At 43.9% G+C, this 40,713-nt stretch carries 22 protein-coding genes; 21 read left to right on the top strand and 1 reads right to left on the bottom strand.

What is annotated here, in order from left to right; translation table 11 throughout:
• Window positions 1-1,377: 1,377 nt before the first annotated feature.
• From LBQ60_12200 to LBQ60_12130, 15 genes are all read left to right on the top strand, one after another.
• The gene (locus tag LBQ60_12200; GenBank protein MDR2038676.1) at window positions 1,378-2,910 is read left to right on the top strand and encodes an IPT/TIG domain-containing protein; all 1,533 of its coding nucleotides are present in this window, start codon (window positions 1,378-1,380) and stop codon (window positions 2,908-2,910) included.
• Window positions 2,911-2,942: 32 nt separating this feature from the next.
• Window positions 2,943-6,095 carry a TonB-dependent receptor gene (locus LBQ60_12195; GenBank protein ID MDR2038675.1) on the top strand — a complete coding sequence of 1,051 codons (3,153 nt, stop codon included), beginning with the start codon at window positions 2,943-2,945 and terminating at the stop codon, window positions 6,093-6,095.
• A gap of 11 nt (window positions 6,096-6,106) precedes the next feature.
• Entirely contained in the window at window positions 6,107-8,185 is a 2,079-nt protein-coding gene (locus tag LBQ60_12190; protein MDR2038674.1) for a RagB/SusD family nutrient uptake outer membrane protein, read from the top strand.
• Between the two features lie 146 nt (window positions 8,186-8,331).
• A complete protein-coding gene (locus LBQ60_12185) occupies window positions 8,332-9,483 on the top strand; it encodes a DUF1735 domain-containing protein (protein ID MDR2038673.1) in 1,152 nt (383 codons plus the stop codon).
• An 80-nt stretch (window positions 9,484-9,563) separates the two neighbouring features.
• Window positions 9,564-10,193, top strand: a complete 630-nt coding sequence (locus tag LBQ60_12180; GenBank protein ID MDR2038672.1) for an Ig-like domain-containing protein — start codon at window positions 9,564-9,566, stop codon at window positions 10,191-10,193.
• 35 nt (window positions 10,194-10,228) lie between these two features.
• Window positions 10,229-12,004, top strand: coding sequence for a discoidin domain-containing protein (locus LBQ60_12175; protein MDR2038671.1), 1,776 nt, complete (start codon window positions 10,229-10,231; stop codon window positions 12,002-12,004).
• Between the two features lie 76 nt (window positions 12,005-12,080).
• Window positions 12,081-13,613: a hypothetical protein gene (locus tag LBQ60_12170; GenBank protein ID MDR2038670.1), complete on the top strand. Its 1,533-nt coding sequence runs from the start codon at window positions 12,081-12,083 to the stop codon at window positions 13,611-13,613.
• A gap of 79 nt (window positions 13,614-13,692) precedes the next feature.
• Entirely contained in the window at window positions 13,693-15,540 is a 1,848-nt protein-coding gene (locus tag LBQ60_12165) for a hypothetical protein (GenBank protein MDR2038669.1), read from the top strand.
• Window positions 15,541-16,309: 769 nt separating this feature from the next.
• On the top strand, window positions 16,310-19,567 hold the full coding sequence (locus tag LBQ60_12160; protein MDR2038668.1) for a TonB-dependent receptor: 3,258 nt from the start codon (window positions 16,310-16,312) through the stop codon (window positions 19,565-19,567).
• 116 nt (window positions 19,568-19,683) lie between these two features.
• A complete protein-coding gene (locus tag LBQ60_12155; GenBank protein ID MDR2038667.1) occupies window positions 19,684-21,672 on the top strand; it encodes a RagB/SusD family nutrient uptake outer membrane protein in 1,989 nt (662 codons plus the stop codon).
• A 40-nt stretch (window positions 21,673-21,712) separates the two neighbouring features.
• Entirely contained in the window at window positions 21,713-22,984 is a 1,272-nt protein-coding gene (locus tag LBQ60_12150) for a DUF4959 domain-containing protein (GenBank protein ID MDR2038666.1), read from the top strand.
• A 19-nt stretch (window positions 22,985-23,003) separates the two neighbouring features.
• Entirely contained in the window at window positions 23,004-24,794 is a 1,791-nt protein-coding gene (locus LBQ60_12145; protein ID MDR2038665.1) for an Ig-like domain-containing protein, read from the top strand.
• 280 nt (window positions 24,795-25,074) lie between these two features.
• Window positions 25,075-27,531 carry a T9SS type A sorting domain-containing protein gene (locus tag LBQ60_12140; protein ID MDR2038664.1) on the top strand — a complete coding sequence of 819 codons (2,457 nt, stop codon included), beginning with the start codon at window positions 25,075-25,077 and terminating at the stop codon, window positions 27,529-27,531.
• Window positions 27,532-28,047: 516 nt separating this feature from the next.
• The gene (locus tag LBQ60_12135) at window positions 28,048-30,012 is read left to right on the top strand and encodes a discoidin domain-containing protein (protein ID MDR2038663.1); all 1,965 of its coding nucleotides are present in this window, start codon (window positions 28,048-28,050) and stop codon (window positions 30,010-30,012) included.
• A 402-nt stretch (window positions 30,013-30,414) separates the two neighbouring features.
• Window positions 30,415-31,998 carry a hypothetical protein gene (locus LBQ60_12130; GenBank protein ID MDR2038662.1) on the top strand — a complete coding sequence of 528 codons (1,584 nt, stop codon included), beginning with the start codon at window positions 30,415-30,417 and terminating at the stop codon, window positions 31,996-31,998.
• A 228-nt stretch (window positions 31,999-32,226) separates the two neighbouring features.
• Here the strand turns inward: LBQ60_12130 and LBQ60_12125 are convergent, their stop codons facing one another.
• Window positions 32,227-32,415 (bottom strand): hypothetical protein, encoded by a 189-nt coding sequence (locus tag LBQ60_12125; protein ID MDR2038661.1) that lies wholly within the window; start codon window positions 32,413-32,415, stop codon window positions 32,227-32,229.
• Between the two features lie 49 nt (window positions 32,416-32,464).
• Here LBQ60_12125 and LBQ60_12120 point away from each other — a divergent pair, with 49 nt between their 5' ends.
• The 6 genes from LBQ60_12120 to LBQ60_12095 all read left to right on the top strand — a co-directional run.
• Entirely contained in the window at window positions 32,465-34,276 is a 1,812-nt protein-coding gene (locus LBQ60_12120) for a hypothetical protein (GenBank protein MDR2038660.1), read from the top strand.
• Window positions 34,277-34,335: 59 nt separating this feature from the next.
• Window positions 34,336-34,827 carry an energy transducer TonB gene (locus LBQ60_12115; GenBank protein MDR2038659.1) on the top strand — a complete coding sequence of 164 codons (492 nt, stop codon included), beginning with the start codon at window positions 34,336-34,338 and terminating at the stop codon, window positions 34,825-34,827.
• 336 nt (window positions 34,828-35,163) lie between these two features.
• On the top strand, window positions 35,164-35,847 hold the full coding sequence (locus LBQ60_12110; protein ID MDR2038658.1) for a hypothetical protein: 684 nt from the start codon (window positions 35,164-35,166) through the stop codon (window positions 35,845-35,847).
• A gap of 335 nt (window positions 35,848-36,182) precedes the next feature.
• Window positions 36,183-36,635, top strand: a complete 453-nt coding sequence (locus LBQ60_12105) for an energy transducer TonB (GenBank protein MDR2038657.1) — start codon at window positions 36,183-36,185, stop codon at window positions 36,633-36,635.
• Between the two features lie 241 nt (window positions 36,636-36,876).
• Window positions 36,877-38,901 carry a hypothetical protein gene (locus LBQ60_12100; GenBank protein MDR2038656.1) on the top strand — a complete coding sequence of 675 codons (2,025 nt, stop codon included), beginning with the start codon at window positions 36,877-36,879 and terminating at the stop codon, window positions 38,899-38,901.
• Window positions 38,902-39,296: 395 nt separating this feature from the next.
• A partial coding sequence (locus LBQ60_12095) for an O-antigen ligase family protein (protein MDR2038655.1) occupies window positions 39,297-40,713 on the top strand: 1,417 nt, incomplete at its 3' end.

Below are 40,713 nucleotides of genomic sequence, written 5' to 3'. Positions count from 1 at the left end.
TTTATTAAACTGATTACGTTTATTATATGCGACATTAATTTATTGGTATTACTTAAATGCGTTGTATTGAACAGATTCTTAAATTTCCGGATACATCTCCAATACTATCCTGCGAATTTCTCCTGATCTCACATCTGATCATTTCTCCGTTGTATATTTATATCCGCGACCTTTGTAGAAATGAGGCCGGCAATTACCGGCTTTCCCATCTTCACAATGATCCAAACTATCTTATTCCGGGCAATCCATCATTTTTATGATACAATTATTTAGTGCGTTGTATGTACCTTTTCTATACAACGCACTAAATAAAACCGAACTTAGTGTTAAGCGGAATTTGCATTTCCGCTTGAATATGATTTTTTGAACAACTCCTAAAAAAATCCAACTCCATTCCTCTAACCGATTATTCAGGTTTCAGAACACGGCGGATAAAAAAAGATTCAATTCAGATAAAACACAGGATACTCTAAAAAACAACAGAAGCTATTAGGATATTTGACAGGCACTTACGGATAATCATAAATACTATTGAATAGAAAGAGCAAAACGGCTCCTCTATTCAGGAACTAAAACAACCGGAAGAAGATACGGAAAAACTGAGAATTTCAGAACCGTAATTCTATTTTCCCTGAAGGCTTGGGATTGCATCCATATAAAATCCGGCAGGACTCCTACTATAATTGAGGATAAAATAAATCTCATTTCGTGACAATCCAACATAAAAATCTCTAATTAACAGCCACTTGTAGCATTGGGATAAAATTACAAGTTTTTGGGACAATTGTGATATTTAATGATGTGATTCTAATTTTAATTTGCCAGCATATACATAGTATGCGATAATAAATTCTGCTTGTCTTACAATATTAATAGATATGTGATCAATGTTTTACATAATTCAAATTTCTGAGTATCATCAAAAGTTATCGGAAAAAACTATGGGTATAGGTGTTAATATGGACCGCCAAATGTAAATCAGAATCATTCGATATCCATACAGTCCGGTTAAACCGGATAAAACAAAAAGAATATCAAATAAATACCTCTGTGAACCAAATAAAAACGAAAAATATGATGAAGCTTTTTATTAGAAAAAAACCGAATTCAAAATGCCTGGAAAGTAAAGTTTTCAAAAGAACTGGTTGTGTACGTGTTTAATAAGATAGCAGCCATTTTCATTTTTAACTCTTGATTCGCATATTTTAATAGATAAAAAACGGTGATGTATTTAATCCATTGATGAGTTTAAATAAGTTTCATGTAATTCAATAATTAAGAGCTTCAACCAACAGATTTTATATATGATCAAAAAAACATTTTAAAAATTAACACAACAGCAGTAATTATTTCATTTAAATTTTAAAAACTAAAAAGATGAGGCGTCTAAATTTCAAAACATTAAGCCTTTTAGTGCTATTTTCGACGACACTGATTATAGTGTCATGCAACAAAGATAAGGATGACGTGTCGAAGCACGATCCCCAAAAAGCCGTTACGGTTGCTTCTTTCGAACCGAAAGAAGGGCGGGTAAGAGATTATGTATTGATTAAAGGGAGTAATTTTGGTAGTGACAAGTCTGCTATTAAAGTTTTCTTTAATGATACAGAAGCCGAGATATTAGGAGTGGGAGCTACTGACGGTGTTCCTACTATATTGGTATTGGTAAATCGTATTCCTTTACCTAATGGAGACGGCGAAGCAGAAGTTTTTGTACAAGTAGGTGACAAGCCAAAAGCCAAAGCGCCCGGTTTATTCAGTTACAAGGTAAGCGCATCGGTTATTACCCTTGCCGGTAACGGAACAAATAGAAATGAATACGGTACGGGAAAATTGAGCGATCTCCTTTTGTCGGGTCCGACGTATATTGGTGTTGACTATGATTACAATATTTATTGCGGTGTTGGCGATACTCCGGCAGGAAGCTCCGGGTTGTTGCTGATTAGCGAAGAACAAAACAGCGTAAAGGTGGTAGCGCATGTGGATCAGGGTTATAACCATCGTGGCGTTCCCAATCTGCACCCGCTAACCGGACAGATGATGTTGGGCGGCGAGAGTGATAGAGACCGTCATATATTTATTAATCCGAACGATGATTTTACTATGGAAGTAAAGTTCATCAAACAGTGGGACGATAACGGATTCCCAATGCCTCAATTTTATAATTATAACAGCCACCCGATCAACTATGGACACTATAACATAGTATATTGCGAATGGGACGGTTATTTGTACACGCGATATACCTCAGGTCAAATAGTAAAAATCAACCCCGAAGACTGGACGGCAACAATCATTGGTATGACTCCTCAGGGTGTTGTTTATGGAATGGGCTTTAATACCTATACAGATCGCGACGAAAATGGAAATCGTATCAACATCTTTACCGAAACCGACATGAGGTGGGAATTGTGGATGGCATACTCTACTGATGGAGGTACCGGAGGTGGCCAGGCTGCCGGTGCTTTTCAACACCGCCTCATCACTGTGGACATTAGAGACAATCTGAGGTGGAGTGAGAAATATGACCTGGAGACATACCCTGCCCCCGGTGGGCTTGAGGATGTCATGTCGTCTTTACAAATACGGTTGGACAATGGTGCAGGGCATCGGGACGGTCCGATATCAGTTGCGCAGATAAACAATCCGAGGCAACTGAGTTTCGATGCTAATGGCGTTTTTTATCTGGGAGACAGAGGCACACACACCATACGTAAAGTGGATACAACGACTGATCCTATAATGGTGTCTACACTCATCGGCATACCCGGTATAAGTGGTGCAAAAGACGGGGCAAAAGAAGATGCAACATTTAATGCACCTCACGGCATTGTATCAAACAGAGAAGGCAACATTCTATATGTAGCTGATAATGCGAACCATAGAATTCGCAGAATTGCAGTAGAATAATCATAAATATTATGATAATAAATTAAAATAATATGATAAAAATATTAAAATACAAATTTGCATTGGTGCTGTTAGCGTTAAGTTTGGTATGTTATTCGTTGGAGGCTCAGCAAAACAGTGCTACGCCTCTTACAATACAAGGTACCGTGTATGAAGCTACAACCGGCGAAACCTTACCCGGGGTATCTATATCCATTAAGGGCAGGATGGCAGGCTCTACATCCGATGTAAACGGTAAATTCAGTATAGTTGCCTATATGGGTGAATGGTTGGTATTTTCATTTATGGGTTTTGAAACTTACGAATTTTTGATTGCCGGAGAACAAAGCAATCTGAAAGTTTCTCTTACAGAAAGTTCCGAGCAAATGGAAGAAGTTGTTGTAACCGGCGTCGGAACACAACGTCGAATTTCGACACTTGCGGCTGTCACATCAGTTGACGCCAAGGAACTTCAGGTTCCCTCGCCTTCTATAAGCAACTTACTTGGCGGCAGGGTTGCCGGTCTGATAACCATGCAAGCCAGTGGAGAACCGGGGCAGAACCTCGCAGAGTTTTGGGTGCGTGGTATAGGTACGTTTGGAGCAAATTCCAGCGCATTAGTTTTGATTGACGGTTTGGAAGGCGACCTAAACTCCATCGACCCTGCCGATGTAGAAAGTTTTTCTATTCTTAAAGATGCTTCGGCAACAGCGGTTTACGGAGTGCGGGGCGCTAACGGAGTGGTGCTTGTCACAACTAAGCGCGGCGAATCGGGAAGATTATCAATCACCGCCCGTGTGAACTATACAATATCGCATATCAAGCGCTTGCCCGACTATCTGCGTGCATATGACTATGCTGTGCTTACTAACGAAGCACGCGCCATACGAGGCGAACCCCTTATGTATAAAGACATAGAATTGGAAATCTTCAGAGGTGGGGGATTGGATCCTGATTTTTTCCCTGATATCGACTGGCAGGATGAAATCATACGTCCTATCTCATTCAGGCAGACATATTATGCCAGCGGCCGCGGTGGTGGCGATGTAGCGCGTTATTTTGTAAGCCTTGGCGGTACCAACGAAGGCGGAGCCTATAAAATAGAAAAAGGAAATTACTACACTCAGAATGTAGGTTACAATACATATTCGTTCCGTTTGAATCTGGATATCAACTTGTCAAAAACTACTGTACTAAAGTTCAATTCGGACGCGTATCTGTCAGTTAACAACCGCCCGGGACGACCCAACACAACCAACGATATCTGGAGGATGCAGTCATCCATAACCCCGGTATTGTTTCCCATAAAATATTCCAACGGTCAATTGCCGGCAGCCACGGCTGGGGAAATATCTCCTTATGTATTGCTTAACCATACCGGAAAGTCGAAAATAACAAGCTACAAAGCTAAATTTTCAATGGCATTGGAACAGGATTTTTCTTTTATCACGGAAGGTCTGAAAATGCGATTTCTTGGTTCGTACGATCGTAATGGTGGATATACCGAAGTGCGTGCACAGATGCCGGGACTGTATTTAGCTCAAAACCGGAATATCTGGGGACAACTGGTAACAAGAGAAATAAGCCCCCCTGAAACTTCAGAATTTTATTCCATGCAAAATGAATCGACATACAGGAGTTTTACATTTGAAACGGCTATCAACTACGACCGTGTTTTCAATTCTGTTCATCGTATTGGCGGATTAGCATATTTGCATCTCAATGATAATATGTCAACTGATCAGTGGACTGATAGCGAAATGGCAGGTTTAGGTCTGACATTCGCTCAAATCCCAAAGCGATATGTCCGCTTAACGGGGCGCATAGGCTACGGTTATGCTGATACTTATATGATTGACCTGAACTTTGGTTTAACAGGCACCGAAAACTTTATGCCAGGTAAACAGTATGGCTTTTTTCCTTCAATAGCCTTAGGTTGGATACCTTCCAATTATGACATCGTGAAGGATAATTTACCATGGATCACTCTTTTCAAGATACGTGGATCGTATGGTACCGTAGGTAACGACCGCATCGGCGGTAGCCGCTTTCCCTATCTGAGTACTGTGCAGAGTGGCTCAAAAACATTGTGGGGCGGAATGTCGAGTGTAAATACAATCAATATTGTTAAAGTAGGAGCTGATAATCTGGAGTGGGAAAAAGCATATAAATCCAATTTAGGTTTTGATATACAGCTATTTAAGAACAATGCATCAATCACGATAGATGTTTTTCACGACAAACGCGACGGTATATTTCAACAGCGCGTACAAGTTCCCGATTATGTCGGGCTTATCAGCAGCCCATGGGGTAACACGGGAGGTATGGTTTCATGGGGTACCGACGGCAGCGCTTCGTATACTTATGATATAAAAAAGGATATGAGCATAACTGTGCGGGGTAATTATACTTTCTCGAAAAACAAAATTACCAATTTTGAATCTAATTACGAGAGGTATCCCTATAAGGATAGAATAAATCAGCCAAATAATGTAGTATTTGGCTATCACAGTCTCGGGTTCTTTAAAAATCAGGACGATATCGATGCAAGCCCGAGACAGACATGGAGTACCCCCATGCCGGGCGACTTAAAATATAAGGATGTTAATGGCGATGGCGTTATTGACCCTGAAGATCAGGTACCTATTTCGTACAATCAAATGTTTCCGCTGTTTTCTTACGGTTTTGGCGCTTCTTTCAATTATAAATCGCTTTCAATTGGCGTCTTGTTCAGAGGAACCGGTAAAATGGACTATTATCGCAACAACACTGGCTATATACCTTTCAACGGAAACAGGTTAGGCAATGTACTTGAACAGTTCAAAGATCCTAACTCACGTTGGATACCTAAATGGTATATAGACGAAAACCCCGGTTTATTTGAAGGGACAGGGGTTATAGCCGAAAATCCAAATGCTAAATTGCCTCGTTTGCAATGGGGTAACAACAGTAATAATGATCAGCTTTCGGATTTCTGGAAAGATAATGCTCAATACCTGCGCTTGCAGGAAGTAACTATCAATTACAACCTGAAAAACGATTTCCTGAAACGAATCGGCATTGGTTCAATAGATTTCCAGGTGGTTGGCAACAACCTTTATGTATGGGATAAAGTGAAAATATTCGACCCCGAACAGGCAAACAGACTCGGGGCGGTATACCCTATCCCGACAACTTATTCATTCCAGTTGTATATTAACTTATAATAATTATTAAAATGAAAATAAAGTTTTTCAAGACTTTTTTGGCATGGATGGTTATCACTATTGCGGTAACATATTCGTCATGTGATTATTTGAGCATCGAAGGCTATGTAGATAAACAATTGCAACTTGATTCTGTATTTAAACAATTGCGTTATCTTGAAGCCTATATGTGGGGGGCGACAAATTATTTGCCCGGCGACGAAGGCGCTATATTTACAGGCGGTTATACACCCGGACCTATGGCTACCGACGAAGCTTTTACCTTACTTTCCGAAAGTACTTATCAAGGGATGGGTTATGTTATGGGAAATATAAGTTCAACCAACCTTGGAAATTTCAATAATTGGCATACATGGTATCAGGCTATCAGACAGTGCAATACCGTACTTCAGCGTATGGGTGAATGTGTTGACTGTTTGCCCGACACTGATTTTCCGCGTATTTTAGGATACACAAAATTCATTCGTGCCTATGCGTATTATCTTATATTGATGAACTACGGACCGTTTATTAATGTAGGCGACGAGGTGGTAGCCAACAACGAGCAGGTTGAGTTTTACGACAAACCACGCGATCTTTACGACGATTGTGTCGAATACGTTTGTGGACAATTTGAAGAAGCAGCAAAAAATTTACCGATAAAACATGCAATTATTGACTACGGTCGTCCTACCAGGGGCGCCGCTTATGCTCTTGTTGCACGTTTGAGACTGCAACATGCCAGCGAGCAATTCAATGGAGGAACATCAGCACGGCTGAATTTCGGTTCATGGAGGCGTAGCTATGATGACCAGCATTACATTCAGCAAACCTACGACCCGCGTCGATGGGCTGTAGCAGCGGCTGCCTGCAAAAGGGTAATATACATGGAGGATATACCAGGAGTAAAATATTACAAACTGCATAAATATGATTTGTATGATCATCAGGGTTTCGGGCTGCCGCAAAATGTTACGAGCGACCCCAATTATTATAATGATTGGAATGATGATCCATTTGCCGAAGGGGTTGAAGGTGGCGCCCACGGTATTTGCCCCTATCATTCTTATGTAACAATGTTCAATGGGGAAGCAGTGATGACCTCGAATCCGGAATTTATATGGGCGTGCCAGTCCAGGGCCATGCTCAACTCCACACAAACCGCTTTTCCGTTTACGGTTAACGGTTCCAGCGGATTAGGCATTACCCAAAAAATTATTGACGCGTATTCGATGGTTGACGGGCGTTCTATTTACGACTCAAGCAACGAATATCCATACAATGAAACAGAGTTTTTAATGATTGAAGACGACGAAAATGGTAATCCTATTGAATATATGAATCCTTTTCTTCAGTATCGCTTGTATGGCGGCGTAAACAATATGTATGTCAACAGGGAGGCCCGTTTTTATGCTTCTATCGGTTTTAGCGGATGTTTCTGGGAAAACAGATCGTCCTCTCAGGTTGGTATATATGATTATATTGCCCATTATTATGTTGATTCACCTGATGGAAAAGAAGGAGTGGCGACAAACCCCGAAAGATATCCGATAACAGGCTATGTATTAAAGAAATGGGTTCATCCAAGTGACGCATGGATAGGCGCCGGCGCCAGCCGTTTCAATAAACCGTACCCGATAATTCGTTATGCTGAAATATTGTTGGGGTATGCCGAGGCATTAAACCAAATAGATGGCAGCTATGAAATAGAAATGGACGGAAAGAAAGAAACGTTCACACGTGATAAAAACCATATCAGGCGTGCATTCAACGCGGTACGCTATCGTGCCGGATTACCCGGTTTGAACGAAGCTGATCTTGAAAGTCCATCATATGTATATGAAAAAATAAAAAACGAATGTATGATTGAATTTTTATGCGAAAACCGCCGTTATTTCGACGTCCGCAGGTGGGGTGACTATTACGCTACCGAAAGCATACCTATTACGGGTATGAATACGAACGGTAACAGGGAGATATACTTTCAAAGGACAGTACCATCAACTACGCGTATCGTCAGAAGGGTTGTGGATAGAAAAATGATTTTCCTGCCATTGCCCAATATCGAAACGAAACGTTTGCAAAAATTCGACCAAAACCCTGGATGGTAAAAAATTCAAGGATCCAATAATCAGATAATAATATGAAACCCTCATGAGCGAAGCTCGCTAAAGAAAATGAACCGGAGCTCAACGACCGCAAGGAAGTTAATATAAAATGAGGGTTCCATATGACCATTAAAATAAATTATATTCACATGAAATATATAAAAATAAACACAAGCATAGTTGCAGTACTTTTGATTGTACTATGTGCCTGCAATCGCGACGAGCTTTTTGAAAGGGAGCAATATAAGGCTGTTGTTGCCATAAAAAGCGAAGGGGAAAGTAATTTTTTCAACCAGATTCTCGACCTTAATTCAAATAACAAAGATGAGGACGGATTTGTAAGAGGTTTCATTTCGGCCAATGTGGGCGGCACTTCACCCACAACGGAACCTATTGTTATCACTTTAACGGAAGATGCGGATATGCTGAATCAGTACAATCTGTATAACAATGAGACAGATGCGGACAAGTATTACCGTTTTCTCCCGAAAAACAGGTACAAAATACCTGAAATGAAGATCACTATTCCGGCGGGTAAACGTGATGGAATTATGCCGATCTGGATAAACGCCGACGGTCTATCACCCGACAGCGTGTACATTATTCCTTTCAGGGTGGTGCGCTGCTCCGCTTACGAAATGAATCCCGAAAAAAGCACTGTGTTTTATCGCGTGGAGAGGAAAAACGAATGGTCGTATACATCCGCAAACGGAAACACACTATCGGCTCCCTCTTATTCTCAACGCGGAAGTTGGACATCATCAGCGGCTATTTATAATCAAATGACAAATTGGTTAAACGGTGATCCGGGTGTAATAAAGCCAAGCCTTACACAACTTTTAGCAAGTAAAACAATCTGGGTTGTTTCGCACAATGAATTAAGAATGTTCGGTTCCACTAAGGTAGCGGTTGATGCCGATGCTGATCCCGCAGTTTTTTATCCCAGATGGTGTATCAACATCAAGATAGAAGACGAAAAAATAGAATTTGAAGAAGAAGTGGAAGTCGATGGCGAAGTCATGATGGTAAAGACGCCTACGAACATGCACAAGATAACGCTTACTCATTGGCGCGAAGACCATATTGAAGGTATTCAGTTAACACAGATCGATAATGACGTGTTCAACAGTGAAAGCCGTTATTTGAATTCCTATGAATTAGTTACAGACGACTGGGGATTTAAATATCATGTATTTCGCTTGTGTTACGATTTTGTAGAATTTGGCAGTACAATTCTCACACCAAGACGTATATGGGAAGAACTCAGATTGGACTATACTGAAGACTTAAATAAAAAGTAAATATGTATATCCGCAATTCATCTTAAGCCACAATTATTTAAAATTAAGAAGACTTACGGATAACCATAAAAGTAAACAATATGAAAACAAGAAATAATATTAAGCTTTTAAACGTTATGGCTATGATTGCCATAACAGTGGCGATGTTCAGCTGTGAGTACGATGATTTTAACATTACTGATACGCCATTTGTTGAATTTACTAGTGTTGACCTGTTTATTGGCGAAAACGCAGGTAGCCACAGCATGAAACAAGTAAATGTAAGCCCCGGGTTAAATACGTATGTATTTACAAGTCTTGAGCCGGAAGTTGCATCCGTAACACAAAGCGGATTAATAAAAGCAGTTGGAGAAGGTTTTGCGACTATTACCGTAGCTTCCAAAAACGATGCCACCAATATTTACGTATGGGTAAGACCTTGGGTCCCAGTGGATGACATAACCTTGAGCACATATGACATTACAAGAGATTGGAATGGTTGTAAGGAAATGCAAAAGATCGATTATGTACTTTATCCTGCTAATACGACCCAAACTGAAGTTACATGGTGGTCGACAAATCCGGAAGTTGCATCTGTAATGGAACATGGATGGATCGTTTTTAATAATAAGGGTACAGCTACTATCTATGCCTCTATCCCTTCGGGTGAAATAAAGGCCGTTACGGTAAATGTCGGAGTTGATAATGAGGATGACGACGATGAGGGATGACCGTTACTTATTAATAATAATTAATTTAAATGATCATGCATAAAATAATATTTTTCTTAAGTTTAGTTTTTGTGATAGCATTTTGTACTAATTGCAACAAAGACTCATCTGAAACAGATGCGCCGACAATGAATATTGAAATGGATAATAAAGTCATCCACATGTATCAGCAGGAAGGCAGCTATGAATATATCCCTGTTATTTCCAATACCAGTTGGACTGTGACCTCCAATGTAGATTGGTTAACTATTGAACCTGCATCCGGACTTGGCAGTAACAGTGTAAAAGTAGAAGCGACAAACGCCAATACTGGCGAGGATGTACGCGAAGCTACAATTACGATAGCAACCGAAAACGGTAATATTTCACATACGGTGCAGGTAACGCAATTAGGACTGATGCCGAATATACTTCTCAATGTAAGCGGAAGAACTGAAATTGATCCGCTGGGAGGTGATTATTCAATCATAGTAACTGCATCGGGAGAGTGGTCTGTTGGTGATATAGTGCTGAATGAAGATACTGTTTGGATCAAGACAAGCAAGTATCTCGGCAGACGGGCTTATTTTGACGTTGCAATGAATGCGACTGATTCGGATCGTGAAACAGACCTTACATTTTATTTGCACGATACAGACCTGAAAGCAGAGGTTACTGTCAATCAGGCATTTTTAACCCAGCCACGTATTAACCAGCTCCCAAAAGAAGGTCAATTAGGAAGATCAGTCAGGATTACCGGCGTTCCGCTCAGGATTGTTTCAGAAGTTTGGTTCGGCGAAACGCAGGGAATAATTGACCCGCTTACAAAAACCAACACCAGAATGGATGTATTGATTCCTAAAACTGCGGAACGAGGCAACGCGATCGATGTAAAAATAGTGTACGGGTCAGAATCTTTCAGTGCAGGCACAATGAAGATCTTTGCCATACCGGAAGCAACATCTTTCTCCAGGGTTGTGCACTTATACCCAGGTTTAACTAAAACGATTACTTTAGAAGGCGAGTTCCTGGATTTAGTTGATTACGTGATGATTGGTGATATTGAGGCCGATATTGATGATGGTAGAACAGATTCTCATATGAGTGTTACCCTCCCCCCAACCGAGGCAGGATTGCTTGACCTGGTACTTCAGTACGACAATGGAACTGAAGTAGAGATCGGAAATATCCTGTTTACAAAAAATCTGGCCCTCTATGCAAATTCTAATCTTACCCCCGCCACCCCCAGGATAACACAAAGTAGCCAGGGTAATGGCGGTGGCGGGCGACAAGCCGCTAATGCGTGCGACGGAGTAATCGATGGCACTACAAGCTTAGCCTGTTATGCTTTATTTGGCGAAACGCCGTTTGAGGCTATTTATACCGGTCCTACCACGGCTAATTGTGCTACCGGTCGTACCTACTGGCAAGTTAATTCCTCTGCCAAACCGGGTGAACTTTCGCCAACAGGTCCTAGCACGACAGGAAATTCCCAACCTCCATGGATCATGTTGAATTTCAGCGAAACTACGGGTTTCAGCACTCAACCGGGCGGATATGTAACATTTAACAGAATAGAGTTTATACCGCGCGAAGGCACCAGTGCGGTGCAACAATACACCATCGAGGTGAGCGATGACAACAACGTTTGGTCAAAAATTCTTAGTGCCGGAGAATCTACACCGTTTGATCCCGGAAATGGAATTGCACAACTTCGTACTCATACGTTCAATACACCTGTTACAACAAAATATATCAGGTGGGTAGTAACTAAAACCAACGGAACCAATAATACAGGTTTAACACATCTTGGTTTGTACTATGACAATTAATATCATTTTTAAAGGTTATCCGTTCGAAAACGGATAACCTTTTTTCAAAAACTAACCATTAATTATCAATTGTGTGATGGATAGAAAGGCATTTTTTTTATTTTTATTGTTAGTCGCGGTTTTTTCCGGTTGCAAAGAAAGTCCAAATACCGGTCCTGAAAAACCGGAAGAGCCGGAAGGACCACCAACGGAATCGTCGTCTATTTCTATAAAACCAGAATCGGCGATGGCGCAATTTACAAAAAGCGAGACAAATGTTGTTGTAACGGCATCCGGAAAATTTAACGTACAGATTCCAGAAGCCGATAAAAGTTGGATTTCCGTAAGGACGCAAACTTTATCAACCGTAATTTTAAGCATTGCCGAAAATACGTCAGAAACCGAACGTACATCTATTGTTGTCTTTAATTTAACGGATACCGATAAACAGGCTGAGTTTACATTAACACAGGATGGTTATATCAGTCCGTTGACTATTGACCCAACAGAAAAAACTGTTTCCTTCGAAGCGCAGGACTTTTCTGTAAACGTTACGGCTTCAAAACCGTGGAATGTAACTGTTCCGACATGGATCACCGAAAAGGAAAAAACCGGCAACAGTATAATTCTCAGTGTCGGGAAAAACACTTCGCGCAGTGTGCGTACAGCAACCATTACTTTCAGGCAGGATAGCGAACCCACTGCTGTTACATTAGCCTTTAAGCAGGAGGGTGATGAAAATGGCGATGGCAGCCCGGAAGCGAACGGTTATACTTTGATGGGTGTCATTGAACCGGCGGCGACGCTTATCGGGTCAACAAACTCGCAGTTGCACAATAATTGGTTAAGAGGTATCGGATTCGATTACTCCGAATATCCCAATTGCGACGGATTGGGCGGCCATAGGGACGGAGTGCATCTTGCAATCGAAAACGACGCTACGCTGAACAAACCGGTAATGCGTTTCGACATTCATATTACGCCGGTCATTGACAGCGATCGTTGCGGCACCTTTGACCGTCAGCGTAATGAAATGAAATCGCAAACAAGTGCTACCTGGGCAAAGCTGAACGGCAACTGGGACGAGTGGCAAATAATGGAATGGAAATTTAAAATACCGGTAGGTTTTCAGCCAACCGGCAGCTTTTGCCATATCCACCAACTCAAGGCTCAGGAATCCCCCAACAACGGCGCTCCGGTTATCACCATTACTCCGCGTGCTAACAGCAGTGGAGGAAACAAAAGAATACAGGTGATCCACGCTGTTGATGGAGCAAGTACCGGCCTGGGTACTTTGGTGGACAATATTCCGCTCTCAGAATTTGAAGGCGAATGGGTGCAGGTAGTACAAGAAGTACACTATACCCACAATGGATATTATGGCATCGTTATTACACGCATCAGAGACGGCAAGGTTTTGATAAATTACCAACGTGAAAATATTGATATGTGGAGAATAGGTGCTACGAATATACGAAGCAAATGGGGTATCTACCGCAGTTTGGCAGGCGGCAACCTGAATAATAATCCGGTAGGACAGAGTTCGCTGCTGAAAAATGAATCCATTTGGATGTGCGATTTCAAGGTTTACGAGAAGAATTCCAATCCAAATCCTCAACCTCATGATTGATAATAGCGTATCAATAAATCGATGAATAACAATTTTAACCGGACTCTTATTTATCATTCAACAATAAAAAATAAATATCGTGAATAGAAAAATATTTTTTTTAAGTTTAGCGGTGATTTGCGCTGTTTTTGCAGGTTGTAAAGATAGTGAAGATGAACTTTCCAATCCCTATGATGAGTTATCGATAGCTCCGACAACCAAGCAACTTTTTAAACAGGAGGGAGAAACAAAAACGATTGAAATTTCTTCCAATACCAAATGGAAAATATTCACATTACATGATTGGGTAAGTTTAAGCGCTTCTTCAGGCAAAGGTAATGGAAGCGTGAATATTACAGTAGAGCCCAATAATTCGGAAGAAATTCGCGATGCAATGATATATGTGCAGACCGAAGATGGCAAAATTTCGCCAAGCCTGAAAATTGAACAGGCTTGTCTGGATTGGTATATAATTATCAACAGGGAAGGAACAGTTGATGTAATACCGGAAGGAGAAGAAATATCGGTGGAGGTGGTTGCTTCCGGAGCATGGACTGTCGACATACCTCAAACAGAAAGCTGGCTTAAAGTTAAGGAAGGCTCGAAAACGGATAACAGTGTGGTATTAACCGTTGAACCTAACGATAGTGAATTTCGCACAGCAGAGCTTACATTTGATCTGACAGGAACATACAAACAAACTGCTTTTACATTGTCGCAGGATTTCATTCCCAAAGCGACAGTTCCCGTACAGGGTATCATAGGTGATGACATTGACATTGAAGGTGTAAAGCTTGATATGATCACCAGAATAATGTTTGGCGACAAGGAAGGTACCATCGTTTCCGCTACGGCAACCAGGATTACGGTAACCATCCCAACCGGTGCCGTTGCTGCCGACGAAGTGGCCGTGAAGTTGTATTACAGCGATACCTATTTTATCGAAAAACAGGTTAAACTGGTGATGCCGGTACCCACAGCGACCGTTCCCGCACAAGGTACGATCGGGAAAGATATCATCATTGAAGGTACCAGGCTTGGTATGATTACCAAAGTACTATTCGGCGATAAGGAAGGCACGATCGTTTCCGCCACGGCAACCTTAATTACGGTAACCATCCCTGCAGATGCCGCTGCTGCCAACGGAGTAGCAGTGAAACTATATTACGGCGAAACCGTTTTTATTGATGGAACCATTGATTTAGTAGAACCTGTTGCCGGTGAAGTGAAAATAATCAGCAAAAGAGAAGATGACACTTATGTGTGGTCAATTTTGGATGGCAATGTAACTACTGCAGCTCTTGCGAATGGGGATCCAAATTGCACATGGCGCGGAGACCTTGCCTTTACGGCTGCCAATAGGGATTTCACGATTGCGCTTAACGGTAACGGGCCGACAAATACCGGTGGGCAATACTGGAGTCCGGGCGAAAGTACAAATCTTGGGTGGTATGTAGCAGGCTCTACCGATGCTATACCCTACCCGCTCTATGTTACGATGGATATGGGAGTAAAGGCCGTATATACCAGAATGCATTTCTATTCAAGGACCAGACCAGCCGGAAATGGTTACGCACCGATGCCTGTCGACTTTGAAATATGGGGTTCCAACTCCCCGAAACCGCTAACTGAAATAGGCGGCAAGGCAGCAAATCTTGCATACTGGACGAGTTGGACCGAAGCAGGTGGCCTTGATACCTGGAAAGGAGATGGCACATGGACGAAAATAGCAGATTGTAAGATACTTAATTCTGGTGGCAATTTGCTCAAACTCGCAACAGACCCCATTCCGGAAGGTGACGACAGATATTATACTTCAGGTTATGAATTTGCTATCGATCAGGCCGACTCATACCGATACCTGCGATTAGTAGTTAAAGAGACCTATAATGACGGCAAAATGATGATGATAGCAGGTCTCAATTTTTGGGGGATATATGCTCCCTGACTGGTCCTAAATAATCGTTACAGTTTATTGAACAGAATACTGGTTTTTTCAGGCATTAGCAAGGCTAACCTTGCTAATGCCTGTCTTTTTATAGATTTTAATTTTCACATCCAGGGGTTTTCAATTGGCAGGAAGAGACAATACAGAAAAACTGAAAATTTTATAACTATAATTCTATTTTCCAGGGAGACTTAGAGATACTTCCATATTAAATCCGGCAAGACTCCTACTATAAATGAGGATAAAATAAATCCCATTTTGTGATAACCAAATACAAAATTCACTAATTAACAATCACTTGCGAGATTGGGATAAAATTACAAGTTTTTGGGACAATTGTGATACTAAATGATGGGATTCTAATCTTAATTTGTCAGCATATACAAAAGTATGCGATTATAAATTCTGCTTGTTTTACAATGTTAATATATCTGCGATCAATGTTTTACAAAATTTAAAAAATCAGATAGTATCATCAAAGGATATTGGAAAAAACTATAGGTATAGATGTTAATACGTACCGCCAAAGGTAAATCCAAATCATTCGATATCCATACATACAAATCCGGTCAGATTAAACCGGATAAATTAAAAAGAATATCAATTAAACCTCTGCGAACCAAATAAAAAAATTTATGATGAGATCATTTTTTGAAATAAGAATCCGGTCGCCAATGCGTTGCTCCCGATGAGTACATCTTTAATAATTAAACTTTAATATATGATGATAAAATTAAAAACGACGAAAAGAAATTATAATATGTAAGATATGGTACACATAGAACAAAAGAAGAAAAAAACGACGAACACATTAGCATTGTTTATCCTTTGCTGTGTGGTCATGTTGATAAACGGAAATGCTTTAGCCTCTCCTCCGGTTTCTGAAGCAAATATTGAAAATAAAACCGTTTTCCAGGGAATCCGGGTGACCGGTTCTGTTTCAGACAATACCGGGGAATTAATTCCCGGTGTCAATGTAATTGTCAGGGGATCCGTGCAAGGTACCAGTACTGATATCAACGGTGAATTTAATATTATGGTACCCAGTGACACATCGGTACTGCAATTTAGTTTCATGGGTTATGAAACGCAGGAGGTCGTGGTAGGCAACAAGAGGGTTATTTCCGTGCAAATGAGAGAGGCTTCGACATCAATGGAAGAAGTACTGGTAGTTGCTTTCGGAACGCAGAAAAAGGAAAGCGCGATCGCTTCGGTATCAACCTTGAACGTAGCCGAATTAAAAGTGCCTTCCAGTAACCTGACTACGGCTCTTGCAGGACGTGTTGCAGGTTTGATCTCTTACCAGCGAAGCGGCGAGCCGGGACAGGACAATGCCGAATTTTTTATCCGCGGCGTTACCACCTTTGGGTACAAACAGGATCCATTGATCCTCATTGATGGAGTGGAGTTGACCAAAGATGACCTTGCCCGCCTGCAGGTAGATGACATTTCAAGTTTCTCCATTATGAAGGATGCTACGGCTACGGCCCTGTATGGCGCACGCGGCGCGAACGGTGTGATCTTGGTCACCACCAAGGAAGGAGGTGAAGGAAGAACGAAATTCAATTTCAGGTTTGAAAACTCCCTGTCTCAACCTACCAGCAAAGTAGATCTTGTTGATCCGATCACCTATATGAGAATGAATAATGAAGCGGCGTTAACAAGAGCTGATCCTGAAAGTTCATTTGCTGTTACTCTTCCCCATTCTGAGCAGAAAATAATAAATACCCAGGACGGACTTAATCCTATGGTATTTCCGGCGGTTGACTGGTACAGTATGTTGCTCAAGAACGTAGTCTATAACCAGCGGTTGAATGCCAGTATCAGCGGAGGTGGTAACATTGCCCGTTATTATGTAGCAGGAACCTATTCCAAGGATCATGGTAACCTGAAGGTGGATAAGCGCAACAATTTCACCAATAATATTAACCTGAACAAATATGTGTTGCGTTCCAATGTCAATATTAACCCGATAAAAACCATGGAAGTTATTGTGCGTTTGCATGCCACCATGGACGACTATCAAGGACCCATCGACGGAGGAACGAATGTCTACCAGCAGATCATGCAGACCAGCCCGGTCGATTACCCACCCTATTACGAACCTGACGCAGCACATGAGAATCTCGGATACATCTTGTTTGGAAATCTTGGAAATAATGGTGTTTATGTCAATCCGTATGCCAATTTGATGAGGGGATACAGGCAGTACAAAAAGGCATTAATGCTGGCTCAGGTCGAACTCAAACAAAAATTGGATTTTGTAACGCAAGGCCTGAATCTCCGGACAATGTTCAATACCAACCGCAGATCGGAATATTACATTAACAGGGAATACATTCCTTATTATTTTAACGCTCCGGCTGCCAGTTACAATGTAATTAATGATACCTACGTCCTGGAAGAACTTAATCCCAACCAGGGAACCGATTATTTGCGGCCGACAGGTTCCACTAAAACGGTGATTACCACCACCTACTGGGAAACCGCATTGAATTACGACCGCACTTTTGCCGACAAACACAGTGCGAGCGGGTTGTTGGTTTTTACCCTGCGGGATGAATTGTCGTCGAATGATGAATTCCTTTTGGAAACATCACTACCTACGAGAAATATGGGATTAGCAGGAAGGTTCACTTATTCGTTTGATTCGCGTTATTTTATCGAACTCAATTTCGGCTATAACGGTTCCGAACGGTTTGCCAAGAAAGAACGCTGGGGATTTTTCCCGTCGGTAGGAGCAGGATGGATCATTTCCAACGAAGCATTCTGGAATGAATCATTGAAAAATGTTATTTCGAAACTCAAATTGAAAGCAACATACGGATTGGTGGGTAATGACGCTATCGGCAGCGAAACAGACCGATTTTTCTATCTGTCGCAGGTAAGTCTCAATTCAGGAAATTATGCGCATTCCTGGGGATGGGGCAGTGAAAGAACAACCTATCCCGGAGTAATGATCAGCCGGTATGCCAACCAGGGTATTACATGGGAAACCTCGCGGAAAACAAATGTAGGGTTCGAGCTGGAGCTTTTTAAACAGTTGGAAATCCAGTTGGACTTGTATCGCGATTACCGGTACAACATTTATATGCAAAGATCCGACATACCCGGAACCATGGGGTTACAGGCAATTCCCTATGCCAATGTCGGTGAAGCCCTCAGCTGGGGTTATGACCTGTCGCTTGACTACAAATGGAGTGTCACCAAGGACCTCTGGGTCACAGCCCGGGGAAACTTTACCTATGCCACTAATGAATACCGCGTTTACGAAGAACCCGACTACAGTATGGTGGGTGCACCATGGAGGTCGAGGATAGGACAACATACCAAACAAAATTTTGGTTATGTTGCCGAACGGCTTTTTGTAGATGATGCGGAAGTGGCTAATTCGCCTGACCAGTCAAATGTTGCCAATGGCCAGAAAGTGAGGGGTGGCGATGTGAAATACAGGAGTATAATGGGGGATGAAAAGATCACTGATCTTGACAGGGTACCCATTGGTCATCCTACTTCGCCTAAAATAAATTACGGATTTGGTATATCATCAGGGTACAAAGGTTTTGACTTTTCATTTTTCTTCCAGGGATCGGCCATGTCGTCATTCTGGCTCAATCATAATATGACATCGCCTTTCCACCATTCGGGCCATACATCGTTGGGAGGTAAAAGGGGCCAAAATCAGGTGTTGCAGGCATATGCAGACGATTACTGGTCGGAAGCCAACCAGAATGTTTATGCACTCTGGCCACGCCTCTCCGAATCAATCGTGAATAATAATGCAGCAACCAGTACATGGTTCATGCAAAATGGCAGTTTTCTCAGGTTGAAATCTGTGGAATTCGGTTATTCTCTACCATTAAAACTGATTGAACGCATCCGTTTGACCTCGTTACGATTCTATTACAGCGGAACGAACCTGTTATGTTTCAGCAAATTCAAGATGTGGGATCCCGAAATGGCCGGTAATGGTTTGGGCTATCCTATTCAGCGGGTGCACAATTTCGGTATCAATATGTCATTCTGATCATTTAATATTATCATTATATGAAACGAAGCATGATTTTTTACAAAATCACCAAAGTCTATGATCATAAAAATCATGCGAGTTCCATACGACCTTTAAAAGAAAATTATTACCGTATGAAAAATCATAAAATCACATTGTTACAAAAGACAATCATTTTAGGAATTATCGTGCTCTTTAGCGCGTGTGATTATTTAAATGTCGTCCCTGATAAAAATGCGACTGTGGAGTATGCTTTCGGCGAAAGGATAAGGGCGATCGGCTATCTGGCCACCTGCTATTCATTTCTTCCCTCGACTTATGCCGAGGCGCATCCGGGAAGAACTGCAGGGCCGGAATCTTTTCAGTTCAAACGTACCGATAACGAGTATCCCATTGGATACCGGTTGTTGGTGAATGGCAACAATAAAGAGGCCCCGTACATGAATTACTGGGACGGCGCCAATGGCGTAAGCTCCGATAAGAACATGTTCAAGGCGATACGTTGTTGCGACCTTTTCCTGGATAATATTAATTCCGTGCCTAATATGGAGATTTGGGAGAAAGTGCTTTGGTCTGCCGAAGTCAAGTTCCTCAAAGCATATTACCATTGGTGGCTGATGCTGCATTACGGACCTATCCCCACCATCAGGAAGTCCCTTCCCCTTGAAGCAACACCTGAAGAATCAATGGTTTACCGCGATCCGATGGACGAAACGATGGAGTATATCATCGAACTGATAGACGAAGCGATTCCCGACTTATACGATACCGAAACTGACGGTCCGACGGGTGGAATGGGCAGGATCACAAAGATAGTAGCCATGGCTATGAAAGCCAAAATACTGACCTTTTATGCCAGCCCTTTCTTCAACGGAAATAACAATCCGAATTTTGCCAATTTCACCGACTCGAGAGGAGTGAAACTCTTTCCCGAAAAAAATCCCGAGAAATGGGTAAAAGCGATGGATGCCTGTTGGGAAGCGATAGACCAGATCGAAAAAAATGTGTTGAGATATAATTTGTATCAAGATCTTTTTGAAAATGAACTGACCCTGTCTGATTCGATGCGGTATATGCTTGCCATGCAGGTGGTGATGACAACACCGGTCAATAACGAACAGATCTGGTCGGTTTACCCGGCAGCTTCCTCTCTGAATCAGGATTGCTTTCCGATTATGGATGTCACTACCGGAAATACTGTTCAACGCAGAGCCTGGTGTCCAACGCTGTGGTCTGTGGAACAGTTCTGGTCGGCAAACGGAGTACCAATTGAAGAAGATCGCGAATGGTCTGACAACGGCTGGTATAAAGACCGTTACAGAACAAACAGGGGAGACGATCGCCATGCAAAATTTATAGTTGAATTCGAAGAAACAGCCCAACTGCATTTCAACCGCGAATATCGTTTTTACGGCAGTGTGGGTTTTGACCGCGCCCGCTGGTATGGCGCACAGACCACTGATTTTAATGAAAACAATCAGGCGGTTCTGAGGATGAGGTTCACACCCGACGGGGCAACCCAGGTGACCGAACTTAATGGAAAGAGAAGTAATGAGCGGTTTTTCATTACCGGCTACTGTGGACGTAAAATTTTCCCGTACCTGGATAAACTCATTGGCAGCACGCGTACAGCTAATTCATATCCCTGGTGCGATATGCGTCTAGCCGACCTTTACCTGCTTTATGCTGAAGCGCGTAACGAAGTATTGTCTGCGCCCGATGGTGTTGTTTACGAATATATCGACAGGGTCAGGGCACGTGTAGGTCTTCCCGGTGTAGAGATCAGTTGGAGAAATAGCTCGTTAAACCCGAGTAAACACACAACTCAGAAGGGAATGCGCGAGATCATACAGCAGGAAAGGGTGAACGAACTGATGTACGAAGGCCACTTATATTACGATATCAGGAGGTGGAGCTGTAACGATTATGACGGCAAATATGATATTTTGAAATTGAACAACATGCTGGTAAGGGGATGGAACATAGACGGAGCCACAGCAGATGATTTTTACGTGTTACGCACGATCAAGCAGCTTTCATTCTCCGAAAGGGAATTATTATGGCCGATCAGGGAATCATCATTAATACAGAATTCACATCTGGTCCAAAATCCGGGATGGTAAACATAATATTTAAACTGTAAAGTTATTAATACCTATCAATATGAAAACTTTAAGTAAATGGTCAATACTAGCGTTAATATTGGTATTGACATCATGCGAAGATAATGAAAGGGGACAATATCCCATACATGGTGGTCAGCCCAGTCCGGTCGAAAAGATCCTGGAAGTACAGCCATTCGGAGGTGGAGTGAACATCTATTACACCCTTCCCGATGAAAGGGACCTGTTGTATCTGGTGGCACGTTATACACTGGACACCGGTGAGAAGATCATGAGTAAAGTATCCAAATTTGAAAACCATATCAAAATCGAGGGTTTCAGGGATGCCGAACCACGTCTTGTAGAATTACGGACAGTGGACAGAAGCCAGAACGAATCCGAACCCGTTAATATCTGGGTCACGCCTGAAAGATCGCCCATATTGGACATCATGGAAACGATCGTGATAACGGAGGATTTTGGCGGCATCAAACTTGAATGGGAGAACAAGGATATGGTCTCTATTCTGGCATTGGTATCCATCCCACAAACGAAAACCACCATCGAAAATGACCTGGCGAATGATATTCAAATGCGACAGGTAGGACAATGGAGTTCCAATGCATCAAAAGGGAAATACAATGTCCGCGGTTTTGCAAATGAACCTGCTGTGTTTGGTGTACAGATATGCGACCGGTGGGGCAATTTCACCGAGTTAAAAAAAGGAGAATATACACCCCGGTTTGAAGAGGCAATTCCCAAACCTTATAAAAGATGGAATGGCGACACAAATATTCCGTACTCCCGTTACAGTGGCAGCTACGAAATCGAAAAAGCCTGGGATGCTGATCTCAGCAATATGTTCCATACTGCTGACCCGACAGTCACCGGCACATTAATCGCCCCTATGGCGTTTACTTTCGATATGGGAATGAAATGTGAGTTGAGTCGTTTTAAGATCTGGCACCGCAGCGGCGATAGCTGGGCTTTCTCTCATAACAACCCTAAAAAACTGGTGGTGTATGGTTCGAACCACTCCTCGCCGCGAAAAATATACGACAATTCTCTGGACCCGGCTCATCAGGAGCAAAAATGGGTGCTTTTGGGTTCGTTTGACACGGTTAAACCTTCAGGCATGCCTTTAAATTCCACTTCGGCAGAAGACAGGCAACTTGCCCAGGTCGACGGGATCGATTATGTATTTGATATCGGTACGGATCCATACCGGTATTACCGCATAGACGTTTTGGAAACATGGGGCCTCACTCCGGCAATACATTTCGCGGAAATGTCCTTCTGGGGAGCGGAATATGTAGAAAATGGGGGTGAATAATTAATCAAACACTATGAATATGAAGAACATGTTGAAATATATGGCTGTTTTTTTCGTGGTAGTGGTGATTCTGACGCAATGCGACAAGATGAACGACTTACACGATAAATACCTGAAAGACGGGGAGATCATCTATGTTGCCAAATTCGATTCGATGAAAGTTTTTTCTGGTATCGAACGCATGGTCATCCATTATTGGCTGAGCGACCCGCAGGTAAAGAATTTGGAAATCAAATGGGATTTGGGCAAAAAATCCAAAGTTTTTGAAGTTGGACTGACCACGCCGGATGCACCCGGAATCGTTGAAGTAAGTCCTATCACCGAAGGCACCAACAGTTTCGAACTGATCAACTTAAACGCTGATCTGGCGGACGCATCGGTAGCGACACGTTTTACCATTCCCATCTACGGAGAAAATTACCAGAAAGCGTTAGATAACCGCATCATCAGGGACTATGATTACAAGCATGCGGGCGACTCAATGAGGATATACTGGGTGGCATCGACTTACGAGGGTACCATTGGTACCGAACTCACCTATTTTACCTCTTCGGGCGAACAACGTATCGATACCATTGCAAGGCCTGAAGACCTCGTATCCAGACCTAATCCGAATGACCCGGCCAATCCTATTCCGGTCTTGTTCCGGAATGTGACCAAGATACCCGATATCCTGGATGGCAGCGACCTGGTATACCGTGTCATTTACAAGCCGGCAACGAGTGTCGATATTATTTCCTGCGTTCGTGATACGTTAAAGGTAACCCCGGCTATCCGTGTTTCCGAAATAACCCTTGAAAAGTCAGCAATAGCGGTAGAGATTCGTAAGGCTGTAACCCTGAAACATACAGTCTACCCAGATAATGCTTTCAATAAGAAGGTTTTATGGAGCTCATCGCGACCTGAAGTCGCCCGTGTGAGCACTGGAATGGTGACAGGATTAAGTGCAGGATATACCTACATAAACGTGGTCTCAGAAGATAATGGCATAATGGCTACATGCCTGGTGAAGGTAAATGCGGCCGGTTATGTAGATCTGGACAGAAGCGAATGGTATATAGCTCCTGAAACCGATATGTCAGACAACCCGCTGGTATATTCCGGGGATGCCGGAGTTCCTTCGACTCCAAGCACTATTGCTTTTAATACTGCAGCACCTGTTTGGGCTAAAAAGAAATCGCCATACCTGTCACATTTCTTAGGAGGAAATGCCGGCGCTGCCTATCCTGCCAGCGGAGACGCCAGGATCAGTCCGACAGCAATCATCGACAACCTTAGTTCCACCTATCTGGGTATGACCAAAGGTACCGCCACTGATGCAACACTTGATGGCTGGGGTGGAGACCCAACCGCAAACTGGACAGGGTTTCACCGGTGGGGTGGCATGTGGATCAACACGCCCGCTGAAAAACCATGGTTCATTATCCGGTTGAGCGAGACGGAACCGCAGGAATTCAATTATTTCAGGATCCGCTACCGGGAAAACGGAAGTTTAACGGATACCAATAAACCACAATCCATGACTTTCTTCGGCAGTAATGACGACGGTTGTATCACGAACGAGGCACTGTGGACAAAGATCAATGATGAACCGATCGTGCCTGTCAATGCGAATGTAACTTCCGCAACGCCTCCGAATACTGAAGTGTTTGCAGCTATTGTGGGAGGCGAGACCGGTAATCAGGCCTTTCCCGATAATTGTGAGTATCGTTACATCAAAGTACAGTTCGATACATGGACCAGTGGCGGTAATACCATCTGTATCGCCGAGTTCTACCTGGGGTATCGCGACATTGATGTTGCTCCATAACAGCTAAAAACCCGCTGCACCAACAACCGGATCATTTCTGATCCGGTTGTTGTGGCGGGTTTTTATATGCTTAACTTTATTACCCAATGGGTTAATAGAAGTTTGACGGGAAAGATGTACAGGTATTTTGCCCGTATATCAAAAAAGTTGAAATATCCGGTCCGGACCTGATAGAAGAATACATCGGAAAGCATATTATTTCATCCGGCTTGAAAGACGTTTTTCAGCTGTAGGCATGATTCCGTATAAACCTATCATCTGGAAAAAAATAAGAATGTTTATGTTACAAAAAATTTTCAGAGCGGTATTGATCGTATTTTTTGCAATTCCGGTAACTGCACAAACTACCTGGCAGTCGGAACTGGTAAAAGTGGATGAAAACGGCGTGATCACTTATTATAAGGATGCCGACGGTTTTGTAATTCCCGATTTCAGTCATGCGGGCTATAAAGGAGGGGAAGCCATACCCGATTACCGTCCGGAGTCTTCGCGCATCGTAACTGTTACGCCGATAGCCAATGCTGATAATACGGCCAGCATACAACAGGCCATTAACAAAATTGCTGCGCTCATTCCCGACAGCGAAGGATTTCGCGGCGTGGTACAACTTGCAGCAGGCAGGTATTATGTCGACGGAACGATCAACCTGAATGCCTCAGGCGTGGTGCTCCGGGGCGCCGGGCGCGGTCCCGATGTAACGACCGATAAATTGACAGCGGCCGATCTGCAGACCATGACCTTAATATACCGGCGTGGTACAAGCGGAGGGTTGGCAACGAACGTGGTCGTGATGGGAGCCACCAGTGCAGGCAGCGCCACTTGGGGAAGCAACACCAGCAACGAGACCGGTAAGGTGAATATCACCACTGCAGCAGTCCTGCCGGGTGATTTCTCTTTCGATGTGCAATCCGCGGCAGGTTATTCGGTCGGAGATGCAGTATGTATCAAGTACCCTTCAACGGAAGCGTTCCTGGCGGCAATATGGTACGGCGGCAATTCGAACTGGGTGAACAACGGAGATGCAGGGTCCAAATGGACAACGGGCAACCTTAATATCTGCTATCACCGATATATCACTAAAATAGAAGGCAACAAGGTTACGGTGGATGCACCGGTATTTTACTGTCTGGACAGGCAATATTCGCAGGCCTATATGCACCGGATCACTACGGGAAGCGTCAATACCAACACCGGCATCGAGAACCTCCGTATATCTATGGATCGCACACCTGCGAGCATCACTACCACGCCCGACCAGAACTGTATCAAAATGAATGCACTGGAAAATTGCTGGGCGAAGGGATTACACCTGTCCGACTTCATTCATGCGGGAATCAAGACCGAAGCAGTGACGCGCAGTACGATTGAAGATTGCCGGTCGGTGGATTGTTCTGGCTATTATACCGGAGCCAACCAATACAATTTCGAGAACTACAACCGTTCGCAACTGATCCTTTTCAGGGACTGTCTTTCGCGCAACGGCCGCCACCACTGGTTATCGAACGGAGGCTCAACCGTTAGCGGGATTGTGGTCCTGAACCACTCCTCCACATATGCCAGCGCCGCATCGGAAGGACATCGCCTGTTCTCACAGGGAATACTGATCGACGGATGGAAAGAAACAGGCTGGACGTTCAACAACAATGCAAACAGGCTAGGGTTTTTCCTCCGCGACAATATGGGCACCAACCACGGATGGGGCGCTATTTTCAGCGTATTCTGGAACTGCGACATACAAAACGGCGCACTGTACCTTGATAAAGTTCCCACCGGACAGAATTATTCCATCGGTTCTATTGCCAACACTGTCAGGAAATACCGCAACAGCGATGCAAAATATACCACCGGCTATAATGAAGGACAAAACAAGCCGGGATTATTTCCTAAATCGCTGTACGAAGCCCAGCTGGATGCCCGTAGGGTGGATATACCCTTTGCAATCACCGAACACCCGAAAGAGGTACAGACATGTGTGAATACGACAGTCAGCCTGTCGGTGAAAGCAATAGCGCCTGACCGCGACGGGATTACCTACCGGTGGAAAAAGGATGGGACCGTTATAACAGGAGCGGTACAAAATGTACTGTCCTACAATCGTGTATCCTTAGCCAATGCAGGAGTATATACCGTTGAAGTATCCTACCAGGGGACGACGCTGGAAAGTGAACCGGCCGTGGTAACCGTCATGGGACTTTTACCCGACCCTCAATTTTCGGTCTTTCCGGAAAGCATACATGCCGGCGGATCATACCAGATAACGGTGGCCGATCCTGTGAACGGGCCTTACCCGTATGTAACCGGGTATGAATGGGAATATACGGGAACGGGTATCACGTTCGGCCAGCCGGCGGATCATTCTACGGAGATCTCTGTTGCCAATAATGCCACAAAAGGTTTTTTGCGGATCAGGGTTACTCATCCCTGCGGAATAAAGGTGCTTGAAAAGAGCATATCCATTGAAAATGTTACCGGTTATGCCGGAATGGATGCAGACCATATCAAAATTTTTCCCAATCCGGTGAGTGACGAGGTACATATTCAAAATATCAGCTCCGTAAAACATATAGAGATCGTCAACTCTTTGGGTCAAAAGTTATTTTCACGGTCTTTGGCTAAGGATCTCGGTGAACTCATTATCCGGGTGGCGGATTATCCGCCGGGTATTTATTTCGTGCGCCTGAAAACGGATCGCGATACGGAAAAAACCTTTAAACTGGTAAAAAATGCAGTTCAATAAGTCATCGGATATTATGTCATTTTAAAATTCATATTGAGAATCAACATGTTGAAAAAATACCCTAAGTACATGCCGAAAATCAGTTTCTATAATTTTACTCTTCTTTGCCTTGATGCAAAGAAGCAAAAATCAAGGCTTACAACAGTTCTGGCTAAAAATCCTTCGTTTCGGGCAAAACAAAATAACTCGCTATCGTTCAAACAGATTTTGTTTTTGATGCCCTCTACTCCGAATTTTCTTAACGCCGACTGTTGCAGGCCGATCCTCTTATGCTTGGGATATAATGTAGTATGAATTAATTTATGTGGTATACTTATATTAAGTTATTTGAGAATCTCATGATAAAAAATCAATTTATATGGATTATGAAATACAATTACACAAATCGTTATTTTAGTTTGTTAATATTCACAATATTGCGAATATTGAACCCCGCAGGGCTCAACAAAGTTAATGTGGAATTTTAAATTTTAAATTCGAAATTATAGTAGGTATCATCAATAAAAATCAATAATTATGAACAGGATTTTTTTAATTTTTAGCGTACTCTTTTCCTTGACATTCATCAACGGATGTAAAGATAAAGACGATAAAGGTCCCGAATCGCTGGATCTGAAAACGACAAGCCTGGTATTCAATGAACAGGCAGGTGAAGGTTATGTCAATCTTTATTCCAATACCACATGGAGAACGAGCTGGAACGAAACGTGGCTGAGTTGTACTCCTGCCTCGGGCGAAGGAAACTTCATCGTGACAGTTTCGACTACTCCCAACTCAAATCCGGATGTGCGCACAGGCACCATTACCCTGACTACCGATGGAGGTATCACAAAAACAATTGAGGTGACGCAGGGCGGACTTGAAGCGTTTGTTATCATTACCCCCGGGACGGCAGACGTAGATCCGTTGGGCAAAGATATCACCGTAGAGGTAGCTGCATCCTATCCGTGGTCGGTACAGGTACCCGACGAAGTAAAAGACTGGATACAGGTGAAAGAGAAAACGGAATCGCAGGCGGTATTTACCGTCGATCCTAACAGGACAGGCGAAGACCGCTCGGCAGGCATCATATTCCAATTGAACGAATATAACGAAAAGCAGGCAATACTCTCCCTGTCGCAGTTACTTCTTCCGGAACCGGAAGATGTTGTATTTCCTGCCGCAGGCACCATGGGGGACGATATTACCCTTACCGGTACCAACCTCAACCTGATCGACGAAGTATGGTTCGGCGACTCGAAAGCTACGATCGCCGACGGAAGAACAAGTGAATCAATGACTGTTACAATTCCTATAAAAGACGAAGAAGGACCGGTCGATCTGAGAATTGTTTTCCACGGCATTTATGATTCAGTACTGGGATCGTGCACTTTGAGCTTCCCGATCGCGCCGGAAGTAGAGGCATTCCCCGGTAATGGTATTATAGGATTAAGCATCACCCTTACCGGCCAGAATTTCGACCTGGTCGATGAGATATTGTTCGGCAGTGAGAAAGGGACCATTGCGGCAGGAAGAACAAATGAGTCGATGGATGTGATCATTCCGGCTACAGCTGCAGAAGGCGATGTTGAAATAAAGATCATTTACCTCAGCAGTAAGGAAGTGAACGTGGGTACGATCAACCTGTCGATCGTTGCACCGGAGGTCACAATCCCCGCTAAAGGATTTATCGGGGATAATACCACCCTTACCGGGAACTATTTCGAACTGATAGATAAGGTATATTTCGGAGACGTTCAGGGAACGATTGCCAGTGGAAGGACAGGCACATCGATGACTGTAACCATACCCGGCACGGCTGTAGCAGGTGAAGCTGACCTGAAAGTTACTTACCTCGGAGACAAGGAAAAGAACGTGGGGAAAATTAATCTCAAACAAAGTCTGGCACTCTATGCTGGATCAAAAATTGCCGGCACTCCCGCACTCACATGGGGTGCGCAAAATACTAATCGTATGGCATTTTGTGCATTTGACGGAATTTATACTGAAGATGATTACAAAGCGTTCGAGGGTAAGTATGCCGACACATACGGTCGTGAGCTGGATGGTACCCCTCCCAACTGGGCAAATTCATTCTGGCAGACAAGCTCAGGATCGAAGGTCGGAGAAGTTGCCCCTGTCGGTGTCGGTCAGGTATGGGTCAAACTGAACTACAGTGCGACCACCGGCTACGGCAATGCCGATGGTTATGTGACTTTCGACAGAATGACGATCATGAATCGCCAGACCAATCCTAACCCTCAAACCTACACTATTGAGGTGAGCGACGATGATGCTACCTGGACAAAACTTGTAAGCGCCAATGACGCACAAAAAGGTACGCTTGCAAGTAACGCAAGGGTGACGCATGAATTTGCGACACCTGTTACAGCGAAATATGTACGGTTTGTAGTTATAACATCTACTACTAACGATGGATCTAACACCGGTAGTGGTGGTAATGTGGCTACGAGACAGATCATGATATACAGTACCCAATAAGCATCTGATATATCCGACCGATTTGATGTCAGGTTGCCCGTCCGAAAACGGGCAACCTTTTTCAATAATCTGAGGAAATGGCTCTTTACTTTTAAACTTTGATAATAGGGGTTATATAAAAAATGAAACCATTGCATCTATTGGCAATTATCCGGATCACATATTTTTTATGCTGATACCGGTATATGATCTTTTACACTCCGTCTCCGGAATTTATCTTACATGAAATTTAAAATCCGGAAAACATGACAATTAAAAGTAAATTTCATCCCAGCTCCTGATAGTGGATACTTTTTCAAAACGTTACCAAAAACATGAACATGATTTTCTTTACTTATGGTAAACTTAAATTCGATGATCTTACCAAATATTATAGAGCTGATCTAAATAAATAATTAAGTGATGAACAGAAGAATATTGTTTTTTTTATGGTTGGTTTTTGCCTTTTTTTCTAATTGCGATGATTCCAAAAAAAGCGCCGATGAGGAAGAAATGTTGGAGCTCAATGCCGGGACGCTCGATTTCAATGCAAAGGAAAGTTACGGTTTTATCGGCATTACCTCCAATACCCAATGGACCGCTACCTGCGATGCTGCGTGGTTAACACCCGTACCCGCTTCAGGCGAGAACCACGCAAGCCTTCGTGTGTCTGCTGAAGCCAACACAATGAGCAGCATACGCACCGGCTCCGTAACCGTGACCTCTACGGGAGGGATCACCCGGACAGTGGAAGTGACACAAACCGGGACCGATCCGTACATCATGGTCGATCCGGTATCGGCGATAGCATCTCCGGCAGGTGATGAGATAAGCATACGGGTAATTGCATCCGCCCAATGGACTGCCCGGGTTCCCGATGATGCAAAGGAGTGGCTTTCCGTAGATCCACAGACAACCGGAACGCTGTTGCTCAGCATTACAGCTAATGAATCGGAACAGGGACGCTCTGCTGTTGTTACCCTCACCTTAAACGATGCGCCATCGGTCAGCGCCAGTGTAAACTTATCCCAGAAAAGCATCAGTGAAGGCAATATCGATGTTGACGCCGGCAAAATAACATTTGATGCCGTTGCAGGCGATAGAACCATATCCGTTTCAGCTACCGGCGAATATGATGTTGTGATACCGGCAGAGGCAAACTGGCTGAAGGTAAAAGACAAAAACATTTCATCACTCACCCTCACGGCGGAAAAGTTGCATCCCAATACAACAGAACGTTCCGTTGACATTACGCTTCAACTGGTTTCGGATGTTACAAAAAGAATTTCCGTTACCGTTGAACAAAAACAGCAAATTCCCATTACCAACGGGTTAGGTACCGGTTGGGTGCTGTACTCGCCGACAAAGAAGATCCATCTTTCGCAAAGCCTCGAAAATCCGGAAACCAAATTGTATACTTACGCCTGGGTCCCGTATCTGGAACAGATAGACAGGATACCGACCCCGGTTGCGCACTATAAATTTACGGCGGCAACCAACGAGGAAGAATTCTACTTCTACAGGACCGGAACAAACCGTTCGGAGATCCGCCTGGAAAATAATTATACCTCCGGTACCCGACAGTTTGAAGGATACGTAACATTCGACCTGAACACCAATGACGAAAGCATCATGCAGGTATTCGGTTCCAACGAAGCAGGAAATGCCACATTACTGATGTTACGGGCTTTCAGTGCGAATGGGGGCGAAATACGGGTCGGATCGTCACAGGTGATTGCTACGCAAGCGCGTTCCCGCTGGTACAGGGTCAATGTGATCCACCTCCAGCCGGTATCGTCAGGAAACGTAGTAACGACACCGGGACGTGTGATAGTCTATATCGACGGGGAAAAGAAATTTGAAAAAGCCGACAACGCCATTCCTACCAGTTCTGATCCGAATTATTTCAAATACGGGTGTTATGGAACCGTAAATGTACAAACGGTTCCTGCTAAAGTGCTTTGGCGCAATGTAAAAGTATTTCAGAACGGACAGCCTCCACAATAGGTTTTCTGGTGATGACCTGTCTGATAAACCGGTGATGCCGGTCATGAGTGATAAAATCAATTTAGTATGCATATAAGTAGATGTTCATAATTAGTTCACATTATCATATTTTCTGTTCCCCTGCTCATACAGAGGTAATACACTTGAGAGGCCTGACTTTCCGGAAGCGGGTACCAGTCCTGCAAAGTGAAGGGGCAAGCCGGAAGCTGTCTGAGCCGTCAGGCGAACTTAGCGAGCCCTTACCGGAGGTAGTTCTTCCGGCGTCCCGTAGCGTGCAGTGACTGGTCGCTGAGGAAGCAAGCCTTGATTTTTACTCACCATAGATAATTTATATGGTGTTCGTGAGACCGCTTCGCTCAGTTGCTTCTTTTTATCAAGAAAAAGAAGAGTAAAAATGATTCCATATATGTATGACATAATTTTAAACAATTACTTATATTTTTTTAAAAATTCTAAATAAAAAGTGATGAACAGGAGAGTATTGGTATTTTTATGGTTGGTTTCCGCCTTTTTTTCCAGTTGCAGTGATTCCAAAAAAAGTTCCATTGAGGAAGACCTGTTGGAGCTCAATACCCAAACGCTTGATTTCAACGCAAAGGAAAATTACGCTTTTATCGGCATTACCTCCAATACCCAATGGGCCGCTACCTGCGATGCTGCGTGGTTAACACCCGTACCCGCTTCGGGAGAGAACCACGCAAGCCTTCGTGTGACCGCTGAAGCCAATACTTTGAGCAGCGTGCGTACCTGTACTGTAACCGTGGCGACTAAAGGAGGTATCGCCAAAACAGTGAAGGTGACGCAAACCGGTACCGACCCGTACATTTTGATCGATCCGGTATCGGCGGAAGCGCTGCCTGCAGGAGAAGAGATAACAGTAAACGTGACGGCTTCCGCCCAATGGACCGTGCAGGTACCCGACGAGGCAATGGAATGGATCTCAGTAAAAGCACAGACCGGAACGCAGGTTGTTGTTTCCGTAACATCCAATCAATCCGGAGCAGTCCGCACGGCCTGTATTTCATTCGGGTTGGAAGGGACGGACAGTCAGGCTTCATTCAGCCTGTCGCAACAACACATACTCCCCGACCTGACGATCGACCCCGCACAAATGAGTGTAGCCGATGAAGCCTCCGATATCACCGTGAACGTTACGTGCGACGTCGCATGGGATGTCCGTATCCCCGCTGCAGACACATGGGTAACGGTGAAACAGAAAACGGATAACCAGGTCGTATTCAGCGTTGAGATAAATTCCGGCAGCGCCATGCGTACCGCGGAAATAGATTTCCTGATAGAAGGGTTTGTCGCGAACACATTCACATTGAACCAATCCACAGCTACGGTAGGAGGCGGTTACGAATTGATGGGCAAGCTCGGGGATATACCGAACAGTATAATCGGCCAGACCAACAGCTGGTTACACACCAACCTGTTCAGGGACATCGGGTTCGACTATTCCGAATATCCGAACTGTACCGGTAACGGAGGCTATCCCAACGGCAAACACCTCGAAATTTTAATGGATGCCACATTGAATAAACCGGTCATGCGGTTCTATATCCATATCAATACGGCTCCCAACACCCCATACCCGATCAATGGCGGATACCTGGCAACCACAGACCGTTGCGGCACCAGCGACCGCCAGCGTAATGAGTTCAAATCGGCGACCAACAATACTACCTGGTCAAAGATGCAGGGGCATTATAATGAATGGCAGATATTAAGATGGAAAATGAGAATACCCAAAGGCTACCAGCCAACCAATAACTTCTGCCATATCCACCAGATAAAGGCCCAGGATGGTTCGAACAACGGCAGCCCCATGATCACCATTACCCTGCGCGCCAATTCCAACAGCGGTACAAACAGGAGGGTCTGCATTGAACACACTGCCTCGGGATCAGGCACCAGCCGGGGTAATATGAAAGAGGCGCCTATCGATGACTTCGAAAACGAATGGGTACAGATAGAAGAGGAAATGCACTTCATGCCCCAGGGTGGAAACACGGACCAGCATGGATTCTACCGCATTAAAATAACCCGCATAAGAGACAATAAAGTACTCATAGAGCATCAGAGAGGAGATATCGAAATGATCCGGAAAACAGCGACATTCCTGCGTGGTAAGTGGGGGATATACCGCAGCCTTGGCGGGGATATTGCAACCAACCAGAACAATAAGAACAGTTTGCTCAAAGACGAATATATAGACATGTGCGATTTCGAGGTCTGGCGTAAGAACCATAACCCTAACCCGGCACAGCCGATGTGATTGATAATTGATGATTGATAATTGATAATTGATAATTGATAATTGATGATTTTTAATTTATGAAGAACAAGTATCTATTCTTTTTTACAACATGTTTGTTGCTGCTTTTATTTACCTCTGGTATCTATGCTGTTGAAAATGCCGGTGATACCTGTAACTTGTACGATCAGGTGGAAGTGAAACCGGTATTCGAAACGAAGAATTATAAAGAATTTCGTGAATACATCGCGAAAAATACGCTCTATCCGCCGATAGCAATCGAAAAAAAAGTGCAGGGAACCGTGTATGTTTCATTTGTGATCAACGAAAAAGGGAAACCGGTAAATGTAAAGGTGCTGAGACCGGTCGACAAGCATCTCGATGCCGAAGCCATCCGGGTGGTATCATCGTCGCCCCGTTGGACGCCCGGCCGGCATAAAGGTGTTCCCGTCAAGGTACTGATGAATACAAGGATCACCTTTCAAAGCTTTGAAACGGTTCAGAATCTCGTAAAGGAGCGCCAAAAGAAGCATCACGCCGGCGATAGTTCGTCGACACAAGGGAAGCAATGATACGGAACCGGGCGGTTTTACCTGATGTTGAGTCGAATTTCAGATTGGCTGCGCCGTACCGAAGGTTAAGCCGTGATTTATAATTTTTTATACAGTCATGAACACGGGAAAATATAGATTTGGACGGTTGAAAGAACATAGGATTCCGTTTTTATGAAGGTCTTGATGTCGAACATATTTATAATACTAAAACGAAACATTGTAAGTAATATAAAACAATTAATGATATGCTTTATGAATGTAATCCATTCGATCAATGCGACTTAAGAAAAAATAAATAGCACTGGGTGCTTAATTACCAAAAGATAAACATATATGAAAAAAATTACATTTGTTATGGCTGCAATATGGACGGGTATGAAACATTATCTTTTCATCAGTTCCCGGTTTTCCATTGTTGTACTTACATGTTTCTTGCTGTTTTCGTGCAGGAGCGAATATGATTTAGTTTACGAGAAACGACTTGATAAGGAAGTTGAAGATGCCCGTCAATGGATCATGGAGCGTTATCCCGAACAGTTTTCGATCAGGTCTGCGACAAGTCCCAATACCATGTTTGTAAAACCAGATTGGAACAGGGCTTTCACCAGGTCGAACAGCAAAATAAAAACCGTTGAAACTCCCGTTTTTCCAATGTCGGGCTGGGTTTATTGTATTGTGGATGAGGAAAACAAGAAAAAATATGAAGAAACGGGAGATAACCGCTACATAGCAAACTTTTCACGGTTGGTGGTGATCACCAACCTCGGTTCGGGCGAAATAATAAGCTGCATCATGACCATCATGCCTTCGGCGAAATATCTGGAGCAAACGGATTTTTCACCCTATAAGGAGGTTGTCTATATTGATAAAAAAGACTTCGACGGCCGGATTGTATTTTACCATATGAATGGCGAGTTTTCCAATGGTTATGTTTACGAAAACGGCAAAATTATCCGGAAGATCAGAAAAAAGCAGCCCGAAACAAATGATCCGGAACAAAGCATAATAGAACACTCCCCCAAAGAGCAAAGTCTGTAATCATAAGTAAACGACATTACATGATTTCGAATTTAAAATTTCACATTCAAAATTAATAATTACGCATGTCCCGATATTTATCCAATGTCCCGAATGGGCTGAATGTAAATAGCCGTGAGTGCAACTCACTGTCGAATTCATTCGGCGAACTTGAACTTATCAGGGTGTTTGCCTGCTTTCTTCGTGGACCTATAGGTATAATCGGGATATACACTTCAATAATACATTTAAAATAAACAAGTTAAACAAATATTTATGTAATTATATGTTATAAAATAACCCTTTAATATTAATTTATGAAGAACAAGTATCTATTCTTTTTTACAACATGTTTGATGCTGCTTTTATTTACCTCTGGTATCTATGCTGTTGAAAATGCCGGCGACACTTGTATCGTATACGACCTGGTGGAAGTAAAGCCGGTATTCGTAGTGGAGAATTATAAAGAATTCCGTGAATACGTCGCGAGAAACACGGTCTATCCGGTGGAAGCAGACGAAAAAAAAGCGCAGGGAACAGTGTATGTTTCATTTGTGATCAACGAAAAGGGGAAACCGGAAAATGTAAAGGTGTTGAGACCGGTCGACAAGTATCTCGATGCCGAAGCCATCCGGGTGGTATCATCGTCGCCCCGTTGGACGCCCGGCCGGCATAAGGGCGTTCCCGTCAAGGTACTGATGAATACGAGGGTCACTTTTCAAAGGTTTGAAACACTTCAGGATCTCGTAAAAGACCGCCAAAAGAAGTATCACGCCAGCGATAGTTCGTCGACACGCAGGAAGAAATGATTCGGAACCGGTCAGAAATAACATAAATACAACCATAATGAAATAGCCATGAACATTATTGTTCACCCACCATAATGATTATCTATGGCGTATTATATCTAACCTTTAAAAATCAACTTAGCGCAAGCGTAATAATTTTAAACAGATGAAATATCCCAGTGTTAAGCGGGATTTGTAATTCCGCTTAAAAAAACTTTTTAGACAAACCCTTTTACCCATTGAAATAACATAAAATACAACAATGATAAAATATCTTACTTATTTGAACTTACTCCTGTTTTGTTGCTTCATCACATCGTGCACACACTATCCGCCGGAACTGGAAGAGGCTCTGCGACTGGCCGGCAGCAATCGCCACGAAGTGGAAAAAGTATTGAAACATTACGCGAAAAACCCGCAGGATAGTTCAAAATACCGTGCAGCCCGGTTTCTGATCGCCAACATGCCAGGACATTACGCTTTCGATACAACGGAGTTGCATTTGTACGATCCCGTTTTATACAAAATGGATTCCATCAGATATTATTCAGTCGAAGAAAGGATCGCCCTGGACCGGGAATGGGATTCGCTGAAACGGAAATTCCCTCTGAAGAAACATGTGTACAGGCAACAACCCGATATCGAACATATTACAGGCGATTATCTGATCAGGCATATCGACGCTGCTATGGCTGCGTGGCAGCATCATCCTTACCGCGACAGTATCGCTTTCGACGATTTCTTCGAATACATGCTTCCATACCGGAAAAAGCAGGGTGCATCGCTGGAAGACTGGCAAAGCTTTTTCATGAGCCGCCACGGAAGTTTTTTATCGGAGCATTATCCTCTTCCCGTCTGGGTCAACGTGGATTCATTGTTTTACCGGTACCGTTATTTTCAGAATACGAATTATGTGACCGATTTTCCGTTCCTGAGAGTGAGGGACCTGCTTACATCATGGCATAGTGTGTGTTACGAACGGTGCTGGTTCAACACCATGTTACTTTCGACGGTGGGCATCCCCTCTTCCATCGATTATATTCCCGCATGGGGCAACCGGAACGACAACCATTTCTGGAATACCATATTGCTGAAAAATAAATTCTATGCCATAGGTACTTCGTGGAACGACGATCTGTGGAAGTACAATAAGCTGTACGACAATATAGCCACCGATCCTCTCTGGGGCAGTTTCAGGATACCGAAGGTATACCGCCAGACATACCGGCGGCAAAACGATCCTGGCCCTTTATCCGATGCGGGAGTGGAAGAAGAGGATATTCCGGAATTTTTCAGGAACCCTTATCAACTGGATGTTTCGAAAGATTATTTTACCGTGCATGATGTTGAAGTGAACGTTAACCGGATTTTTGATGCGGCATATTGTTATCTGTGCGTGTTCAATGACAATGAATGGAAACCGGTGCAATGGGGCAGGTACGACGGCGACAAAGCCGTATTCAGGGACATGGGATGCGGTATGGTTTATCTTCCGGCTTTTTACAGGGGAAAAAAAATATATCCGGCAGGCGATCCTTTCATCCTGAATGTCGACGGAAGCATGACATCACTGGCACGCCGATCCGGAACGCAGACAATACGCGTTAACCGTATCCGCGGATACTGGGGAAGGGACAGCGCATGGGGAAAACATCTGACAGGCGCCATATTGGAAGGTGCCAACCATGCCGATTTTTCGGATGCCGAAATATTGGCAAGGATAACAGAGCCGATCGATATTTCCGTAAAATTCTATATCAACTCTTTGAAAAAATACAGGTATGTCCGGTTCGTTTTTCGCAGGAATGTCCTGCCGGATGCCGATCCCCAGGTTCCCCGGCGGATGTACGGGCGGTTGACGGAAGTGGAGATCGGAAACGACCACGGACTACTGACCGGCAATGTGCTCTGCTCTCCCGACCTGTCACTCGATAATGCGGGTAAAGCCTTCGACGGCGACTGGTATACCAGCTTGTTGTCCATTACGGTGAAAGGTAATCCCACCACGGACACATGGTTAGGATTGGACCTGGGAAAACAGGAACAGATCTCGCACATCGAAGTGGCCATGTTCAATGAAGATGCCTTTGTTTACAGGGGATACGAACACCGGCTGTTTTACTGGGACAACGGCTCGTGGCGCCTGCACGACAGCCGGAAAGCCGACGGGAGATACCTGGAATTTACCGGTGTGCCTGTAGGAACGCTGTTTTGCCTGAAATGCGCCGACCTGGAATTGAAAGAACGCATTTTTACTTACGAAGACGGAGAACAGGTGTGGTGGTAGAAAGAAAAAATGGAAAATGAACAATGAATGATGAATGATGAATGATGAACATAGCGTAAGCGGTATCATGAGCGTCAGCGAGTAATGATGAACAAAATAATTAAAAATTAAAAACTTAGGCGATAGCCGATCTCATGAGCATTAACGAGTAATGGAGAATTTACTTGATCTCATCTTCTGATTTTATGAACATTCCAACATTATGAAGTATGCGATCAATCATCAATAAAAAATATCCGAACCCCACTTTTTAACTTTATAAACATTCTGACTTTATGAACTTTTCAACATTCAGACTTTATAAACTTTATAAACTTTCAGACCTTATGAACTTTCCCACTTTCCGACTTCTCCATAAAAATTCTTAATTCTTAATTCTTAATTCTTAATTATACATGATGACCCGGATAACTCAGTTTCTTTTTGGAGCAGCGCTCGTTGCGCTCTTTTCAACCGTATGTATTGTCGATGCTTCGTTGTGGCGCGGCGCTGTTACCGGCAAGTATTTCTGGTTCGCATCGGCCATGTGTCTTGCCGTTCCGTTGTGGTGCATCCGTATGTACAGAAACCCGCAGGGTGATCCGGTGATACGTAGCGCCGATATCGCCTTTGCAGCCTTTGCTGTATATGCCGTTCTCAGGCATGTGCTTACGGAAGGCATCGGCGGAGGTATGCACTGGTACCTTTTCCTGTTGATGATACCCCTGTATGCGATGATCCGCAGTTTATCGGGAAGCCGCAACATGACGGCCTTGCTGACGGGGATCATAGTCGTTTTTGCTTTCGTCGAAGCCGTATGGGGCATTTTACAGCTTTGCGGATGGCTGCCTTCATACCACAGGGGATTCCGCATCACAGGGTCGCTGTTCAACCCCGGACCGTATGCGGGGTTTATTGCTGTCTGTGTGCCGCTGGCCTTATCGCTTGCGCTGGACCGGACGGTAATTTCCGGAAAACGCTGGCCGGGCATAGTTGCTTTGGTGGTGATGTCTGGCGTATTGCCGTTCACCGGAAGCCGGGCGGCATGGCTGGCAGCATTGGCCGGAAGCGCGGTGGTGCTCTGGACGGTTTTCGGTGAACGGGTGATGACCCGTATCCCGCGTAACAGACGTGTTGCCGGGATGATAGTAGGAACAGCCGTTGTGCTGGCGCTCCTTTATGGCGCATACCACCTGAAAAAAGACTCGGCCAACGGGCGTTGGCTGATCTGGAAAGTCACCGCTTCGATGATCGGGGAGCATCCGTTGTTCGGGACGGGACAAGGCCGTTTTGCCGCCGTTTACCCCGATGCACAGGCCGATTGGTTTGCTGCAGGAAAAGGCAGCGAAGCCGAAATAGCAGTAGCGGGCAATCCTGCATACGCATTCAACGAATGGCTACATATAGCCGTGGAACTGGGTATTACCGGGTTGTTTGTGTTCGGGTTGGCAGTGCTGTTGTGCCTCGGCGTCCGGTGGTCGGGAGCAACAGCCACCGGCGGATACGGCAACAACAGGTACACGGCTTACCGGGCAAGCCTGTTGTCGTTCTGTGTATTCGCCTCGTTCTCCTATCCTTTCGATGTATTGCCGCTGTCCATGCTTTTTACCGTACTGGCGGCAGCCACAGCATCAGATACACGGGCTCTGCGCCGCCAACCCGGGTTCCGGAATATCTGGCCCGGTATGGCGCTCTGCGTGGTAATGACCGGTATCGTTTCCTCCGGCATACTGCGCAACAGGCCATACTATGCCGACTGGCGCGAGGCACACAACCTGCTGCTCGGAGGGTCATACCACGATGCCCTGGAAGAATACGGATACCTGCATGACA

The sequence above is a fragment of the Bacteroidales bacterium genome (assembly GCA_031275285.1).
Lineage (GTDB): Bacteria > Bacteroidota > Bacteroidia > Bacteroidales > UBA4181 > JAIRLS01.
Note: the sequence above shows the minus strand (reverse complement) of the source record. Positions and strands in the feature narration are given on the sequence as shown.

Coding starts and splice junctions, on each gene's coding strand:
- LBQ60_12175 (MDR2038671.1), top strand. CDS start 10,229: ATGCATAAAATAATATTTTTCTTAAGTTTAGTTTTTGTGATAGCATTT.
- LBQ60_12170 (MDR2038670.1), top strand. CDS start 12,081: ATGGATAGAAAGGCATTTTTTTTATTTTTATTGTTAGTCGCGGTTTTT.
- LBQ60_12120 (MDR2038660.1), top strand. CDS start 32,465: ATGAACAGGAGAGTATTGGTATTTTTATGGTTGGTTTCCGCCTTTTTT.
- LBQ60_12195 (MDR2038675.1), top strand. CDS start 2,943: ATGATAAAAATATTAAAATACAAATTTGCATTGGTGCTGTTAGCGTTA.
- LBQ60_12180 (MDR2038672.1), top strand. CDS start 9,564: ATGAAAACAAGAAATAATATTAAGCTTTTAAACGTTATGGCTATGATT.
- LBQ60_12125 (MDR2038661.1), bottom strand. CDS start 32,415: ATGTCATACATATATGGAATCATTTTTACTCTTCTTTTTCTTGATAAA.
- LBQ60_12150 (MDR2038666.1), top strand. CDS start 21,713: ATGAAAACTTTAAGTAAATGGTCAATACTAGCGTTAATATTGGTATTG.
- LBQ60_12160 (MDR2038668.1), top strand. CDS start 16,310: ATGGTACACATAGAACAAAAGAAGAAAAAAACGACGAACACATTAGCA.
- LBQ60_12185 (MDR2038673.1), top strand. CDS start 8,332: ATGAAATATATAAAAATAAACACAAGCATAGTTGCAGTACTTTTGATT.
- LBQ60_12115 (MDR2038659.1), top strand. CDS start 34,336: ATGAAGAACAAGTATCTATTCTTTTTTACAACATGTTTGTTGCTGCTT.
- LBQ60_12110 (MDR2038658.1), top strand. CDS start 35,164: ATGGCTGCAATATGGACGGGTATGAAACATTATCTTTTCATCAGTTCC.
- LBQ60_12155 (MDR2038667.1), top strand. CDS start 19,684: ATGAAAAATCATAAAATCACATTGTTACAAAAGACAATCATTTTAGGA.
- LBQ60_12190 (MDR2038674.1), top strand. CDS start 6,107: ATGAAAATAAAGTTTTTCAAGACTTTTTTGGCATGGATGGTTATCACT.
- LBQ60_12145 (MDR2038665.1), top strand. CDS start 23,004: ATGAAGAACATGTTGAAATATATGGCTGTTTTTTTCGTGGTAGTGGTG.
- LBQ60_12135 (MDR2038663.1), top strand. CDS start 28,048: ATGAACAGGATTTTTTTAATTTTTAGCGTACTCTTTTCCTTGACATTC.
- LBQ60_12105 (MDR2038657.1), top strand. CDS start 36,183: ATGCTGCTTTTATTTACCTCTGGTATCTATGCTGTTGAAAATGCCGGC.
- LBQ60_12200 (MDR2038676.1), top strand. CDS start 1,378: ATGAGGCGTCTAAATTTCAAAACATTAAGCCTTTTAGTGCTATTTTCG.
- LBQ60_12100 (MDR2038656.1), top strand. CDS start 36,877: ATGATAAAATATCTTACTTATTTGAACTTACTCCTGTTTTGTTGCTTC.
- LBQ60_12130 (MDR2038662.1), top strand. CDS start 30,415: ATGAACAGAAGAATATTGTTTTTTTTATGGTTGGTTTTTGCCTTTTTT.
- LBQ60_12140 (MDR2038664.1), top strand. CDS start 25,075: ATGTTACAAAAAATTTTCAGAGCGGTATTGATCGTATTTTTTGCAATT.